This window comes from Terriglobus sp. RCC_193 (genome assembly GCF_041355105.1).
Lineage (GTDB): Bacteria > Acidobacteriota > Terriglobia > Terriglobales > Acidobacteriaceae > Terriglobus.
In genome coordinates this window covers 936,037-993,707 of sequence record NZ_JBFUPK010000002.1, presented here as the reverse complement: position 1 = coordinate 993,707, position 57,671 = coordinate 936,037, and the positions used below count along the sequence as shown (strand labels likewise).

The window sequence follows — 57,671 nt, the reverse complement described above, 5'->3', positions numbered from 1 at the left end:
AATGTATCGTGGGCCGCGTACGCGGTGTGGGCGCCGTCCGCAATCTATCGCAATGGAAAGTACTACCTCTTCTTCGCAGCGAACGATATCCAGAAGACGGATACCTTCCCCGGTGGCATTGGCGTTGCTGTCAGCAACAAGCCCGGTGGCCCATTCAAGGATGCGCTGGGCAAGCCGCTCATCGGCGCATTCCAGAACGGTGCGCAACCCATCGATCCGATGGCCTTTCAAGATGACGATGGCTCGGTCTATCTCTATTACGGCGGCCAGGGTCACTGCAATGTAGCAAAACTATCCAGCGATCTGACACATGTCATTCCCATGTCCGATGGCACGCTCTACAAAGAGATCACGCCCACGCACTATACCGAAGGCCCGTTCATGATCAAACGTAACGGTGTGTATTACTTCATGTGGTCCGAGGGCGACTGGGGTAACAGCACCTATGGCGTTGCCTACGCAAAGAGCACAAGCCCCACTGGTCCCTTCACACCTGCGGGGAAAATCCTTTCCACCGATCCAACGATTGCAAATGGGCCTGGACATCATTCCGTGGTTCGCATTCCGAACACGGACAACTGGTACATCGTCTACCATCGCCATCCGCTTGGCACCGCAGATCGCAATCAACGCGTGATGGCCATCGATCCCATGCGCTTCGATAAGAACGGAAATATCGAACCGGTAACAATGACCAAGGATGGTCCTGGGGCCGTTCCCCTCTTGCATAAGAATGTAGAGACACCTTAGTCCCCGCTCGATAGCTACTGTGATTTTGCAGTCATCCCGCCCCTCAAAGATGCGGGACTATTTCCTGTCGAATACACTTGATCTTTTTTGAAATGCAACCCTATGATGCCCGGCACGCGCGCGAAGCCTACGCGCTGTGAGGCCAATCATGAACGTTGTACGCAAAGACTCTGCAGGCAAGGGGTCGAAAAAGAGAAGCGGCAGGAGCTGGATTCTGTCCACCGTGCGCATGGTTCTTCTTGTACTGTGCGCTGCTGCAATGTCGTTACCGGGATGGGCACAGGACACCACTGCCACCATTCTGGGCAATGTGACCGACCCGAGCGGCGCGTCCGTGCCCAAGGCACAAGTCACCGTCACCAACACGCAAACCAATGTCTCTGTCGTTACGCAAACCACGGACTCCGGCGCGTACACAGCACCGAATCTGAACCCGGGGACCTACTCCGTCACCATTAAGATGCCGGGGTTCCAAACGGCGAGCCTTCCCAACCTTGCCGTCTCTGCAGGTGACCGCCGCCGCACGGACGCCGCACTGGCCATTGGCGCTGCCAGTGAAACCGTGGAGATCACAACAACCGCTCCTGTTCTCCAGACGGACAGTTCCACGATCGGTTCCAATGTGACGCAGCGAGCCGTGCAGGACCTGCCGCTGAATGGACGCAATTACATCAACCTGGTGCAGATCACGCCGGGCGCAACAGAAGCCGCGCCGAACAGCATCAACAGCGGCACACGCCCGGACGATCGTCGCCCCAGTTCCTCCATCTCCATGAACGGCCAATCAGAAACTCTGAATGACCAGATGGTGGATGGACTGGATAACAACGAACGCGTCATTGCCACCATCGGCGTACGCCCCAGCATTGATTCCATTCAGGAAGTGCGTGTGGTTACTAACACGTTCTCCGCGGATATTGGCCGCGCGGCTGGCGCGGTGGTAAACGTCATCACCAAGAGCGGCACGAACAACTTTCACGGAACGTTGTACGAGTTTTTCCGCAACGACAAGCTGAATGCGTATCCCTATCAGTTTGGCTCAGCGCATCCGGTAAACCCGAAGCTGCGACAGAACCAGTTCGGCGGCAGCCTCGGCGGTCCCATCTTCAAGGACAAGGCGTTCTTCCATGGCGATGCGGAATTCTTCCGCCAGATCAAAGGCGGCCTGCCGTCTTCACTGACGGTTCCCACGCTGTATCAACAGCAGCATCCTGGCGACTTCTCTGATGTGATTCCTGCCAACTGTGCCACTATCGCCGCCAGCGTCGCCGACCCCACGCAGAGCCAGACCACCGGCTGCGTCTACGACCCCGATCCCACCCACATCACCGGCCTCAATGGCTACGCCGGAACATCGCAATACCTGCGCACGCCTGTTCCCGGCAACAAAATTCCCACTGGTTTCATCGACACCGCGGGCCTGGCGTACTTCAAGCTTTATCCCGCACCCAACAGCGGCACCAATGGTTACGTGGGCGTCCGCAACGCAGAGCAATACTCCACTGTGTACGACGTGCGTGTGGACTATCACTTCAACCCCAGCAATCTGCTCTTCGCGAAGTACATCATCAACGATGTGTACACCGTGTCGCCGGGTGCTTTGCCCATCTCCAACGCGAATGGATTCCCTGTCGATCCGCAGACAGGCAACGGCTTCGGCACATCGCCGCAGCTCGCACGGAATGCAGCGCTGATCTATACACATACCTTCACGCCAAACCTGCTCACCACGCTGGGCGCTGCATGGACCTATATCAACAACGCATCGTATCCACTGAACTATGGCGTGAATCCCAATGCGAAGTTCGGACAGGCCAACGTAAACATTAGCCAACTGACATCGAGCCTTGCAGTCGCTACACCCACAGGCCTGACCGGCCTGGGTGGCGGCGGCAACTTCGTTCCACTGCAGGACAAAGACAACACCTACCAGATCAACGGACAGGTGATTTACAACCGTGGCAATCACTCCTTCCGCATGGGTGCTGCGCTCATTCGTCGCGTTGCGCTGAATCTGCAGGACAACCAGGGCGAAGGTGGATGGACCTTCCGTATGGGTGGACCGGGGCTGCTGGAAGGTATCTTCTCTGCGGCGACACGCAATAACAATCTGTATCCGCCGTATTACCAGACATGGGAACCCAGTGTGTACTTCCAGGATGACTGGCATGTGGCCAGCAATCTCACGCTGAATCTCGGGCTGCGCTACGACGTATTCACACCCTTCACAGAGAAGAACAACCACATCTCCAACTTCGATCCTTCGTGTGTCTGCATCATTCAGGCCGGCGTTAATGGAGTAGGTCGCACAGCAGGCGTAAAGACGGATTACTCAAACGCAGCCCCGCGCATCGGCTTCGCATACAACCCGACGCCAAGCCTTGTTATTCGCGGTGGATTTGGACTTGCGTTCTTTGCCAGCAACTACGAGTCGCCCACCAACCTGAAGAACACACCGAACATCTCCATCTATGGCAATTGTTCTTCCGTGCAGGCAGCAGCAGGCACCAGTGGTTGCAATTCGAACTTCGTGCGTTTTGCACAAGGCATGCCGCTGCCGAATCGAAATCCAAGCACAGCACAAGGTGCACTTGTAGGATCCATCCCCGCCACAGTGGACAAGGGATTTGGCTCGGGGTACCTTGAGCAGTTCAACCTGGTCGTACAGAAGGACTTCAAAGGAAATGCTCTAACCGTGGCCTATGTGGGAGCACTTGGACGCCACCTCTCCACAGGCTTTGACATCAACCGCGCACCACTGAATACCACCGGCAGCCAGACGCTTCGCCGCTGGTACTCCACACTGCCCGGCGTCACCACCATCGCGCAGACCTATAGCGCTGGCGCGTCAAGCTACCACTCACTGCAGGCTACCTTTGAACGACGCTTCTCCAACGGATTGGGTTTTGCCGTGAACACCACGTGGGCTCATCTGCTGGACAACGCACCAAACGTCAACGGCCAGAGCGGCAACGGTGTGGGTCAGATTCTGGCCACGCAGAACGTCGACGACTATGGCAACGGCGATCTGGATACACGTAATCGCGTTGTGGTGACGGGTAACTATGAGTTGCCCTTCGGCAAGGGTGCCAGCGGTTTCCGTGGACTTGTGGAAGGCGGCTGGCACCTGAACGTGCTCAACTTGTGGTCAACAGGGCTTCCCTTCACCATCCTCAACGCTTCTAACATCAGCAACACCAGCCCCGGTGGTTCTGCCGATCGCCCGAATGTACTGAGCGACCCATTCAAGAACATTCAGCGTCCCGTAGGCGGCAACGCAATCAATCCGCAGTTCTTCTCTGCGGCTGCATTCGCGGCGCAGCCATCCGGAACGATTGGCAATGAACACCGTAACCAATATCACGGACCGCACTATCGCCACTGGGATATGTCCTTATTCAAAGACTTTCCCGTGTGGCGTGAAACGAAACTGCAATTCCGCGTGGAAGCGTTCAACATAGCCAATCAGACCAGCTTCTCAAACCCAACTTCGTCGCTGGGTACAACAGCTACGTTCGGACAACTCACATCCACATTGCCTACGTATCTACCGCGCACCGTGCAGTTCGCACTCAAGTACGAGTTCTAACGACACGACTACAAAATGGAAATGGGCTTCGAGGCATATCTTCCTCGAAGCCCGTTTCTTTTGCAGCATTGGAGCCCACGCTTCATCGTCCAGCAAAGTACCTCTGAAGAAATGCGACGCGTTGAATCGCTACAATGTCCGAATGCCCGATCGGACACAATGGCGCGCCGAGTTTCGTTCCATGTTGCAGCTTGCATGGCCAGTGGTTCTTGCGGAACTGGGCTGGATGTTGCAAGGCATTGTTGACGTGATGATGGTGGGCCGTCTTGGCCCTGTTGCCATTGGTTCCGTCGCGCTGGGCAATGTGTTGTTTTATGCGCCCTCGCTCTTTGGCCTTGGCCTGATGATGGGCCTGGACACTGTCGTCTCGCAAGCCTATGGACGCGGCGATTACGATGCCTGTCATCGTTGGATGGCGCAGGCCGTCTACATCGCGCTGGTTGCTACCCCTCTGCTGATGCTCGTTGCATTCTGTGTAGGGCTTGGGCTGCCGCACTTTGGTGTTGCAACAGAGTTGATTGTTCCTACGCTCACCTATCTGCACGTGTTATTGCTCAGCACGTTGCCCTTACTGCTTTATGCAGCCGCGCGACGTTACCTGCAGGCAGTAGGCGAAGTACGTGTGATCACACTGACCTTTCTTGCGGCCAATCTGCTGAACTGGGCCGGTAACGAAGTCCTCATCTACGGACACTTCGGCATACCAGCAATGGGTGTCGCCGGATCAGCACTATCCACAGTCTTTTCGCGCGTGGTCATGGCCGTTTCGCTCTTCGCATTTGCATGGCGCTATGAACGCAAACGCGGCCATCCATTGTTCGAACATTGGGCAAAGCCAGTGATGCGTGAAATACGCGAACTATTACGCCTCGGTTTGCCCGCAGCAGGACAGTTCGTATTGGAGGTCGGCGCATTCGGCGCAACCGCAGTGCTTGCAGGAACACTGTCGCCTGTCGCACTGGCTGCGCATGAGATTGCACTGAATTATGCAGCACTGGCGTTCATGGTGCCGCTTGGCATCAGTTCCGCGGCGTCCATCGCAGTCGGACATGCCGTGGGAGCAAAAGACTGGCAAAAGGCGCGTCGTTCCGGCATGTTTTCACTACTTCTCGGCATCTGCTTTATGACGCTTGTGTCGCTGACGTTCCTCAGCGTTCCGCGTGCATTAGTGTCCATGTATACGCATGACGCCGCAGTCACACGCACAGCCCTTCCTTTGTTCGTGACGGCAGCCGCATTCGCTGTCTTTGACGGCATACAAATCGTTTCCAGCGGAGCGCTGCGCGGTCTGGGCGATACCAAAACCGCGCTGTGGTCGCATCTGTGCAGCTATTACATTGTGGGTCTGCCGCTCGGTGCGGTGCTTTGCTTCCACTTTCATCTTGGTGTGCTGGGGCTGTGGATAGGACTCACCTGCGCATTGATCACGGCTTCTGTCGTTCTTCTATCCGCATGGATTCGACGCGCAGCAAAAACGCCCGCCGAGGCGGGCGCATTGCCTTAAGCTTTCCTGACTACTTTTCCAGATCACCTTTTGGACAATTTGCAGGTGCGTTGATGGGATTGCAGCGCGCAACTACATTGTTCGGCAAGGTGACCACGAAATGCCCAGGCCACTTCGCAGGTTCTGATGCAAAGTAATCCGTGCTGATGATCTGCGCTCCGCTACGAAGGTCCTTGTCGCGCAACGATGTGTCATTGGTGCGTGCCTGTTCCGTATCGGCATCAGAACGCGTACGTACAAGAACTCCCTGCTTTACCAGGTCGTTCATGTGTTCTTCCGTACCGAAATTCTCTTCCGTGAAGGCCGCTTCCGGTGTGCCAGGTACAGCGTTCGGAAAAATGACACGGCCTTTCAAAGCTGGATGCCCTTCCACGTAGACCGGTGTAAGAGCACGGTTGTCCAGCAGGAACAGGATCTTGCCGCGCGACTGCTCCAGTGTGGGCCATCCATCGGCGGCAATGGCTTCCGGCATGGTGGCGTACTTGCCGCGCACCTGGTCCGGCGTGATGAGTTTGTTCGCCGGTACGATGGATCGCAGTTCCGCATCCAGTTCATCGAACACCGCAGGCGTAAACGGCTCAGGCGTAACTGCACCCGGCAAGTCAGCGTGGGGCTTTCCGTATTTCCCTTCAAGCAGGATGAAAATGGGAATGTGGTTGGGATGCGCATTCGACCACGTCAGCACAATATTGATGCACTCACGCAATGTTATGCAGCTACTATGCTGGTCAATATCCTGCACGTGCATGACCTTGAAGCCGGGCTTATCCATCTGCCCGTCGGTGTTATACGGCTCAGGCGGGAACCCCATGCCTTCAATCACCTTTGCAGCGGCAGGATGCGAATACAAACCGCCCTTGCTGTCCGCATAGATGTCGATCTCAAGCTGACGCACACCTGCGTCAAGCTGCGTGGGGATGGGCTTGTGGTCATAATCCAGGCCACGCAACGATTTGGGGTTCTTCGCCGCCAGCAACGCCTTCACGCCCGGCGTCAAGCCAACGTGATAGCTATTGTGGCTGCCGATAATCTGAATCTGGTTGATGCGCACAGCATTCTTTCCCTGCGCCAGCATCATGGCTGCTGCGCCCAGCAGCAGTGCAAATTTCCGCATTTTCTGATAACTCCTCTTCGCCAGACAAGCATACGCGCCGATGAATTCATCGGCGCGCATGTGTTAGATGGTGTGTGTAACTCGCAGTTAGAAGATGATCTTCGCTGCAAGCTGCAGTTGACGGGGCTGATACGCGTTCGTGATCTGGCCAAAGCTGCTGCCACCAAAGGTGCTGTTAGCAGCCATATAGTTCACCTTGTTCAGCACGTTGAAGGCTTCCGCGCGGAAGTCAAACTTCGACGATTCATTCCACAGCGAGAATGCCTTATGAAGGCCCAGATCCGCCTGGTAGAAAGCATTTGAGCGGCCAAGGTTACGTGAGGCAGTTCCCCACGGGCTTGTGGTGGGAATGGAGAAGGCAGCGGAGTTAAATACGCCCGTTACGGATGTGGCTGTCTTAGCGCGCGAACCGTAGATCGGCACGCCAATGTTGCGGTTCGGGCGATAAGTGTACAGATCAGTTCCGAACAGCGACGATCCGCTGGATAGCGAGTAGTTGATGTTGATGGGTGCGCCGCTGGTCATGGTGTTGATCAGCGTGAGCTGCCATCCACCCAGCACCTCATCCACCAGTTTGTTGGAGGTTGCACCGAAGCGGCGACCATGACCATACGGCAGGTCATACACAACGGAGAGTGTGTCGGCCAGCGGCTGATCGTAACCGGATGGGCCGTAATCCATACTCGGGTTCGCGTAGTTCACGCGGCTGTTGTCACCATTCGATGTCTCCAGATGTCCACCGGAAAGATCGAAGTCGCGGCTCCACGTGAATGCGTTCAACAGGTACAGGCCAACCTTCGTCCGCTTTTCCACCTTGAACTGCATGGAGTTGTAATTGGTGCTGCCACCGCCCCATGCAATTTCGATATCACCAAAGCCCTGCACCGGACGTCGCGCGGCCAGATTTCCGCAGGTGGAGCTGCCACCGGCAACGCATGGGGTGGCCTGGTTGTAATCAGCAAGGACCTGGAAGTGTGTCCCCTTGTTACCGATATAGTTGAGGTCCATCAACCAACCATTGCCGAGTTCCCGCTGAATGCCGAGGAAATAGCTCTGCAGATAACCCGTCTGGAAGTTCTTCGGAATATAGCGCGACGTAACGTTCGCCGGATTGAAGTATGCGGCCGAGGTCAGCACGTTGCTGTACCCCTGCTGCGTCTGACGGAAGCAACTCGACTGCAACTGCGTGTCGCTGGTGCAAAGAGCAGCAGCCGTCGGTGCCACCTGCGAGATGCTCGCATTCACCACGTTCGGGCCGTTGTACGTCAGGTTGTTTTCGCCACCGGCACGGTTCCACTGCGTGTAGCCAATGCCATAGCCGCCTCGCATCACCATCTTCGGCGACATCTGATACGCGAAGCCAAGACGCGGACCGAAGTTCTTCTTTGGCGTATTCACCAGGGCGCGATTGTAGATGCTGCCATTCGATGCCTGTACCAGTGTCTTGGTAGCAGGATCAAAGTTGGCCAGCTTGTTGTCACGTTCCCACTGTGGCGTAACAATCTCATAGCGCAGACCGGCATTAATGGTCAGTTGTGGCGTGACCTTAATGTCGTCCTGCACGTACATGAAGTTGTAGCGCTGGCGCAGATTCACAATGGCATACGTTGTCAGCGAATACGACGAACGATTGCCGAAGAGGAAGTCCGCCATATTCTGCGCCTGTTGCAACTGCGACGCTAGTGATGGATTACCGGCAGTCACCGCTGTGTTCGCTGGGTTGCCATTCTTTGAGTACTGGCCCGCATAGTTGTCCTGGCCATAGCTCGGGTTGAAGTCGTTCAGTTCCGTGTGAATCTCCTGGAACTCGTAGCCGAACTTCACGCTGTGCTTGCCCTTAAGAATGGTGTAATTCACCTTCGGGTTGAAGACCATCGGGTTCTGGAACTGCGGGCTCGACGGCTGATTGCCAAACTGCGAATAGCCGGTGACAGACTGCGTATTCAGCGAGCGCACAATGCGCGGATCCGTGGGCAGACCATCCGTAATGCCGCTCTGCACCAGGATGGACTGTTGCCCCACATTCACAGGGAACTTCTGGCCGATATTGCGTGACCAGCCGAAACGCGCATCCAGCAGTTGGGTCGGTGTCACAGCCCATGTAACACCACCCATAATGTTCTTGTTGCGGATGGTTACGTTGCCGTTGCTGTTACCACCCGCAGGGCCGGTGATGCTTGGCGGATCGTAGATGTAGCCGCGGTGCTGGCTATAACGAGCGAAGATGGAAACCTTCTGGTTGAAGGTGTGATCCAGGCGGAAATCACCCTTGTCGTCATTGATGATGCCGCGCGGTGAGATGGCAAAGTTGTTGGACATGCCAGCCACATTGGTCGTGGGGAGAGCCGCGACCACGTTACGCGCAAACGTAGTCCACTGCGCCTGCGGAATGGTGCCCAGGAAGGTGCGCCCGGTAATGGGATCGGTAAGTGGAATGGCATTGTTCGGGTTGGACGGATCGTCGTTCAAATAGAACATGCCATTCCGTTGATTGTTGGTAAGGATCGTGGAAGTGGAGGATGCGTTGTTGAAAATCTGCCGCACGCCTTCGTAATCGCCAAAGAAGAACGTGTGGTCCTTCCAGATGTAACCGCCCAGCGTGCCGCCAAACTGGTTGCGAATGAACTTGGGCTTGGTCTGCCCCGGCGCAAGGAACGGGCCAGTGGCGTTGAATATGGTGTTGCGCACATAATCCCATGCGCGGCCGTGGAATTGATTGGTACCGCGACGAACCGCGGCATTGATCACCGCACCGACCTGGCGCCCGAACTCTGCGGAGTAGTTATTCGTCTCCACACGGAACTCGCTCACCGCGTCGGGCGAGGGAGCTATGTTTTCGTTCGCGAAACCCTGGTTCGACGTGCCGTAGTTGTTGTTATCCAGACCATCCAGCATGAAGTTGTTAAAGGCGGAACGGATACCGTTCACATTGAACGAAGCTTCACGGCTGGTGGTGGTGCCGTTGTTCTCCAGCGCAGACTTACGCACGCCTGTGGAGAGCAAGGTCAGATCGGCGTAGGAACGGCCGTTCAACGGCAGGTTCTCAACCTCGCGGGTGCCGACGAGTTGGCTCTTCGAGCTGTTTTCGGTCTCCAGCAGCGAGGCGGCGGCAGTGACCTCTACCGTGTCCGAAGCCGAACCCGGCTTCAATGCGAGATCCACACGCTGACGGGCATTGACGGAAAGCGTAAAGACACCGCTATCGGAGCGGGAAAAGCCACCCGCCTCCGCGATCAGGCGATAGTCGCCAATTCTGGTACTGGGAAATTCGAACTTACCTTCGCCGTCGGACTTGCGGGTGACCGTGACACTGGTCCCCACATTCGTCAGCGAGACGGTGGCATTGGGGATGGCAGCACCCGCACTATCGCGGACATAACCAATCACGGCAGCAGAATCGAACTGTGCCGCAGCGGGCAACGATAGAACAACAGCACTGGCCGCCAGAAGCGGAAGCATTACGATGCGATTTGGTCGCAAGAGAGACTCCTATTTTTGTTCCAGTTTCATCCAGCTTCTCAGTTAGCGGTAACGTAACGGTTTCAGGAAGGTTACAAAACAATGAATGACCGAGACTTACTGTTCCTGGGAAGGGGTGGATGGTTTTCCGTTATTGACCGCCGTTTGGCAGCCCTTCCGGAAATCGCCGGTCAGTGTAGCGCATTGCATGAAGGGGTGGCACCTGAAATTTCTTTTCTTTTTCAGGACGCTTCCTCCTCTTCCGAAATCGCCGTCCGCGTCACAGATAGCTTCCGGGGCCGCCGGTGTAGCCTGATGCTGCGCATGAAGTTACGCAACGACAGGATCGACCCCGGCACCCAGCCTCCCACGGAGCTGATTTTTGGCGAATGGTACCCCGCCATGCGGTCTGAAGGACTGCGGAAGGGCAAAAGCACCACTCTGCTTCTGTTAGGGGTGCCGTTACTTCTGGGCCGTAAGAACGATGGCAGAGTCTTTGCCATGCGTGACCTGTGTCCACACCGGGGTATCCCACTGTCCGCGGGCTGGTTTGACGGGGAGACTGTCCAATGCAAGTACCACGGCTGGCGGTTCGAGCCCTGCGGCGGACAGTGTGTGGAGATCCCCTCGCTTACCCAGATCGATACGCTGGAGCCAACCAGGATCTATGCCGGAGCTTATCCCTGCCGTGAGGTAGACGGTTATGCGTGGGTCTACCTGCCGGAAGCGGGTTCCGGGCGTATTACGGACGAGACGGTCCTGCCGCCTGTACCGGAGGTGCCGAAGTTCTCCGGGAAGTTCCGCAGTGCGCATCTGCAGGCCGACCTGCCCTGCAATGTAGATCATGGCATCATTGGCCTGATGGATCCGGCGCATGGGCCGTTCGTCCATCGTGCGTGGTGGTGGCGAAGCGCTGCCTCCATCCACGAGAAGACCAAGCACTTTGAGCCTATTCCAGACGGCTTCCGGATGGCATCGCATGCACCCAGTAAGAACTCCGCTCCGTACAAGCTGCTGGGTGTCTACGGTAGCGATGTGACGACCACCATCGACTTCGTGCTGCCCAATCGGCGCTATGAGGTGATCCGTGCGGGCGAGAAGTGGTTTGCCTCACTGACTACGGTGACGCCGGTGACGCCTTCGACCTGTCGCATTGACGTGATGGCGTGCTGGAACATCTTCTACAGCGTTCCACTGGTGCCCACGATTGCCAGCTACTTCGGAGCCAAGTTCGTGCAGCAGGATCAGGAGACGATGGTGGAGCAGGCAGAAGGCCTGCGCTTCCGCCCGGCGATGATGCTGATCGACGACGCGGACCAGCCAGCCAAGTGGTACTTCGCCCTGAAGCAGCGACGACTCACCGGCAAGGGTGAGCATCCGCTGAGCGGGCCAGTCGATCTGCACTGGCGCAGCTAAGTAGCAGCCTCATATCCGTCATCGACGGATTCCCAACGCATCGTAGTAGTGCGAGAAGAATGCAGGTCCTTCGACTCCGCTGCGCTCTGCTCAGGATGACGGATTATTGGATCGTGATCCCCTTGATGGTGATCGGCGCAATCGGGCGGTTGTGGCCGTTGCGTGGGACGCGGGCGATGTCGTGCACGGTCTTTACTGTGGCTTCGTCGCATTGGCCGAAGATGGTGAACTTGTCGTTCAGGTTGGGTGAGGGTGCATCGGTGATGAACCAGCTTGTGTCGTTCTTCGTGGGGCCGCTGTTGGCCATGGCGAGTCTTCCGGGGCGGTCGAAGGTGAGGTTCGGTGCGGTCTCAATGCTGTAGCTGAAGCCTGCGTCTTCGGCTCCGTTGGGATAGTCCTGCTGCTGCACCATGAAGTCTGGAATCACGCGGTTGATGTGCAGGCCGTTGTAATACGGCTTCTTTGTGGTGACGTGTGTTGTCGGGTTGGTCCACTCGCGCTTGCCTTCCGCCAGTTCCGTAAATGTGGCAACTGCAATTGGCGCCTGTTCTTTATAAAGCTTGCAGGTCAGCGTTCCTGCTGTGGTGTCGATGGTGGCGGTAGGGCCGGTGGGGTCTGGGGTGGGGATGTTGGAGGGTTGTGGCGGCACCGGCTGCGGCACTACCTTCTTCGGGTCCCACTCGGGTGCTACCGGAGGCATCGGCTGGCCGGACGGCACGATGGTGAGCTTGTTGATCGCGATGGCCTTGGTGGTGCGGTTGCCCACTTCCAGCATGGCGTGGGAGATCTTCTCTGCCACGGCGACGCCTGCATCGTCACACTGACCGAAGATGGCTCCGCGATGCCCCTTGTCGAACTCGTCATCCGCGTGGAGGGTGATGAGGTAGAAGGAGGAGTTGATCTCGCCTGCATGCGTGGCCATGGCGAGTCGTCCCGGGCGGTCGAAGGTTACGCCGGGAATCTTCTCCTCCGGGATGGAGCCGTTTGCGTCGCCCTCGCCGCCGCCGTAGCGGTCGCCACCGCGGATGCCGTCAGGGATACCGGCAATTGCCGTGCCGTCGTAAAACGGTGTGTTGTGCACGACGGTGAGGTTCAGATGGTCGTGCCAGTCCTTCCTGCCTTCGGCCAGGTCGATGAAGTTCTGCACTGTTTTGGGCGCCTGCTTTGCATATAAGCGGCAGGCGATGCGGCCCATCGAGGTGTCAAAGACAGCAGTTGGGCCTGTTGGTTCCGGGCCACGCGCGGCTGGTTTGTGCGTCTGCGCGTGCAGGCTGGAAAGGCTGGCGAGGAGAACGAGGCCGAGAAACCGCATGTCTTCTGGAGTATCACAAACTTTCTGGATGGCTCCGGCGTTGGGGTACCCCCTCCCCCTGTTTTTCTAAAATCGTCTTTTGATTGGGGTTAGGGTTTTAGTGGGCTGTAAAATCGTCCTTCTGTTGGGGTTAGGGGTAGAATCGTCTTTCTAAAGGAGATAGGGCTGCGCTTTCGCGCAGCCCTTTTCTGTTCTGCTTCTATTTTAGTGGGTTTGGGGGAAATAACCTGCCAACTCTATTTCTTTTGGTTTGTTGGAGTTGGGTTGGTTGGGGGCTTGACAGTGCTCTTGATGGCTTTGGCTTGGTGCCAGCCATGATCTTCTGAGGGCGCGCGGGATTTGCTTCATACTCCTGTTTGTCTTTTTGGCCGCGCGGTTTTCTTGGTTTGGGTTTTTTATGGCACGGCTGAAGCCGTGCCCCTTCAAAGAAGACGCGCTTTGCGCGTTGGAGCTTCGCTTTTGCGAAGCTGGTTTGGTTGGTGGCTGGAAGCTTGTGGCGGCTTTGGCAGGAGGAGGGTTCGTCGGGATTCTTCGCTTTGCTCAGAATGACGGCCTTTGATCGTATGAGCTTCGCTGGCGGACGGTCTTTCAGACCGTTTGATCGCGCGTGGCGCGATAGCCCAGGTTAGCTTCGCGAACCTGGGGCACCCGGCACACCCGGTTTGGTGGCTGGAAGGGGTTTGCGGTGTTGGTGCGGTTGGAGTCGTCGGGATTCTTTCGCATCGCCAGAATGACGGTCGTTAGCCCATGTCTTTCAGATGCGGTCAAGCTAGCCAAACAAGCGACTGAGCTCTTCTGCGCCGTTGGATATAAACCTGCCGTGGCCTGTGGCGATGGCTTTCGGTTTGTACTCAAGCAGGCGTCGCGCCGATGTTTCGGCGAGCGCAGCGTCCCATGTGGCCATCTTTGTGAGCGGGAAGTACCACGGTGGCGCTGTGACACGATGCAGGCCGCCGATGCTGGTGAGAGCGTCGCCTGCGAAGAGTGTTCCATCGCGCTCATCGAGAAAGCTGAAGTGGCCCGGTGTGTGGCCGGGCGTGGCGATGCAGCGGAGCGAGCCGAAGAGTTCGCCATCTGTGAGGGTGTGCGTGGGCCGCGTGGTTGCGCCAGGGAAACCGCCCTTTGGTTTCTGTTGCGGTTCGTTGGGACGCAGTGAAAGATCCTTATGCAGGAAGGGCGCTTCACGCTGTGAGATGGCCACGTCCACCGTACCGAGCTGCGCATGCAACTGGTCCAGCGAACCGATGTGGTCGACATGCGCGTGCGTGAGCAGGATGCGGCGAATGCTGCCGCCGAGCTCTTGTGCGGCCTGGATAATCTTTGCCGCCTGACCGCTGATGGTGCAGTCCACCAGCGTAAAACCGTCGCGTTCACGGACGAGGTAACAGTTGGAGACACCCAGGAATATCAACTGCGCCAGATCTTTATGGATGCATATGAATTTCATGGTGGTCGGCCCCTGTTCCCTTTCGAAGCTACTGTTGAACGGATGCGCGGCTGTTGCCGGGGTTGTTCCGACGCGCCACAGATTAGCAACACTTTGCTGCACATCCGCTGCTGTCCGTAGAATTGACTGTGGAAGATGACAGAAGTGAGCTTGCAAAACCGGATTGCCGTGGTGCTGGTGCGAGCGCGGAATCCGCTGAACATTGGCGCGGTTGCGCGGGCGATGAGCAATTTTGGATTTGCCGACCTGCGCGTGGTGAACGACTATGACGTTCCCTTTCAGGATGCGCGTTCCGCGATTGATGCCGCGCCCGTGCTGAATACGGCGCGACAGTTTGGCAGCGTGGCCGAGGCGGTTGCAGATTGCACGCTCGTTTACGGCACCACGGCTCTGGGTGAACGCAGGCTGCTGCACCCGATCGATATGCTGCGCGATGCGCAGACGCATGTTCGAGACGCGGTGACTACGGGTGGTCGAGTGGCCGTGCTGTTTGGCTCGGAGAAGACGGGGCTTTCCGCCGATGAGATGAGCCATTGCCATCGGTTGCTGACCATTCCCATGCAGAACAGCGGTGTTTCCATGAACCTGGGGCAGGCTGCGGCGGTTTGTTTGTATGAGTTGATTCGCGAGGGTGCGACACCACAAAGGCCTTTGCCACCGGAAGCTGCACCTGCGAACGCTGATGAAGTGATGCGGATGGAGGCGGTGCTGGGCGAGGTGCTGGAAGAGAGCGGCTATGCGCATCGCTATCCGGCAAACATGCGCGAAGTGACGCACCGGCGCATGGTGCGAAGGATGACGCTGGACCGCGGCGATGTGGATGCGTGGATTGGTGTGCTGCGGCAGGTGTTGTGGAAGCTGCGTTCCCCCAGGGGCTGAAGCCTCTTTTCCTGTTGTGGCTTTTTACGGCAGGGCTGAAGCCCTGCTCTTCCGAAGGAAGACGACCTTCGGTCGTTGGAGCTTCGCTTTCGCGAAGCTGGTTTGCGGTTGCGGCTGGAAGGGTTGGACGGTATGGGCGCGATGAAGTGTGTCGGGATTCTTCGCTACGCTCAGAATGACGGCCTTTGGCCGTATGAGCTTCGCTGGTTCGTGCTTTGCACGAATACCCAGGTTAGCTTCGCGAACCTGGGGCACCCGGTTCTGTGGCTGGATTGTGGGGCTTTGACAGGATAAGAGTTCGTCGGGATTCTTCGCTGCGCTCAGAATGACGGCCTTTGGCCATTGAAGCTTCGCTGGAGAATGCAATCGTTCCGGTGGATGGTCCGGCGTGAGTTTGCAGTGCTTTGGGCGGCGTTGCGCTGATAGACTCCGTTGCATGAACCACTCTCTGTTTCGTTCCACTGCCGTGCTGGCGCTCGGCTTTGCCGCTGTTGCTTCTGCGCAGCAAACCCTGACCGCCGCTGACTATGCCCGCGCGGAAAGCCGCCTTGCCACCAAGACCGCACCGCTGGTGGACCATGCCGTGACGCAGGTGACCTGGCTGAAGAATCCTTCCGCGCCGGAAGGCGGCGACCGCTTCTGGTATCGCGATACGGCGAATGGCAACACCACCTTCATGCTGGTGGATGCGGCAAAGAATACGAAGGCACCGGCATTTGACCATGCGCTGATGGCGAATGCGCTGAGTGCCGCGGGCATTCGCAATGCAAGCGTGACGAGCCTGCCGATCACCGATATCAGCTATGCGGATAACAACAGCACGATTGTGGTGGGTGTGCGCGGCGAGCGTTATCGCTGTGCGATGGCCGCAAGCTATACGTGCACCAAGGAAGCGATTCCGCCTGCGCATCAGCAGGGTGCGCAGCCAGCTGTGAGCACCACCGGCACGGGCGGCAATGCGGGCATGAGTACGAATCCTGCAACGGCTGCTCCGCTGCGTCCGGGACGCGATGAGGCGGTGGTTTCGCCCGATGGCAAGAAGGCTGCGTTCATCCGCGACTGGAACCTGTGGGTGCGCGACATCGCCACGGGAGAAGAAAAGCCGTTGACCACCGATGGCGCATTGAACTATGGCTATGCCACGGACAACGCGGGATGGACGCACAGCAATCGTGCGGTGCTGGTGTGGTCGCCGGATTCGAAGAAGATTGCGACGTTTCAACAGGACCAGCGCAAGACGGGCATGATGTACCTGGTCAGCACGGCGGTGGGGCATCCTACGCTGGATGCGTGGCCTTATCCGCTGCCGGGCGATAAGGACGTCACCATGATTGAGCGTGTGGTGATTGATGTGGATGCCGCGAAGGTCACTCGACTGAAGATGCCTGCGGATCAGCATCGTTCGTCACTGTGCGATGACATTAGCTGCCGTGGCGGCGGATGGGATGATGTGCAGTGGAGCGCCGATGCGAAGACGCTGGCGTTTCTTTCCACCAGCCGCGACCATCGCACGGAAAACCTGCGCATGGCCGATGTGGCGACCGGCGACGTCCACGACGTGATGAACGAAGTGGCGGCCACTTACTTTGAGAGCGGCAATGGCAAGGTGAACTGGAAGTATCTGTCCACACGCAACGAGGTTCTTTGGTTCAGCGAACGCAGCAACTGGGGCAATCTGTATCTCTACGACGCGACCAACGGCAAGCTGAAGCGCGAAGTGACCAAGGGTGACTGGAACGTGACGCAGGTGCTGCGTGTGGATGAGAAGACGGGCGATATCTTCTTTGAAGGCGTGGGACGCGAGAAGGGTTGGGACCCGTATTATTCCGCGGTATATCGCGGCAATCTGGATGGCAAGAGCGTGACGCTGCTGTCGCCGGAGCCGATGAATCATGCGGCCACGTTCAGCGAAGATGGCAAGTATTTTGTGGACGTGTTCAGCACGCCGCAGGTGCCGCAGACTACGGTGCTGCGTGAGGCGAATGGCAAGGTCGTCACCGAAATTGCGAAGGCGGATATTACTCGCCTGAAGGTTACGGGATGGCAGGCGCCGATCAACATCACGGTGAAGGCTCGCGATGGCAAGACGGATCTGTACGGTTTGATGTTTAAGCCGTCGAACTTCGATGCGACGAAGAAGTATCCGATTGTGAATTACATCTATCCGGGGCCGCAGACGGGTTCGGTGGGTTCACGCAGCTTCTCGGCTGCACGTGGGGATAGTCCTGCGCTGGCGGAGTTGGGATTCATTGTTGTGTCGATTGATGGCATGGGAACGCCGTGGCGCAGCAAGAAGTTTCATGATGCCTACTTTGGCGATATGGGCGATAACACGCTGCCAGATCAAGTCGCAGGTATGAAGGAACTGGCTGCGAAGAACTCGTGGATCGACATTGATAAGGCCGGTATATGGGGACACAGCGGCGGCGGATTTGCCACGGCGGATGCGATGTTCCGCTATCCCGATTTCTTCAAGGTGGGCTGGAGCGAAAGCGGCAACCATGACAATCGCAACTATGAAGATGACTGGGCGGAGAAGTGGATTGGCCTGGACGATGCTGCGAACAAGAAAGCCTATGACGATCAGGCCAATGAGGCGCACGCCAGCAATCTGAAGGGCAAGCTGATGCTGGTGCATGGAACGATGGATGACAACGTTCCTCCTACCAACACTCTCGTCGTTGTGGATGCGCTGATGAAGGCGAACAAGGACTTTGACCTGTTGATGATTCCGAATGCACACCACGGCTACGGGGACCAGAGTTCCTACATCATGCGTCGGCGGTGGGATTACTTTGTGAAGAACCTGGCAGGTAGCACGCCGCCGAAGGAGTATCCGCTGGCCATGCCGCAGGCACAGGCGGGACGTCGACGGTAGCTCTTGCTGCACAACGGACGGGGCATGGTTCGCGCCATGTCCCGTTTTATTTTGCGGGTTAGTTGGTTGTGCCGGGCTTTGTGGATGCGGACTGCACCTTCCATCCATCTTTGGTCAGAACCAGATTTTCGTCAGCGGTTCCGGTGCTGTGGAGGGTACGGACGATCCAGGGGAACGCTTCTTGTACCTGGTCGGAATCAGCCCAGTCCTTGATGCTTCCTACCTCGTAGGAATAGGAGACGTGAGTCATGGCTCCGGGCTCGATGCCAGCCTGCGTGTTATGGAGGATCTGTTTCACCTCGCGGTGCGCGTAACAGAAATTGCCATAGCCGGTGCGCGAAGGATCGCGACGCCAATTGGCGCGTCCCTTGTCTGTCAGGTCATACATCTTCGCGGGTTTGTGGACCGTGGCCGACTTCATGCGGGTGAGTGGGACGCTCTGGACCAGACCGACGCTGGCCAGCGCATCGAACTGGCGGACGTGCGCAAGATCGTCTTCATCAAACGTCTGCGGAAGCTGTACGGAGTTGGTCCACAGGCATTCCGGGCGCTGATCGTAGTAGTTGTCGATTGCCGTTTTAAGGTTTCCTGTCTCGTTCCTTGGTATTTTGCAGCCTGTGATGGCAGGCAGCGCAAGAGCCAGGGCAGAGAGCAAACATGTTGCAGTACGCATGGACGACCAACCTCAACTTTCCTGCTGCGACCACTGGAGGATACCGCAGACTCAGGGTTTCCTGATGCGGATCATGGCGTGAAAAGCCTGTCCGGTTGCAGCTTCCATCATGCATTATGAGAGCCATGAACCTTCTGCTGGTAGCACTGCTGGGTGGATGTTCCGGGTTACGCGCATGCACGCCGATGGCGGTACTGTGCTGGTTTGCATGGCGCGGTACGCTGCATTTTTCAGGATGGCGATCATTTACGGCATCGCTGCTTGCGGTGATTATTTTCACAGTGTTTGCGCTGCTGGAGCTTGCCGCGGACAAAAGCCCGACCGCTCCGGCCAGGACGGCGCTGCCGGGCCTGGCGGCGCGTGCGATGTTTGGCGCGTTTGCTGCGTTGCTGCTGGCGCAACCGCTGTTGCTGCAACCGGCGACGGCGATGATTGCCGCTGCGATTGGGGCCATTGTGGGCGCGTATGCAGGATGGTTTGTGCGCATGCGCACGGTGGCCGCGCTGAAGAGTGCGGACTGGCCGGTGGCTGTTACGGAGGATGCTGTCACGATTGGCCTGAGCATTACGTTTCTGCACCTGATGGCGGTGCACAGCACGTTGTTTCTTGGAAATCAGGGGATTGGGTTCGGTCGGTGAGTTCTGTATGCAAAGAATGCCCATTCGCTTTGTTGCGAATGGGCATTCTTTTGTTTCCGAGTGAAGTTGGAGTGGGTTGAGAAGAATGCAGGTCCTTCAACTACGCTTCGCTTCGTTCAGGATGACGGCCTTTGGCCGTTGAGCTTCGCTGGTTCTCCAAAACGAATTTCATTAGCAGTCGATGCCGGCGTCCTTCAGGCTCTGCTTCAGGCCTGCCATGCTGATGCGCGTGGAGGATTCCTTGATCTCTGCCGGCGTGGTTCCCGGGCCGGAGTGCCAGTGGGTTTCCAGGCTGACGCCCCAACGGTAGCCGTCGCGCTTGAGGGCCTTCAACTGGCCGGTCCAATCGACGAGGCCTTTGCCCACGGGTTCCCACTGGAACGGGTGTTTGCTGTCGCCGGAGTTCCGCGAGACCGACTTCACATGGCAATGGCCGATACGCTTCTTCGGCAGGGCGTTGTAGTCGTCAGGATAGGGGACATCGCCTGCGAAGGAACCGCTGTTGCCTGGGTCCCAGTTCAGCATGAGCGATGGATTGGTGACGCGAGAGAGGGTCGCCGCTGCCTCCTTGCCGGAGCCAGTGTTGCAGGCCATCTCGTTCTCAAGAACGAGGATCATCTTCTGCTTGCCAGCGATGGTGGCCGCCTTGTCCAAGGCTGCGTCCATGTCCTTGCGATAGGGCTTTACATCTTCCAGACGCCAGAAGTCGAAGCAGCGGATGCGGTCTGTGCCGAAATTTCTTGCGGCAGCAATGGCGGCTTCCAGCAGTTCAAACTGATCGGAAAGGTCTTTGGGAATCTTGTTGGGATCTTTGGTGCCGCCATCCTTTGAGAGCGGCGCGCCGGGGAAATTGCTCTTGAAGAGCGGGGTGCCTGCGTCCGTTACCTTCAGGTTGTACTTTGCGAGGATCTTCTTCGCGTCCGCGGTTTCCTGCTCGTTCAGCTTTGTGATGTTCTTGCCATTCACATCGCGAACCTCGATCCACGACAGGCCGAAGTCATTGGCGGCGATATGGCAGGAATGCTCGAAGTCCGAGCCGATTTCGTCAGCAATGACCGCGAGGCGAAAGGGACAGTTCTTCGCCTGGGCGCGCAGCGTTGCGGCGAACAGAGCGAACGAGCCAGTCGCAACAAACTGGCGGCGATTGAGATGCATTGGTCGGACCTCCTGAAGGGACGCAGCCATCTTAGCGCAAGCGTGTGGCGGCTTGCGCTGTATGTACGGCCTGGTTAGGAAGGTTTTCTTTTCCTCTCTCGCTTAAGGCGAGAGAGGAAAAGAAAATAATGGGGTTGGAGCACTTAATGATGGCCCGGCTAAAGCCGGGCCCCTTCAAAGCTGCTGCATCACTGCTGAATCCGTACCTACACAACTGCTGAATCACTGCTGAATCCACATCTACACAGCTGCTGACTCACTGCTGACTCACTGCTGTATTCGCCACTTCACAACCAGCTGCTGAATCAGTCAAAACAGTTGAATCACTACTGAATCCGTACCTACACAACTGTTGAATCATCGCTGAACCCATGTACATACAAAACTGCTGAATCACTGCTGCTGCATCACGCCACTTCACAACCAACGGATGTCTCCGTACATACTGATGAATCCGTCCAAAGCGGATGAATCCGTCCCCCTCAAACTGTTGAATCCGTACCTACTGTTCCAAGGGATAGGTGGGTTCAGCGAACGTCGAGTGCGACGATCTCTGCCGGGCCCGCGATGCCGTCTTCCACGCTGGTGGTGAGCACTGCTTCGAAATCACGATCGCGATTGGCGTGGCCGATGCGGCGCTCCAGTTCGCGAACGCGGTCGGGATTGGCGAGAAATTCTCCGGCAGCAGCCGTTCCGCTCATACCGATGCCCGCCACAATGAGGCACACGCTGCCGAGCGGCTCGCAGTGGACGCGCGCGATGATGGCGTAATCGCGATTGACCGTGGTCATCTTGTCCTGCAGGCGGATGCTCCACTGCTTGTTGTCCGGGGCTTGTCGATCGCGGATGTAATAGGACTCCGCGTCGCTTCCGGCAAACCGATAGCGCAGTGGATCAATCAGCTTCAATGTCCACTGGTTCGACAGGCCGCCGATGAAGATGGATGGCCCCTCGCGGAGTTCGTTCAGATTCGTCCCCAGGTTGAGGCGCACACGAACGGGCCGGTGCTGCTGCTCCACCACGGATTCCAGCTTCATCATGGCGATGACGTCGGAGAAGACAACGTTTTCTCCGATGACCTGGTGGTCAAAGAATGTGCCGGATGCAGGCAATTTGGTGTCGGCCAGATCCAGCGCATGGGCGACAGCCTCCTCCGTGGTATTTGCCCAGCCCGGACTTTTGCGATGCGCGCTCATGGGCAGGCAGTACGTAATGGGGCCGTCTGCGGCAAAGAATGGCCGCCACAGATCTTCCAGGGGCGAACTGCGCAGCCGGTACCAGCCTGCGAAACCTGCTCCGGCCAGAAGCACAACCAGGCCTGCCAGAACAGGAAATAGCCATTGCCGCCGTGGAAATGCCCTTGCCGGGACCTCCGCAACTGGCGGCACAATCGGCAACGGAGAAGCCACTTCCAAAGCCGCTTCCGGCTCATGTTCGCGACCGGGCAGAAACTCCGGGATATAGGAGCCCGGCGTCAGTTCAATCCGCAGCTCTGAGGCGTGCGCGTCTTCGTGGTAATACTGCGCGATCCGTTTCCGGATCTCCGCGATGGTGACGCGGACAATGGGGTCGGAGGCGGTGTCATAGTCGCCGGGCCGCCCGAAGACATCGATCCCCAGCGTGCGTTCTTTCAGTTGCGGGCCGCGACCCTCCAGCGTCTCTTCCACGATGTAACCAAGCAGCGCGGGATAACGTTTGCTGTTCCGGAAATGGCTGGATTGCAACAGGCGATCCAATTGCGCGCGGACACGGTCCTTCTCCTCAGGAGAGAGCGGCGAGATGGCGTGGGGGGTAGGGGAGCTAGCCATAACTCCTTTCACTTCGAAACGTCGATGGGGAAGCATAGGCCTTTTATCATGGGCTTCGCAAGGCTTTACCTCCTCTTAACCTCCCCTTTTCCTTCAAGCACATACGGCGATTTACGCCTCCGTTCATACCCGAAAACACTGACGAGTTGTTTTCCTGCGTGCCTAGACTCCGTGGGTTGTTAAATACCCCGTCTCCGCTGCCGCGAAACCGGTACGCCAAATTGCGGCAGCGGTCACCCCACGTAAGAGCCCAAATGAAGGCAAAAGGACAACTATGAATCGCAACAGTAGTAATTTCTGGATGAGCCGGTGGGCGGTACCCGCGAACATTGCACGGGCAGCCGTCGTACTTTCCGTATTAGGAGGTACTGGGCTGGCACATGCCCAGGTGACCACGTCAGACATCATCGGTACCGTAACCGACGCGACAGGCGCTGCCCTGCCGAATGCCACCGTGACGCTGAAGAGCCTTGCCACAAATCAAAGCCGCTCCGTGACGACCGACGCCAGCGGCAACTACACCTTTACCCTGCTGCAACCGGGACACTACAGCGTGACCGTGACCAGCAGTGGCTTTAAATCGACCAGCGTGGCTGACCTGGGTGTGGAAGCGGGTGACCGCGCACGCTCCGACGTGAAGCTGCAACTGGGCGACGTGAACGAAACCGTGAGCGTGGAAGCACAGACCCCCCTGCTGCAGAGTGAAAACGCCACGGTAAGCACCACCGTAACCTCGCAAAGCGTGCAGGACCTGCCGCTGAACGGCCGCAACTATGTTCAGTTGGTCCAGCTGGTCCCGGGCGCGAATGAGGGTCCTGGCAATGGTCTGACGTCCGGCGCACGCCCGGATGATCGCCGCCAGAGCAGTTCCTTCAGCGTGAACGGCCAGGACGATACGCTGAACAACTTCATCATTGATGGCTTTGACAACAACGAACGCATCATCGGCACCAGCGGTGTGCGGCCGAACGTGGAAGGCATCCAGGAGATCAGCATTCAAACCAACAGCTATGCCCCTGAGGCTGGGCGCACGGCTGGCGGCGTGGTCAACATTGTTACCAAGAGCGGCTCAAACGCCTTTCACGGCAGCGCCTATGAGTACTTCCGCAACGACATCTTCGATTCCCGCCAGGTGCTGCAGACCACGGGCAGAAAGCCGGAGCTGCGGCAGAACCAGTTCGGCGCATCCATCGGCGGCCGTATCTGGAGAGACAGAACGTTCTTCTTTGGCGACTATGAGGGTCTGCGGCAGGTGGTGGGTGTGACCTACCAGAGCACCGTGCCGACGATTGACGAATACAACGCGATCAACGGTATTGGCGGAGCAACACCACAGCAACTGGTGAACAACGGCAACGGAACGGCGGGGTACTCAATCAACCCCATCGCGCTGAATTACCTTCGGCTGTTCCCTGCACCGACAAATTCCAGCCTGACGAACAACTACGTGATCAGCCCCAGCAAGACATCGAACAGCAACGTCTTTGATGTCCGCGTGGATCATCGCTTTAACGAGAACAACCTGTTCTTTGGCCGCTACACCTACAACAAGGTGAACAGCTTCATACCACCGGCGCTGGGCACGGTGAATGGTCTGCAGATCTCAGGCGGACGGTATATCTTTGCCGGACCGGCTACCAACGCAGCACAGATGTACGCCTTCGATTACACGCACATCTTCAACCAGAACCTGCTGCTGGATCTGCGTGCGGGTTATACGCGCATCAACAACCTGTCGTTGCCGCTGAACTATGGCGCGAATGCGGACGACAAGGTTGGCTTTGGATCGAACATGAACTTCACGGCACAGGCCAACGTCCTGACGCCGATCCAGTTCGGCCCATTCAGCGATATCGGCGATGGAGCTTACGTTCCGCTGCAGGATATCGACAACACGTTCCAGTACTCCGGCACGGTGAGCTGGACGAAGGGGAACCACAACCTGAAGTTTGGTGTGACCTACATCCGTCGCCAGGCACGCAACCTGCAGAGCGCATTTCCCGGCGGCCAGTACGGCTTCGGGCTCACGACGGATAACTGCGTTTCCGGCACCGGCTATAACAACACTGCCGGCGCCAGCGGATGCAATGCAACCGCAACCGCAAAGCAACGGCAGGACAACCAGCTGGCCAGCTCACTGGTGGGCGCATTCACCTCGTCGGGACGCAACTACAACATCAATACGCCGGATTATCGCTCGTACGAACCCAGCGCCTTCGTGCAGGACAACTGGAAGATCACGCCCAGGCTGACGCTGATCTACGGTGTGCGATATGACATCTTCACGCCGTTCACCGAAGCGCACGGTCACATCTCCAACTTCGACTTCACCCGTGCACAAACACTCACTGCCAGCACCGTCGCTTCGGCATTGCTGGTGCCGGGACAGAATGGCGTGGGCGGCACCGCAGGCATCAAGACGGACTACACCAACCTGGCGCCGCGCCTGGGCTTCTCATACTCGGCATATCCCACGACCGTGATCCGCGGCGGATACGGCATCAGCTACTTCCCTGGCAACTACACCTCCAACGCAAACCTGAAGAACGCCCCGTGGGTTTCTGTGTACGCGCCCACCTGCGTATCGACACGCGCCTACCAGATCCAGACCGGTCCGGCGGGTATTGCGCCGTCGGCTATCAATCCTGACTGCGCAACCGTTGGCGCAGTGGGCGACTTCTCCGCCGGCCTGCCGCTGCCACAGCCGCAGACCATCAACAGCAACAGCCTGTCGTTCAATGCGGAAGACACCAACTTCCGCTCGGCGATGATCCAGCAATACAACCTGCAGGTGCAGCAGCAGTTTGGCGCCAACGTGCTGACGATCGGTTATGTCGGCAGCGCGGGACGGCACATGCCGCAGACCGTCAACGACATCAACCAGCCGCTGCCCGGCGACTCGGTTGCGAATCCGGCACTGAACAGGCGTCCTCTGCAGGGCATTCTGCCGAACCTGGGACAGGTTGGCTACATGCTGAGCGAAGGCACCTTTAACTACAACGGCCTGCAGACGTCATACCAGCGTCGCTTCGTGAAAGGCCTGGCCTTTGACGCGAACTATACCTGGGCAAAGGCCATGAGCGACTACGTTGGCTTCTCGCAGGAAGGCAATGAAGGCGCCTATAACGCTGATCCGCGTCGCATTCGGCAGATTGACTACGGCGTTGCAGAGAACGACATCCAGAACCGCTTTGCCTTGTCGCTGAACTACCAGTTCGCTGCAGGCCATGAGTTCCACGGCTTCAGCAAACTGGCGTTTGGCGGATGGCAGATGAACACCATCGCGGTGTGGCAGTCCGGCAAGCCCTTCTCCATCCTGAACGGTGGCGGCGGCGCCCTGGGTGCCTATCAGAACCGTGCGGTGCCGTTGACGAACCCCGGAGCTGACCGGCCCAACCAGATCAAGGACGCTCGTCTGACCCATCACACCATCGGTTCCAACGGGCTGTTCTTTGATCCCACAGCGTTTGTTCCGCAGCCGCTTGGAACCATCGGCAACGTGCAGCGCAACTCGCTGTTCGGGCCGCATTTCCGCCACGTGGACCTGTCGCTGTTCAAGGACTTCCCTGTGACGGAGCGCGTCAAGATGCAGTTCCGTGCGGAGTCCTTCAACATCTCCAACACGCCGAGCTACCAGATCACGCAGAACAGCGGCAATGTGCAGATTGGCAATCCTAACTTCGGGCAGGTGACGGCAGTGGATTCCAATTACACGCCACGCCTGTACCAATTTGCGCTGAAGCTCAACTTTTAACCGCAATACGGGTTCGTACTCCGTATGCACGAAAAGAAATACTGCCTCCAGCCGGACAGCCTCTCGCTGTCCGGCCCTTTTTTTGTTTCCTTTTCCCATTCCGTGACTCCACTTGTCATTCTGAGCGCAGCGAAGAATCTCGCTGGACTATCAGCGATCAAAGAAGCGTTGAGATTCCGTGCGAGAAACTTTCAAGCGTTGAGGTGATGACAATGCGTTGGGATTCTTCGCTGCGCTCAGAATGACGGCGCATGAAGGCGATACGAGTTGAAAGTGGAGGTGAAAGTATGCAGGCGGACCTGTAAGCCGGATTCTGTCCACGCACCATCTCTGCTCTCGCTCGGACTTCTGCGCTGAACGATCATTCCTCTAGGCCGCGCATTGCTGCGGGGCTCCAGCAACCTACCCGCGAGTCTGGCGCACCGGGCCGGCACGCATCACGCACGCGAACGTGCGATCTTCCCGCCTATTTGGTCTTGCTCCGTGTGGGGTTTACCATGCCGTCTGCATTACTGCCGACGCGGTGCGCTCTTACCGCACCTTTTCACCCTTACCGCGATTGCTCGCGGCGGTATTTTCTCTGTGGCACTTGCCGTCTTCATGCCTTCACGCATGAATCCCGGGCGTTACCCGGCACACTGCCCCCTGGAGTCCGGACTTTCCTCCCCTGCTGCAACAAACGTGCGTGCAGCAGCAGCGATCGTTCGGTCCGCCTGCATCACTCCAGTGTACCGCTTATGCAGGTCACACCGTAAAGGATGTATTGGTCAATCGCTCTGCGGTCTCCCACAAGCGCTCTCCGTCCTGCATTGCGCGTTTCGGAATCTTGACCGCCCTGGGATAGCCTTTCGCTTCAAGTAGCCCATCCGGGCCGTAGTAGCCACCAGGCACAGCCTCAGGAGAAACAGCTGCAAAGAGCGTCGGCAACGCTCCGTGTGCGGCATCTTGCGAAAGCAAAGGCCTCAAAACGATAGTGGACAGTTTGAACAACGAAAAGCCATCTCCCGGACCTGAGGTCTGAAGATTCGTCACAGCATAGCCAGGATGCGCGGACATAACGGCAACAGGCGATCCAGCCCGAGTAACGCGACGATGCAATTCCAACGCAAAGATGGAATCCGCAAGCTTTGACTGCGCATAGGCCTGGCCCATGGGACTGTAGTGACGCTCGCTCTGCAAGTTATCGAACTCAATCCGCGCCCATTTGGTAATGCTGCTGGAGACGATGACGATACGGCTATCGTGCTGCTGCTTCACATGGCGATACAGCAACGCTGTCAGTGCAAATGGCCCCAGAAAGTTGGTAGCGAACTGCCGCTCAAACCCGTCCACCGTAAGCTCGCGTTTTGGTACGGCCATGACTCCCGCGTTGCTGATGAGCAGATCCAGCGAAGGGCCGGGGAAACGGTGTGCAAACCATGCAGCGAAGTCCACTACGCTTTGTTGCGACGCCAGATCCAGAATGGCTGGGATCACTCTGGGAGATGGCACCCTGGCGCGTATTCGGGCAGCAGCATCTTCCGCCTTCTGTTGTGAGCGCGCGGGCAATACAACTTCTGCGCCCTTTCGCGCGAGTTCCAGTGCAGTCTCAAAACCAATGCCGGAGTTCGCACCGGTGATAAGAACGCGGCGACCCTCTTGTGAAGGGATCTGTTCTGCGGTCCAGGGTTGTTTTGCAGTTGTCATGCGGCGAGTATGCTTCCATTAGTCACCAACAGCAATAAGGCACCTTATTGGCGCGTACTTACCTTGAGGTAACGAATGGAATCGATCGACTGGGAAGAGGCGAATGCCGCGTGCGAAGCTCTCACCGAAGAGCAGGATGTGTTTGTCCGCGAGATCATCAGCCACATTGCTGAGAAATGGACGCTGTGGACGATGTCCGTGCTCGCAGAAGCGGGTGGACCTATGCGCTTCTCTCGCCTGATGGAGGCGGTGGAGGGGATCAGCCAGAAGTCGCTAACCAAGACGCTGCGCCAACTGGAGCGAAGTGGCTTCGTTACTCGAGAAGTGTTTGCGGAGGTGCCTCCCCGCGTGGAGTACCGCATTACATCTCTGGGTGAAGGCTTGCTGACGCAGTTGCATCCTGTGTGGCAATGGACAGTGACCAACATTGCGCAGTTTGAAAACGCACGGCAGTGCTATACCGGCGACACTCGCGAAAATCCGTGGACACGACCAAACGAGCCGATCTCACGACACGACTAGCCTGAGCTACTCCTTGGTCAGATCAATTGCGAGAGGAATTTCGCGGTCCTGCTTGCGATCGAATTTGCTCATCTCCTGCGTTTTGGAGCGATGGCCACGGAAGTTGGCCCAGATGCGGTAGTCGGCGTCGGACCGGAGGTTACGGAAGCGATAGGTTCCGCGTTCGTCCGTGACGTAGCTCTGGATGACGAGCGTGTCTTCCGCCTCAATCTGCACGACAGCGCCCCGTAGAGGTTCTCTTCCTCCGTCGGTAACGGAGCCGCTGACACTGCGCAGTGGATTGCGAGTGATGATCTGCGCACGGATGCTGGCCGAAGCCGCCAGGAATGCGGCGAAGACAATCGCAGACAGGATGACACAGCGCATGAGCCTGCGACGGGCAACGGGTTGAAAGGCCATGCAGCGACACCTCGGCACCGGAACGTTGACTTAAAGGTATCGCGGCGATGCGGCAGCGGCGAAGGCAGTCTTGCTCCTGCAAGTGTGACGCGATTTGAGGGGTGATGGAAACGTCCATCATGCGCCGAACCGTCCTCAGCAACAAAAGTTTTTAGGAGGGAGGGTGCTCGTCACAGATTTTTTTGTGGTCGAGGTCGCCCTTTTTGGCACCGGAAAGGCGCTTGTATGCACCAGAAGAGGTGCAGGGTGCGATGAACGACACCTCCTGTAAATTCATGGACTCGCTCCGGCTATCCCCGTTCCCCTATAATCGTCTTTCAGTCATACGGAATTGCGGGCCGTGCGAAAGGGAGCCGCGGGTCGACGTGTGTATCCGAGTTTCATGGGCAGTGAGGGTGTTGTTATCAAAACCGTAGAACAGGGCGTGGCAAACGTCCCAGAGCATCAGCCAAGACAAGAGCGGTTCTCCTCACTTCATCGTTTGATCGGAGTTAGTCGCGCCATCGGCAGCCGCGGAACCACCGGGCTGGCAGCCGCCGCAGTATTACTTTGCGGCACCGCGACGACAGGAATCGCCAAAGCACAGGCAGCGCCCGCTCCTGCCGCATCTGCAGGCACGGGAGAAGTTCTGTGCGCACCGCAGGTGATCGGCAATCGGCGCTATCCGAAGGAATCCATCATTGCGCGTCTCTTCTCGCGTCAGGGTTCTCAGTATGACCCGGCGACTGTGGAGCGCGACTTCAACTCGCTGTGGAACTCAGGCTTCTTTGAGTCCGTTCAGATTGAAAAGGCCGAAGGCAATGGCTGCACGCAGCTCATTGTCTATGTGCGCGAAAAGCCCACCATCGGCGAGATCAATTACAAGGGCCTGAACGCGGTCACCGTCTCCGACGTGCTGGAACGCGACAAGAAGGCCAAGGTCGGCGTCTCTGTCGAAAGCCAGTACGACCCCACCAAGATCAAGCGCAAGGAAGTTGTCCTGAAGCAGTTGCTGGCCGAGCACGGCCACCAGTTTGCCACCGTGCGCACGGAAGTTAAGACGATTCCGCCGGCGCGTGTTGCGGTCACCTTCGTTGTGAAGGAAGGCCCCACGGTGAAGGTGGGCAAGATCGGCTTCAAGGGGAACGAACGCATCAACAGCCGCACCCTGCGCGCGGCGATGAAAAACTCCAAGCCCATCGGCATTCCGCACTCCATCATCCTGGAAGACCTGTTCGCGCGCACGTTTGACGCGACCAAGCTGGATGAGGACGTGGAACGCGTCCGCATGGTCTACCGCGAGCGCGGCTACTTTAAGGTGCAGCCGGGCGAACCGCTGACCAAGGTGCGCGACAGTGGCGGGTTCAATATTTTTACGATGCGTCCGACGCACGGCAAGCGCATTGACATTGAAGTTCCGCTGGAAGAGGGCTCCCGCTACAAGCTGGAAGCCATCAAGTTCACCGGCTATGACAAGACCGTTGTAAACACCAATGCGCTGCGTGCGCAGTTTGCGGAGAAGGACGGCGACTACTTCAACGCCACCATCTTCGGCAAGGGTCTGGAAAATCTGCGTAAGGCGTATGGCTCGCTTGGCTTCATCAACATGGCTGCCGTTCCCACGCCGACGTTCGATGAGCAGAAGAAGACCATTACGCTGACCATCGACATTGATGCCGGCAAGCGCTTCTATGTGTCGCGCATTGAGTTCAGCGGCAACACCATTACGCGTGACCGCGTGATCCGCCGCGAACTGATGCTGGAAGAAGGTCAGCAGTACAACAACCAGGCATGGGAAAACTCCATTCTGCGCCTGAACCAGCTGAACTACTTTGAAACGCTGAAGGCCGACCAGGACAGCGAAACCCGCACCAACAACGACGAAGGCACCGTTGACCTGCTGCTGAAGCTGAAGGAGAAGGGCAAGAACTCCATCGGCCTGAACGGCGGTCTGTCCGGCCTGAGCGGTTCGTTCATCGGTTTGAACTACGAGACGAATAACTTCCTGGGCCTGGGCGAGACGCTGTCCGTTGTAGCGAACATTGGTGATCTGTCGCGCAACCTGACTTTCGGCTTTACGGAGCCGTACCTGCGCAACAAGCCCATCTCACTCGGCTTCCAAGTGTTTGCGCAGAAGTACGATTACAACCCGGCCAAGAGCTATGCTGCGGCCGGTGCGAGCCAGAACCTGAGCAACGCACAGCAGTCACTGCTGACGAACTACAACCAGTCCAGCACTGGCCTGACGCTGTCGGCATCCACGCCGCTGCGCCATGTGTTCAAGCATGCGGTTGGTATTACGCGTGTGGGTGTGTCCTATGCGCTGTCGCGGTCGAACATCACGACCTTCAACGAGAACACCCGCAACGTGTTTGAAACGCTGAATTTCCGAAGCGGTCTGCAGACGTCGAATGCGCTGGGCGGCATCATCTCGTCGATCATTACGCCTTCATTCACGTACTCGTCGGTGGATCGCGCTGCGGGACCACACTCGGGTCGCGACTTCAACCTGGCAATCCAGGTAGCGGGCGCGGGCGGCAACGTGAAGTACTTCTCGCCTGTTGCGTCGTTCCGTCAGTTCTACCCGATGAAGGGTCTGCGGATTAACCGCGAAGGCCACAACGTGCTGGGTATGCGTGCACAGCTGGCGCATGCGGAAGGCTTTGGCGGCCAGGTGGCTCCGCCGTTCAACCGTATCTACGGTGGCGGCGAAAGCGATATCCGCGGCTTCGATATCCGTTCCGCAACGCCTTACGTCTTCATCCCGACGCGTGTGCAGTTCAACCTGACGAACCCGGACGGCTCAACGGTTCCACGTGACCCGTCGAACAACACGCTGGGCAATGCGCAGATTCCACTGCCGATCTACCGCCTGGTAACGGTGGGTGGCGATACGTCGTTCACGGGCAACCTGGAATACCGTATCCCGATCGTGTCGCAGGTGACGTTCGCGCTCTTCACGGACTTCAACCTGACGTTTAACGCGTTGCCGAGCCAGTTGCAGCAGAGCGTTCTGGGCGCGGCTTCGCTATCCAGCCCGCTGTATGGCTGCAGCGACTTCGTCAATGGCGCCTGCACCGGCGGCAAGCAGTTGAGCTTCCCCACGCGTCTGCAGACAGCGCCGGGAACGAACTTTGTACCGCGTATGTCAAACGGTGTGGAGTTCCAGGTGGTGCTGCCGATCGTGAATGCGCCGTTCCGCCTGTTCTACGCGTATAACCCGCTGCGCCTGTACGAGACGCTGCCGCAGAAGCTGGCTACGGATTCCGCCACCTTCGCGAGCTTCTTCCCGAACAGTGCAGCCGGTCGCTACACCTACGCACAGGCACTGCAGTTCTACGGTGCGGACTACATCCTGCGCGAACCGCGTAAGACACTCCGCCTGAGCGTCAGCACAACGTTCTAAATAACAGACAAGGACAACGAAAGGGGGATGCGATGATCGCATCCCCCTTCTTGCTTTACCCAGAGTCATTCCCCCGAGCCTTTTGAACCCTGACGAGGTTGTCAAAATGCTGTGTTATCGTGCTCCTCGTTTTCCGGAAAGAGTCTTTCGTATGTCGCTGAAATCTGCGTAACCGGTGCGGCTCTACTCTTTGCCGTCGCGGAAATTGGTAAAGAGTGTGTTCAATGCTTCCGATTTCGTGGGGTGCGCGAAGATGCCTTCACGCAACGCCGTGTAAGGCAGGCCGCCCATCATGGCGATCTGCAACTGCGCCGCTACTTCGCCCCCATCCACGCCAAGCACCGTTGCGCCGAGAATCTGCTTTGTCTGCGGATCGACGAGCGCCTTTATCATGCCGCGCGGCTCGTCCATTTCGTTTGCGCGCGCCATCCACTTCATGGGGATCGCCGCCACGCGCACTTCTCTGCCCTGCTTCTTCGCATCGTTTTCGTTCAGGCCGAAACGCGCAAGCTCCGGGTCCGTGAACATGCAATAGGTCAGCAAACGATCTTTGATGGAAGCGTTGCCACCTTCCAGAAGATTGGTGCGCAGGATGCGGAAGTCGTCGTACGAGATGTGCGTGAAGGCAGGGCCGCCTTTGACGTCGCCCAGGGCCCAGATGTTTTTCGCGGACGTTTCCAGGCGGTCGTTTATTTCAATGTGGCCGGACTTGTTCTGCTTCACTCCAACGCGATCCAGATGCAGCGGTTCCACATTGGGCGTGCGTCCGGTGGCGACGAGCAGATGCGTTCCCTGCAACGTAACTGGGCCGTCCGACGTGACCAGTTCGAGCGTGATGTTGCCCGCCGAGCCAAGTGCGCGCGTGACCGCGGAACAGGTGAGAATGCGAAGCCCATCTTCGGTAAGGATGTCGCGCAGGCATTTGGCAATGTCATCGTCTTCATGTTGCGCGATGCGTTCGCCACGTTCGATCACCGTGACCTTTGAACCGAAGCGCAGGTACATCTGCGCAAACTCCAATGCGATGTAGCCCGCGCCCAGCACCAGCAGATGTTGCGGCACTTCCTTCAACTCAAGCATGGAGGTGCTGTCGAGGATGGGCAGGCTGGTGAGGCCTTCCACGTTGTCCGGGATGTGTGGGCGCTCGCCGGTGTTGAGGAAGACGCGGCTGGCCGTGATGGTTTCCGCATCGCTTTCGTTCAGAACCACGTCGATGCGATACGTGCCATCGCCGGGCTGCCGTTCCGCGAACGATGCCTGGCCCATGAGCAGCGTGCTGTTTTCGCTGGTGGAGAGAGACTTTGCGATGTTGTTGCGCGATGCCATCAACACCTTCTGCTTGCGCTCGTAAATCTTTGCAGGATCGATGGTGATGTTGCCGGTGTGAACACCGAAGTCCGCACCACGACGCGCGAGATAGGCCACGCGCGCGGAGGCATCGACGGTCTTGGAAGGCGTGCAGCCGTCGTTGACGCAGGTGCCGCCGGGATAGCGGCGCTCAATGACAACGGTCTTCCAGCCGTGCTTCGCGGTGGCCTTCGCGAGAGGGTTGCCGCCCTGCCCGGAGCCGATGATCACCGCATCAAAATGCCGCTCTGCCATGTGTGGAGTCTCCCGCATGTTTGGATGCAGGATATGCGCATTGATGTTCGCGGCAACGGCTGAGCGCGAGTTTTTGGCGATACGCTCGGTTCTTCACACGCGTCGTTCTTGTATCGGAGTGAAGCTCCAGGCGCGAAGCGCGCCTCCTTCTATCGGAGAGAAGCTCCTACGCGCAAAGCGCGTCATCCTGAACGAAGCAAAGCGAAGCTGAAGGACCTGCTTTCTTGTCCCTCACTACGATTTCGCCCGGAAGCGACCCTGCGCGATTGCAGGGTGCTTCCCGGAGGCATTGCAGTGAGCACTAAAGAATGCAGGTCCTTCGGCTTCGCTCAGGATGACGACCTTCGGGCGTATGAGCTTCGTCGGCACAATGACGCCCCTTACGGGTCGTATGAGCTTCGCTGATTCAGAGCTTCGTTGGTCTTGCAGCGAGCTAGCTTGCGAAGGCTGCTTCCGGCTCTGCCACCGCCGCGGGCTGACGCAGCCAGCCATAGAGCGGGAAGTTCTCTGCCATTTCGCTCACCTTGCCGTGAAGCTGCGCGAGTTTCGCGTCGTCGCTGCGGTTTTCGAGAGCTTCGCCGATCCATTTGGCGATCTGACGCATCTCCGCTTCCTTCATCCCACGCGTAGTGAGCGCTGGCGTTCCGAAGCGAACACCGGAGGGCTTGAGCGGCGGGTTGGTGTCGTAGGGGATGGCGTTCTTGTTGACGGTGATGCCGGCCTTGCCCAACGCGGCCTCAGCCTCAGAACCCAGAATGCCCTTGGCGAACACATCGACCAGCAGCAGGTGCGTGTCCGTACCACCTGAGATGATGCGGTAGCCTTCTGCGGCCAGTGCCTCTGCGAGAGCCTTGGCGTTGGCAACGGTCTGTGTGGCGTAGGTCTTGAACTCCGGCTGCAGAGCTTCCTTGAACGCGACGGCCTTGGCCGCGATGATGTGCATCAGCGGTCCACCCTGCTGACCCGGGAAGACAGAACGGTCAAGCGCCTGTGCAAACTCCTGCTTGCACAGCACCATGCCTGCACGGGGTCCACGCAGTGTTTTGTGCGTGGTGGTGGTGACCATGTGCGCGTGCGGCACGGGCGAGGGGTGCACGCCACCCGCAACCAGACCGGCGAAGTGCGCCATGTCGATCATCAGGTATGCGCCTACGGCATCGGCAATGGCGCGCATACGCTCAAAATCCCATTGACGCGGGTATGCCGAACCACCGCCCACGATGACCTTGGGCTGCTCCTTCCTGGCGAGCGCTTCCAGCTCGTCGTAATCGACCGTTTCCGTATCCTTGCGTACCTGGTAGCCCACAATGCGATAGAGCTTGCCGCTGAAGTTCAGCTTGTGGCCGTGGGTCAGGTGGCCGCCGTGCGCCAGGTCGAGGCCGAGGACGGTGTCGCCGGGATTGATCAGCGTCATGTACGCAGCAGCGTTTGCCTGCGAACCGGAGTGCGGCTGCACGTTGGCATGTTCCGCGCCGAAGATCTGCTTCGCGCGATCGCGGGCGATGTTCTCCACCACATCCGCGTTTTCGCATCCGCCGTAGTAACGCTTGCCGGGATAGCCTTCAGCGTACTTATTGGTGAAGACCGTTCCGGCGGTCTCCAGCACGGCGCGCGAGACAAAGTTCTCCGACGCGATCATCTCCAGGCCGTCGTGCTGACGCGTCGCCTCCAGGGCAATCTGTTCTGCAATCTGGGGATCGGACAGGGCGAGAGGGGCCTCAAAATCGATAGGCATCGGGGAAACATCCTTTCAGGCAAGTAGCGCGGGAAGGCGCAGCACCTCCTATTATTTCATCCCTTTGAACTTAGGCATCCCAGGACGTGATTGGGCCGCCAGATCACCCAAAAGTGTTATGCGTGTACCGCCTTAGTGGAATCACAGATTGATATCAAATGGGTAAACGTAAATACATGAGAAAGGGCACATGAGAGGCCTTTTCCAGAATTGAGATTCTCCCAATGCACGGTATTCTAGTTGCAGTTGTTTTCCTTGGAATGCTCGCACTACCCTGCTTGATCGCGATGCGTCACAGCGATCGGGAACAGGAACTGAACTAAAAACTTCATTTCGCTTCAGGAACTGATTTTTTTATCCACCCGTTCCAATCAGAACGGGATGTCTGCGCAACCTCAAAATCAAAACAAGCTCCAACCGATCGAAATCGTACAGAGAGCAGAGGCCGCCCAATGACACTTCTAATACTTGCCAGCATGGCGCTAGGCGCCGTGATATTTCCTTGCGTGGTTGCATTCGTCTGCATGCCGCAGGACGACGGCCGCCGCCTGTAACCTTATTCGAACTTGAAGTACATCACACAGAATCCGGGTCTGCGATCCGCTATGCGCGAATCAGCCGGCCCTGCTTCAAACGGAAGCGTTCCCCACGCCACAACACATCTTCACCGGCGTAGCTCCAGGCCCAAAATAACAGGCCAAAGCAGTCACGCAGCGGTAGCAGCCACAGGTCGCGGAAGATCTGTCCGTCGCGCAGGATGCCTGCGCCCATGGACAGAGCCACGGCGACACGTGCCAGCAACACCAGCGAAAGCAGGGTGAAGCTGGGCAAAGCGAAGCCGCTGGCGATGACATTTGCCAGCGCCCAGGGCAATGCGTAACTGAGACAGAGGCCCAGGTAGCCGAGCCTGCGGGCATCGCGGACGCCGCGCGACCAGCGCAGTTGGTGGTCCCAGAAGTCGCGGAAGGTGTACTGCGGCACCGCGGTGCTGACCACCTCAGGCGACAGCACCACGCGCAGGCCTGCCTTGTGGACGCGCACGCCCAGTTCGTAGTCGTCCGCCAGCATGTCCAGCAGGGGTTCGAAGCCGCCGATGCGATCCAGAGTCTCTCGACGAAGCGCCAACGTGCTGCCAAGGCCGAAGCGTACGCCGCGATCCAGCAGGCGCGCCGTAAGTACACCGGGCAGGAAATCCGTGCTGATACCCAACGATTCCAACCGCGCCCACAGCGTCGGCTTGTTTGCCGTGCGTCCGAGGTATGGCGCGGTCACCATGCCTGTGTTTGGCTGCGAAAGATCGGCAATAACGCGGACAAGATAGTCGCGCGAAACGACGATGTCCGCATCGTTGATGATGAGCACTTCACCCAGCGCGTGTGGCACCATCTGCAGCAGCGTACTGACCTTGCCATTGGCGCCGAGCCGCTGGCCGCAGGGAACGGTGCGGATAATCGCCTGCGGATAGGCGGCGCGGAGCTTCTCTACTTCGGCCAGAACATCCGCATCGTCCGGATCGGACAGGCCCAGCAGGAGTTCGTAACGGCCGCCATAGTTTTGCGTGCAGTGACTGGCGAACGCGTCGTAGCGACCGGGATCCCATCCTTTGACGGGCTTCAGGATGCTGACGGTGGGCAGCGATGCCGGCGGCGCGGAGACGGGTTCGCGGCGAAACGACCGTGCCGCGAGAAGGGCGATCATGAGGAACGCGAGGCCGGCCAGCGTAAGCAGCGTGGTGACAAGGGTAATAGCTTCTGCAACAGTCACCTCTCCAGTGTATCCAGTGGCGCGGATGGACGACTGCGCGTGATTGGAAGGTGCTGAATACGGCAATCGAATTATCTCCGCGAAACCGTAACGCTGAAGGCAGCGAAGGATGACCTGCCGATTGCACCGTGGAGCTACTGCGTTGGAACAATGCTGAGACGAAGGTCGTTGGCACCGTAAAGGATTCGCTTCTGTGTCATTTTTCAGGGCTTCTGGAAAGTTAGTTTCCCCCAGCGCTGTAGAGAGGGAAAGGAAAGCAGGTCCTTCGACTTCACTTCGTTTCGCTCAGGATGACGGCCTTCAGCCGTGCGAGCTTCGCGTGCGAAGCTGGTTTGGGCTTGTGGCAAAAAGGGTTTGAATGGATCGCAGCAGGTGGATGCGTTGGGATTCTTCGCTGCGCTCAGAATGACGGCACAATCGAACGCACTGCGCTACTCGTAGCGCAGTGCCTCAATTGGGTTCAGATTCGCGGCCTTCCATGCGGGGTAAATGCCGAAGACGAGTCCGATGGCGATGGAAACAGTGAACGCCGCGATGACCCATGCGCTGGAGAGCACTGACGGCAACACCACACCCATGCCAAGCGCCATGAGCGATCCCAGCGTAATGCCGATCAATCCACCGACGGCGCACAGCACCATCGCCTCCAGCGTGAATTGCAGCAGGATGGTTCGCTTTGTGGCGCCAATGGCTTTGCGCACGCCGATCTCTCGCGTTCGTTCCGTTACCGAAACCAGCATGATGTTCATTACGCCGACGCCGCCCACCATCAGGCCCACGCTGGAGAGAGCAAACATCAGCAGGAACAGACCGTCCGTAAGCTGCGCCCACAAACGCGAAAGCGAATCTGATCCGAAGATGACAAAGTTGTCGTCCTTATCGACGGTGACTTTGCGACGGATGCGGAGCCGTTCGCGAATCTCTTCTTCCACCAGCGCGCGATACTTCGCGTCGTCATACTTCACCGTGATCCAGTAATCCAGAATCTCCGGGTGCAGATTGTGGAAGGTGGTGAGCGGCATGAAGAGATAACTGTCGTTGGGATTCTTGCCCGGCGTAATGCCCTTGAAAGCTTCGAGCGTTCCGATGACCGTAGCGGTCATGCCGGGTGTAGTGATCTCTTTACCAATGGGGTTTTCGTTGGGGAACAGATCTTCTGCGGTGTCGTGCCCCAGCAGCACCACTTTGGCAGCACGCTCCTGCTCGTCCTGCGAGAAGAAGCGGCCGCGATCAATGTGCCAGTCATTCACCTCAGGCGAGGTGAAGTTTTCTCCTGCCAGGCCAACGCTGTCCTGCTTGCGGTCGCCTGCCCTGACCGAAACCATGCCGCCACCGCCGCCGAAGTTGAAATCGGAATAGCGCAGGCCTGCGTTGGCCGCCACAACATGCGGCAGTTTTTGCAGGCTCATCATGTCTTCATACGTAAGCTGCTTGCGGGCCAGTTCTTCCAGCGTGGGACGTTTGCCGAAGACCTCAAAGCGGAAGACGAACAGCGTGTTCGATCCAAGCTGCGAGATGATGCCGTTCACCTGGCCGTTGAGCCCGTTGATGACGGATGACATGATGATGACGGTGAGCACACCGATGACGATGCCAAGTACGGTGAGGCCGCTGCGCAGTTTGTTGGCACGCAGTTGATCCAGTGAAATGACGATGGTCTCTTTGACGTCTGCAAGTGTCATGACTTAGTCCGCCCTCAGAGCCGTGATGGGATCCAGCATGGCCGCCTTGCGCGCGGGATACACGCCGAAGAAGATGCCAACGCTGGTGCTGACGAGCAGGCCCACGACGACGCTCCACCACGCGACGCTCATGGGGAATCCCGCGACCGAAGAGATGGCAAATCCGACGACCACCCCCGTTAACACGCCGAGGATGCCGCCCGCTGTGGCCATGAGTCCGCTCTCAATGACAAACTGCAACAGCACATCGCGGCGCTTGGCTCCCAGAGCTTTGCGTATGCCAATCTCACGCGTACGTTCCGTCACGCTGACGAGCATGATGTTCATAATGACGATGCCACCAACGATCAGCGAGATCGCAGCAACAGGAATTGCAATGGCGCCGAAGAGCGAGGTGACCGTGTGTACCAGGGAAAGGAACGAGTTGTTCAACTCCAGCGAGAAACTGTCCTCTTCGCCAAGACGGTCGTGACGGATGGAGCGCATCAACGTACGCACTTCTTCCGCTGTCTCTTCCAGCACGGGGCCGGACCCGGGACCCTTCACGTAAATCGTGTTGCTGTAATGCGAGCTGTAAATGCGCTGCATGGTGGTGATGGGCAGGATGACGTAATTGTCCTGGCTGGCGCCCAGCGTCTTTCCCTGCTTTTCACCCAGGCCGATGATGGTGTACGGCATGCCATCGACCGTGATGACCTTTCCGATGGGATCTTCGCCCTTGAGAAGGTTCTCCTGGATGTCGCTGCCGACTACGGCAACAGGCGTGGCACGCTCATCCTCCACGGAGGTGAAGATGCGGCCTTCCACAATGTTGATGTTGTTGATGTCCGGCATGTTCGGCGTCCATCCACGAATGGAGACGCTGGTGCTGGTCTCATTGGCGAACTTCACCGAGTTCGAGTTGGTCGAATACGCCGCGCCCACTTCCTTGCAGTGCTGGCAGTTGTCGTGAATGTAACGATAGTCGTCCAGCGAGATATTGCGGCGACGGTTGTACTTCTGAAACTCAGCGTAGCTGGTGATCAATGCAGGCTGCTTGCCCAGCGTGAACACGTCAGAACCGTAGGTGTTCAGCTTTTGATCGACATAGGCGTTTGCGCCGTTCACCAGCGTGACCACGGTGATAACAGCAGCCACGCCAATGACCACGCCAAACAGCGTGAGCACCGTGCGCAGCTTGTTTACCCATAACGATTGCAGCGCCAGTTTCAGCGCCTCAGACCAATGCATGTTTCACCCGTCCCTTCAGGGTACTCCCGTTGCGGCTGCCCCGGGCGATGCAACTTTCCTGAGGATATTTGCTACGCGCGGTGCTTCCCGGCATCCAATTTAAGCAATGGCATTTTTGAAACCGGCCGAAACCCGAGACGGTATTTATCTGAACCCGGTTCCCACCGAGGTGGGCGCGACGAAGCATTTCCCGCAGATCCTGCGACGCCTGATCACGGGCAAGGAAGAACGCGTCCCCAGGAAGCCACTGGGACCGTTCCGCACGGACCTGTCTACGTTTGCGCAGCCGCCCGCATCGGGCCTGCGTGTGACGTGGCTGGGACACTCGTCCCTGCTGATGGAAATCGACGGCACCACGCTGCTGACCGACCCGGTCTTTTCGCAGCGCGCGTCCATGGTGCAGTGGTTCGGGCCAAAGCGATTCTTCGCTCCGCCGCTGACCATTGCGGAGTTGCCAAAGCTGGACGCCATTCTGCTGACCCACGACCACTACGACCACCTGGATAAGAGTGCTGTGTTGCAGTTACAGGAACGCACACCCCTCTTCGTTTGTTCCATCGGTGTGGGCGGATTGCTGCGGAAGTGGGGCATTGCCGCGGAAAAAATTCACGAGATGCAGTGGACGGACAGCTTCACGGTACCGTCTGCATCGCCGTCGCCGCTGACGCTGACGGCGCTTCCGGCACGCCATTTTTCCGGGCGTTCGTTCAAGCGGTATGAAACTTTGTGGTCGTCGTTTGTGCTGAAGACGGAACGCCACAACCTGTACCACGGCGCGGACTCCGGCTACTGGGAGGGCTATCGCGAAATCGGCGAAGCCTATGGCCCGTTCGACCTGGCCACGCTGGAGGTGGGCGCGTTTGATCCGCTGTGGGACCAGATTCACCTGGGCCCGGACAACGCGATGAAGGCCGCGCTGGACCTGGATGCAAAGGTGCTGATGCCCATTCACTGGGGCCTGTTCAACCTAGCCTTCCATGACTGGTTCCATCCACCGGAACGCATTACGAAACTGGCTGCCGAAGCCGGACTTCCGTTGTGGATGCCGGAACCAGGTGCGCCCACCGAGTTCGCAGGCCAGGCAATGAATTCACTGTGGTGGAAGCGCTATCGTTCCGCACCCGCCAACGGAACAGAACATGCGGAAGACGCCGCAAGCAAGGTTGCCATCCGCGTATGAAGACCGCATGAGACTTCACACGAGTTAGTTTGGTTGCTTATCGCGCTCGTGCCACTTTCGCCCTCTGTTGTCATTTTGGAACGCGGCGTGAGTGGGCGAGGAATGACTGTTTTTGGCAACGCCGATTTCGTTGACCAAGACTTACTGAACTCGTGAACATCAACCATATTCACTCTTCACCGCTGGACGTGACTGTTCTTGTCCAACGGTATTGTTTTGGTTGTTTTCACTCACGACGAGGTCAGTCCCCATGTTCAGACACTCCCCCCTTCTGACGGTGGGCCCACTTTTGTTGCTTTCCGCGGTTGCGGGAGCGCAGGAGTATCGCGGCACATTGTCCGGCACTGTCACTGATTCCACCGGCGCAATTGTCCCCGGCGCCAATGTTGAAGCCAAAAGCCCACAACAGACCTACACCGTTAAGAGCGACGCCTCAGGCCGCTTCGTTATCCCCTTCGCACAACCCAACACCTACACTCTGACTGTCACTGCGCAGGGCTTTGCCAGCAACGTTCATCAGAACGTATTGCTACAGGTTTCTGGCACAGTGGATATCCCGGTAAAGCTGGGTGTCGCCTCGACTGCAAATGAAGTCACGGTGAGCACCGATCAATTTCTGATCTCCACCACGGATGCATCCGCTGGCACCGTAATCGATCCAGAGAAGGTGCAGAACCTTCCACTGAATGGACGCCAGATTTATCAGTTGATCCAACTGACACCCGGAGCAAACTTCACGCAGACACAGTTCGGCGCGGGTGGCTTCTCCGGCAATCGTGCATGGGACGTGAACAACGCATACTCCATTAGCGGCCAGCCCGGTAGCACCAATCAGTTCATGCTGAATGGCGCGCCCATTTCTATTCAGGGTGGGGGCCCTTCTGGCACATGGACCATTTCCCCTTCTGTGGATGCTGTGCAGGAGTTCAAGGTGATGACCGTGACCTTTGACGCGCAGTATGGCCGCGTGGGTGGTGGCGCCATCAATACTGTGCTGAAGTCCGGCTCGAACAACTTTCATGGAACCGCGTATGAGTTCTTCCGTAACTCTGCGTTTGAGGCCAACACCTTTCAGCTGAACCAGACAAACGCGGCCAAACCCTTTCACAATCAGCATCAGTTCGGTGGTACTGTGGGTGGCCCTTTCCAGAAGAATAAAGGCTACTTCTTCTTCAGCTATGAAGGCTGGCGAGAGGTATTGCCTGCTCCTGTGGTCACGTCAGTGCCTACGGCCGACATGCTTCCGGGACCCGATGGAAGCGTGAACCTGACGAACTATCTGAATGCCATTGGTAAGACGAATGGTATCTACGATCCCAACACCACGGTGTGCGCAGATGCCACCTGTTCCAAATACACGCGCACGCAATTTGCGAACAACACCATTCCTGCAGACCGCATCAGCGCCATTGGCGCGAATGTATTGAAGCTGTTCCCCGCGCCAAACCGCTCAGGCTATGTGAACAACTATGTCTTCAACGGCAAGGACCGCTACAGCTATAACATGCCGATTGGCCGCGCCGACTACAACCTGACAGACCGCACCAAGCTTTATGGCATCGTGGCTTTCTGGAGCGGTCAGGAATACCGCAACTCCAACGGATTTACCGGACCGGCAATCCAGGGCAACATCAATAACCAGCGCTCTGACTGGACGGGCGTGCTCGATTTGACCCATACCTTCAGCAGCAATCTGGTGGGTGATGTGCGTGTCTCGTACAACCGTTACTCCAACCCTTCGCCCAACGGCACCGTTGCCGCCGGGCTGTCAACGCTGACGGCAGGAAGCCTTGGTCTGAGCATGCCGGCAATTCCTACGTCTTCAGCAGACCTGGCGCCTGAGTTCAACTTTGCAGACAACATCAGCAGTGTGGTGGGCAACCAGGTGGGTAAGACGATGTTTGAAACCTATGACATCGGACCGTCCATTACACAGAATATCGGTCGCCACTCTCTGCATTATGGTGGCGAGTTCTCGCTGTACCACGACGTTTCCGGTGGCGTGGGCCAGCCGAATGGCACCTTCGACTTCGGCACGAACTTTACGCAACGCGATTACACCACCGGGAACAACGACGGTTCAGCAATTGCAGAAGCCTTGCTGGGCATTCCGACCAACAACCTTCCTAACAAGAACAACAGCAGCGTGCAGTGGCAAAACAGTCCGTACGAAAGCTACAAGTACTTTGGCTTTTACGTGCAGGACAACTGGAAGGTAAACAACAAGCTGGCCATCAATGCGGGTATCCGCTGGGATGAAGAACGTTCACCCGTGGAGCGCTACAACCGTCTGCTTGCAGGTGTGGACCTGAATGTAACCAATCCGCTCACCAGCATGATCGCCTTTCCGGGGACGCTGCCCAACGGCTACAACTTCTCAGGCCCCATCAAGGGCGCGGTGCAGTATGCGTCTTCAAACAACCCGGCGTATCTCAACAACACTGGCTTCTGGCAGCCGAAACTGGGTATCTCGTATAGCCCCAACCAGATGATGGTGATCCATGCTGGTTATGCGCTTTCGAAGGCGTTCGGTATTGAACTGGGTGGCGCATCGCCCTTCAGCCAGACCACCAACTACAACTACAGCGCAGATACCGGCAGAACGCCCACCACGTTCTTCCGCGATGGCAATCCATTTCCGAACGGTGCGCAACCACCTGCAGGAACGACCCAGGGTGCGCTTGGCCTCACGGGTAACTCGCTCTCCTTTGATCAGCAGGATCGCAAGATCCCCATCGTTCAGCAGTGGACGGCAGGCGTGCAGCAGCAGTTGCCGCTGGGCGTTGTGTTGAACATTGATTACGTGGGAGCGCACACCTATCACCTGCGTGCAGGCAAACAGTTGAACGGGCTCAACCCCGCTGACTTCGCCAAGGGCCATGCCGACAACTCATACCTTGACCAGCAGGTGACAAACCCGTTCTACGGTGTGCTGCCTGCAACCACCTCACTGGGACAGAATCCCACCATTGCGGCACGTTACCTGATGGTTCCCTATCCGCAATACAACGGAGACCTGTACACCTATACCAACGCACAGGGTTACAGCAACTACAACTCGTTACAGGTGAAGGCAGAAAAGCGCATCTCCAATACGGGTAATGCGCTGGGTGGCCTGAGCCTGTTGAGTTCGTTCACCTGGTCCAAGCTGATGTCTGCGACGGGCTTCCTGAACAACAACGCGATGGGCCTCGTCGATGCCTTGCCGTATTACGGTATCGACTCAGGGGATCGTCCGTGGGTCATTGCCTTTAGTGGTCTGTACAACCTGCCGCTCGGCAAGGGCGCACACTACTTTGGCAATGCGGGCAAGGTTACCGATGCAGCAATTGGCGGCTGGCAGTTCAACTGGATCCTGCAGAACCAGGCGGGTACGCCGATTAACTTCCCCAATGGATACAACTACAACTGCGGCTCTTTCAACATCGTGTCCGCAAACCGCGGTTATGCGAACTATATCAACAACAGCAATCCCGGTTGCTTTACTAACTTCAGCGAATACACCGCGGTAACGCAACAGCCCCGCACTACGTTGGTACGTAACCCCTATGCTCCGCAAGTGGCGTTTGGCCTGGAGAAGAAGTTCTCCATCACGGAAACGGTGAAGTTCCAGTTCAAGGCAGAAGCGTTCAATGCCATGAACACACCGATCTTTGGTGGCCCAAGCACTGACAATCCAAACACCCCCATCACAGTCACAGGCAAAGGCCTTCCCGGACAGCCCGGCTATTATCAGGGCTACGGAACGGTAGGCTCAACGCAACAGAACTTCCCGCGACAGTATCAGTTCTCAGGAAAGATTCTGTTCTAACCAACATCAACACAACAGCAGAAAGGCCGGCTCATGAAGAGCCGGCCCTTTCTATTTCCGATTCGTATCGCTTAGCTGTACTTCAGCCAGCGCAGAATTTCCGGCAGGTTTGGCTTCTTGCCGTACATGAGGATGCCCACGCGATAGATGCGGCTGGCGATCCACAGAACGGCATAGATGGTCAGCGACATCAGCACGATGGACGCTGCAATCTCATACCAGGGCACAGGCGAAACCGAGATGCGCATGTACATGAGCAGCGGTGAGAAGAATGGCACCAGCGACAGGACGCGCGACCAGATATTCTGTGGCGCATTCAACACCAGCGGCAGTGAAATCATGCACGCCGCCAGCGGCATCACCAGGAACATGTTCAACTGCTGCAGCTCCTGCTCAGAGTTCGTCATGGCGCCAAGCGCAGCGGCCATTGCCGAATACAACAGATAGCCCAGCAGGAAGTAGATGATGAAGAAGCCCACCTGCTCCGCGGAGATGGAGATGTGCGTTCCACCGCCCAGCAGGTGCGTCATGAGCGGCGTGGCCGTGAGGATGACTGCTGCAAGCATCCATAGCGAAACCTGCGTCAATCCGACAGAGCCAACGCCGATGACCTTGCCCGCCATCATTTCGCTCGGCTTCACAGTCGCCAGCATCACTTCAAAGACACGCGATGTTTTTTCTTCAATGATCGACCGCGCCACGTTCATGCCATAAAGCATGATGACCATGTACATGAGAAAGAACAGCACATACGCACCCGCGAAATTTGCACTGGTGTCGTCCTGCTCTTCATTCGAGGAACTCATGTAGATGGGCGCCATCAAGGCCTTCACATCGGCGGCGCTCATGCCCTGCTGCATTAACCGTTCGCGGGTAAATACTTTCCCCAGCGCAGCGCGCACGGTATTGCGTGTGGCCAGGTCAGCGGACGACCCCTGCTTGTACTCAATCGACGGTTTCTGCCCCTGGACCGTTGCCGGAGTGATCCACAGATAGCCATCGATGTCCTTCGCCTTCAACTCGCGTTGAAGGGCTGGCCGCGTGTTCACGGTGGGAGGAGCGATGACGTTGAGCTGCATGTTGTGGTCGGTGTCATCATCCAACTGCTTCTGCACATCCGTAGCCAGCGCAAGATCCGGCGATACGATGACGATGTGCGACGACGACTTGGTGTGCTTCGCAATCAGGATCGACGCTGCAATGCCGCCGCCCATCAGCAGCGGGATCAGAATCGTGGCGATCATGAATCCCTTGGTGCGCACACGCTCCAGGTATTCACGGCGAGCGATAAGGAAAATGTTATGCATCGCGTCCCTCCTGGGCCAAAGCCCCTCGCAATGAGCGCATGTGGATGGACGGGCTGAAGCCCGTCCCCTTCCAAGCAAAAGGCATGTTATGCATCGGCGCTGCCTCCCACACGCTCAATGAAAATCTCTTCCAGCGTGGGTTCCTTCACTTCAAAACGCGTAATACGTGTGCCGCGCGCGACGGCTTCCGCCAGCAGCGGCTGCGCATCTGGTTGATGGCCGCGCAGTTTCAGCGATGCGATGCCATTGCCGAAGCGATTCACCTCTTCCGCATCCGGATGATTCAGGAAGCTGTCATCTCCCTCGTACACCACGTCCACGCGATTGCGCGGATACTCCTGCTTGATCTCGCGCATGGTGCCTTCCAGCACCAGCTTGCCGCGATAGATGATGGCAATGGCATCGCACATCTTCTCTACCTGGTCCATGCGATGCGTGGAGAACAGGATCGCCTTGCCCGCGTTGCGCAGTTCCAGCAACGTGTCCTGCAGCAGCGCACCGTTGACCGGATCAAGACCGCTGAACGGCTCGTCCATGATGATGAGGTCCGGTTCATGGATGAGTGTGGTGATGAACTGAATCTTTTGCTGCATGCCCTTGGACAACTCTTCTGTCTTCTTGGGCAACGCTTCAGTGATCTGCAGCCGCTCTGCCCATGCCTTGCCGCGCTTCTCGGCTTCCGTCGCGCTCAGACCGCGTAGCTGCCCCATGAAGACAATCTGTTCCAGCACGTTCATCTTCTTGTAGAGGCCGCGTTCTTCCGGCAGATAGCCGACGCGTCCCAACAACTTGCGATCGAAGGGCTTGTTGAACAGTTCCACGGTGCCGCTGTCCGGCACGGTGATGCCGATCATCATGCGGATGGACGATGTTTTACCGCTGCCATTTGGCCCCAGCAGGCCGAACATGGTGCCGGGCTCAATGGTCAACGTCAGGCCTTCGACAGCGACCTTCGTGTCATAGACCTTGCGGATGTGATTGAGTTGAACGGTAGGCATGTCGGCTTATTTCTTCCGGTTCGCGACGAGCTCGCCCGCGTGGCCCCAGTCTTCCGTGCTCTTTTCATTGAAGATGATGTGGGTGTTCTGCGGGTTCTTGCCAAGGATGTTCACCATGGTGTCGGTGATCTCCTTTACGATCTGCGCCTTCTGCTCACTGGTGGCGCTTCCCAGCATCTGAATGTTGATGATTGGCATGGATATCCTCACCGTTGAGCATAGCAGCGGAGCGGTGCAGAACTCAGCGCCATCTTTGCCTTATCATCGCCTCATGATGACTCTCGTCACGCCTGTTCAGCTAATCAAAGGCGTCGGTCCGCGCAATGCGGAAGCGCTGAAGAAACGCGGCGTGGAGACCGTGGAAGATGTGCTGTATCACCTGCCCTTTCGCTATGAAAACCGCCTTGATCCGAAGCCGCTGAGTGCACTGAAGGCCGGCGAAATGGCCAGTGTGATTGGCGAGGTGCGCGGCTCGACCGTGTTGCGCGCACGTTCCATGCCGATCTTTGAGATGACCGTGGGACAGGGCACCGGAACGCTGAAGGCCATGTGGTTTCGCGGGCAGTATCTGCAGGACAAGTTCAAGCCCGGCCAGATGGTGGCGCTGTACGGCAAGCTGGAGCCATCACGCTCAAGTGCGGGCCAGTTCAAGATGATCCAGCCGCAGTTTGAAATGCTACCCGGGCCGGATGAGCCGCAGGATGCCGTGATGCTGGAGGTGGGCCGCATTGTGCCGGTCTACGAATCACTGGGCGGCACAACGGCGTGGGGCGCGAAGCTGGGTTCACGATGGATGCGGCAGGTGGTGTGGCGGCTGCTGGAAGACCTGGCACAAGGGCCGGAACTGCTGGATCCGCTGCCGCGTTCCATGCGCAAGCGGCTCGGCCTGCCATCGAGGCTGGATGCACTGCGTGAGGCGCACTTCCCTCCTGCAGGAACATCCATGGCCGACCTGCAGGGTTTCAGTACGCGGGCGCATGCGCGGCTGATCTTTGAAGAACTCTTCTACCTTGAGTTGGGGCTGGAGCTGAAGCGCAAACGCATGCGCGACCGCGCGGGCATTGCCTTTGTTGCGGATGAACGCGTGCGCAACGCGATCAAGGAAGTGCTTCCCTTCCGCCCCACAGGCGCGCAGAAGCGCGTGCTGGGCGAGATTGTGGAAGACATGCGAAGACCACAACCGATGCGACGTTTGCTGCAGGGTGATGTGGGGAGTGGCAAAACCATCGTTGCCATGGAAGCCGCCCTGGTGGCGATTGAAAACGGCTACCAGGCGGCAATGATGGCGCCCACGGAAATCCTTGCCACGCAACACTATCTCTCTGCGAGAAAGCTGCTGAAGCGGGCCTCGCGCGAGTACAAGGTCACGTTGTTAACCGGTTCGCTGGACGACGCGGAGAAGCGCCGTGCGCGGCGACGTGTGGCCAGCGGAGAAGCCGAACTCATCATCGGCACACAGGCGTTGATTCAGCAGAAGGTGGACTTCGCCAATCTCGGACTGGTCATTGTGGATGAGCAGCATCGCTTTGGTGTGCGTCAGCGTTTCACGCTGATGAAGAAGGACGACAACGCAGACCCTGATGTGCTGGTGATGACGGCAACGCCCATTCCGCGCACACTTGCATTAACGATCTATGGCGACCTGGAAGTGAGTGTGATTGACGAACTGCCACCGGGCAGAACGCCCGTGGTGACTCGTCGTGTCAGCGAAGAACGCGCACTGGAAGTGTGGGATTTTGTGCGCAAACAGATCACGCTGGGACGGCAGGCGTATGTTGTCTATCCCGTGATTGAAGGCTCAAAGGACGATCAACCAGAACTGGATTTCCCTCAGGAAAGCAGCGAGTCAGCAAGTCAGCAAGTCAGCGAATCAGCTTCGAAAGCGAAGAAGACAGCAGCAAAGAAATCTGCGAAGAAGTCTGCAAAAGCCGAAGAATTATTTGAAAAGCCATCGCTACGCTCCGCAGTGGAGATGTTTGAAGAGCTTCGCTATGGACCTTTGCATGGGCTTCGACTCGGGCTGCTGCACGGGCGTTTGAGCGCCGACGACAAAGAGATCGTCATGGCGCAGTTCAAGCGCGGCGACATTGACGTGCTGATCTCCACGACCGTGATTGAAGTGGGCGTGGATGTGCCGAATGCGTCCGTCATGGTGATTGAACATGCGGAACGATTCGGCCTGTCGCAGATGCACCAGTTACGCGGTCGCGTGGGCCGTGGCGCTGCGAAGAGCTATTGCGTGTTGATGACGGGAGCGCGCGTGTCACCGGAAGCAGAACAACGCCTGGACGCGATGGTGTCCACGGACAACGGCTTTGAGCTTGCCGAACTTGACCTGGCGCAGCGTGGCCCCGGTGAGTTCTTCGGAACAAAGCAGGCTGGCCTGCCGGACTTCCGTGTGGCCAACATTGTGCGCGATCGTCGTCTGCTGGAGATTGCGAAGAACGAGGCAGCAGACTTTGCGGAGGTACGTTTAAAAGATGTCAGCGAGGAAGAACGTGGACTGGTACGGCAACAGTTGAAACAGCACTGGCAGCGGCGTTACGGACTCGTCGAGGCCTGAGGCACTAGCGAACGCAGCGCTCGCGGCGAATCCGCTGCGACGCTGCGTTCGTTCTTTACGCTGCCTGCTGAGCCGCGATCTCCGGCATGACCGGTATGCGGTGCGAACCCTTTTTGGGGCCGCGCTTGCGGGCCACCAGAACGCGCACACGCTCCAGCAGTTCGCTGGGTGAGCATGCACCCTTGGGCAGGAACATGTCCGCGCCCACGCCGCGCTCGTAGCCCGTGACGGTGCCGCTGACCATCAGCGACGGCAGGCCAGGCTGCACTTCGCGCATGCGGCGAATCAGTTCCACGCCATCCATCTGCGGCATCAGCAGGTCGCTGATCAGCAGCGACAGTTCACCCGGCGCATACTTCTCCACGATCTCCAGCGCTTCGTGGCCGCTGGTGGCGGTCAGGACGCGATATCCCTTGGTTTCCAGCAGGAATTTGCGAACGGAGAGGGTCTGTTCGTTATCGTCGACGCAGAGGATGATCTTCTTGGGGCGCATGTCGTTCTTAGTCTCCAGAGCAAAAATTGGTGCAGCGACGCCTCTTTGGGGGCGCACGGGGTCGTTGGCCTGAACGCGTGGGAAAAAACGCGCAGCCGGGGATGTTTGCCTGCGGTTAGCAGGCACTTCATGGGGTACGGCAAATGTCTTGTGAGCTCGCGAAAATCCGCGTAGCGACTGCGTCAAACGAATGTGTCTCGTTCAGCGCTTTCCCAAAGTACGAAGCTCCGGGCCGCTGCGCAACGGCGAAATTAAGGCGAAAACCTGTGCGAACTTTCGGACAAGGTTTCCACCATTGCAATCAAGTTGCGCAATAACAATAACTTAGCCTGTGCAACGCGCGTGGAAAGGCTTTGTATTACGGGTGCGTAAACCGTCCCGTTGCAACAAAGACGGTGCAACCTGCGACGTACACATCGTTCACCTTGCCGTCATGAAGCGAGGCACGCACATGCAATTGGGAGGGTCGATGTACCTCCTGCCCCTGGTGAATCACGACCGCCTGACCGCTGGCCACGGCTCCATGCTTCACCAGGTAGCTGATGCAGCATCCCGCAGCGGACCCTGTAGCCGGATCATCGCTGCCGTTGAACGGCATCCGCGCACGCCATTTGCCTTCGCCCGCATCGGCAATGGCATAGACAAACTTTGCCCCGGTGCCCGTCAGAAGTTCCTTTAACGCGCTGTGATTGACGCACATGCGCTGCAATGCCTCTACCGATACCAACGGCAGGATGCAGAATGGCAGGCCCGTGCTGACCACCTGCGGCTGCAGCAACGTGTGCAGATCGTCCGCGGCAAGACCACAGGCGTTACGCAGCGATTCCCTCGCCAGCACTGCGCCAAATTCGGGATCGCGCTGACGCATTTCGCCGTGGATACCTTCTTCCTCAAGCGCGGAAGTACGGAAACGAACCGGGATGATGCCTGCATCCAGCTTCAGCTTCACCTCTTCTGCATGTGCGAAGTGTGGCAGGTGTTCGCGAATCCAACTCGCGGTGCCCAGCGTGGGGTGGCCTGCGAAGGGCAGTTCTTCCTCCACGGTGAAGATGCGCACACGCACGCCATTTTGCAGTTCGTCTTCCGGCGGCGCGGGCAGGATAAAGGTGGTTTCGGAAAGGTTGGTTTCGCGCGCCAGCGACTGCATCTGCTCCGTGCTCAAACCCGTTGCATCGGCAAAGATTGCCAGCGGATTCCCTTCGTAACGACGTTCCGCGAAGACATCTGCCTGGGCCCAGGCAAGCATACGGCTGTTTGACATGACGAAACCTCCAGAGCTATTGTTGCAGGTGATGACGATGCGTTTGAACTCGATCCGTTGCTGCTGTCTCTGTATGCAGGCAGGGTCGCGCGCGCGCCGGTAAAAGCAGCCACAGGACGCAATCGCACCCCGCCCACCGACTGAAAACGGTGGGTTTCGTTTTGGCACGAGATTTTGCTTCAGGACCCAGGAAAGAGGAACAACACGATGTCTCTCCGCATCAACGACACCGCACCGGACTTTACCGCGGAAACCACGCAGGGCCCCATCCGCTTCCACGAGTGGATTGGCGATAGCTACGCTGTACTCTTCTCGCACCCGAAGGATTTCACGCCCGTCTGCACCACGGAACTGGGTGCAGTGGCCACCCTGGAAGATCAGTTCACCAAGCGCGGCGTGAAAGTGCTCGGCCTCTCCGTGGACAAGGTGGACGACCACTCGAAGTGGGCGCAGGACATCAAGGATGTGTCCGGCGCAGACGTGACCTTCCCCATCATTGGCGACCCGGAACTGAAGATTGCCAAGCTGTATGACATGCTGGCTGCTGAGGAAGGCGATAGCTGCGAAGGCCGCACACCCGCGAACAACGCGCCGGTGCGCACCGTGTTCGTCATTGGACCGGACAAGAAGATCAAGCTGACGCTGGCGTATCCCATGACCACGGGCCGCAACTTCGACGAGATTCTGCGCGTGCTGGACAGCATTCAGCTCACGGCGAAGCATCCGGTGGCTACACCTGCAAACTGGCAGAAGGGCAACGATGTGATTATCACCGGCGCTGTTTCCAACGACGACGCAGCGGTGAAGTTCCCCGGCTACAAGACAGTGAAGCCGTACCTGCGCACGACGCAGCAGCCGCAGTAACTGCTTCTCTGCTTCTTACCTGCGCGCAAACAGCGTAAAGTAAGAAGCAGAACAAGCACCGGTGGCGAAGTGGCTAACGCGCTGGTCTGCAAAACCAGTATTCGCCGGTTCAATCCCGGCCCGGTGCTCCAATAATTTCTTTAATTTCCCTGCACCGCTTTGCTTGAATCAAAGCGGTGTAGGGAAGAATGTAGGGACTCGCTGCATCAGGTGACACTGACTGAGCGAGTTCCATTGCATTTTCGGGTGTAATGTCGATCGCAATACGTTTGCAGAAGAAATCAATAGCGGTAGCCGGTTACACTCTCTTTCCATTTTTGGCAAAATGTCGCCCGTTCACTGCTCTCTGGACGGAATTCAATTCATTTGAATTTGTGCAAAACGTTTATTGGCCTTAAATAAACAAGTCTTTTGTTTACAGCAGCTTAATGTATTGACTTATACATGTACCCAAGTAGCTTTTAAATGAACTACGCCCAGAAGGGAACGTAACGCGCAAACCGCTTGGAATCTCCAGTTGTTTCGTCAGCTTTGACCAACCCTTCCTGCAAAGCGGCAGCAATTAGCTGCGAAACCACAGCTGCCTTATCCTCAGGCAACCCAAAACGCTCTCTAAGCGAGCGGTTTGACATTTTTTCTCCATGCATGACGTACCGGAGCGTAGCGTGCTGATAGCAGGCGCGCAGACGATCTGCGCGGCTCATCCGGTCAAAAGAACGTTGCCCATAAACAATTGCAACTGTACGTCCAAATGTGGATGTGAAGTCAGGTGCTGGAAGCTGGTACGCCTCGATCGAATTCACCACTTTGTCGATCCCCGATCCCTTTTCCTCGCACATGCGAAGTTTACGAGCGATCAACGCGAACGTCTCGTTCCGCGACCGAGACCCGTCTATGAATCGAACGCTGGGAATGATAGGTTCGCCTGGGTTCGAAATTTCCACACGATCGTCGTAAATCTCGATCATCACCGATGCTCCGAACAAGGAGAAGTCTTGGTGCACAAGTGCGTTGGCTACGAGTTCACGAATGACGATCGACGGGACCAGCTCAAATTCTTCACGCAAAGCGAGGCCGATGAGTTCGTTGCGAGGGAGTTGCGTCATCACAAACTGCACAAGAGCTTCGAACCCCACAGCGTAGCCCTTGCCTCCTGTCTGCTCCAGCCTGGTCGATAGCTTGGAGGAACCTCTGTAAACAATTACACGAGGCGCTTTGCCTGCCAGATCCTCGAAGTCTGCGAGCCGCTTCGCGAGTAGGAGTGCTCCATAGCGCAGAATCGCGAATCCTCCACCTCTCTGAAGAATTAGGCGTTCATTCCGTAAACGCTCCAACACGCCAGCCTGATCGGTGGGATAAGGCAATTTGCGTAGCTCAAAAAAGGTTTGCGTATCTAATAGCTCCACCACTTCAGTGCCGCTCAAGCCTTCACGGCAAACTTGAGCCAGCCAATCCGGTCGCCCTTCGTCAAAAATTACCCGTAGTCTGTCCTCACTCATCGCGACGAGTTCTTCGCCAGAACGCATAAGATAGCGCCCATCGTAGTGGTAAGCAGTTCCTCGCGGTCGAGAAGGTATCGAGAATACGATGACTCTTCCATCCGGATGATGGACCGCCTCGACATTCACACGAAAATTTAGCCATCTCAGTAGATTCTGTGCGATGTCGTTGATATCAGGAAAAGCTTCGCTCCCGACCACATCATGAGGCAGAGAGTCGGCGATTCCCAAAATAAGATGGCCACCACCTTCATTTGCGAGTGCGACGCAGTAGGCGCAAAGTTTACGGGTGTCATACTGCCTTGAAGCAGCCTTGAATTCCAGCTGCTGGTGTTCCTTACGTTCTCGCCGCCAATTGTCAATTTGCGCTGCTGTGATGGGCATAGACTCTCAAAGAGTACCTCTGATTCAACAACCATTGCACTTGGACGGGGCTCCAGAAGCCTCTTCCCGAAACGCGATTCTCCGAAAACCATGGCATCCCCACATTTGCTACGTCAGTTGGTGACAAATCGCCAAGTCACTCATCGGGCCGGGATCAGTAATAAATCCGCTTATCACAGTCTTCAGATTCGATGTAGCGGAAGACACTCGATATATCTGCTGCAGGGAACCACACTGACGCGACAGGCGTATGTTGAATCTGGAGCGCTGCTGAAGGCAGCACGCCCGGAGGCATCATGCAATCGCGGATTCACGGCACTACCATGCCCGCCATTGAATTTCTGCTGCAGCCCGGAGAGACAGTCATCTCCGAAGCAGGAGAACTGAGCTGGATGAGCGCCAGCATCAACATGCACACGCACACACAGGCCGCAGGCGGTGGCGGATTCTTCGGAGCCGTCAAGCGCATGGCCGGTGGCGGTTCGTTATTTATGACGGAGTACACAGCCCTGGGTCAGCCCGGCGAAGTCGCCTTCGCCACCAAGGTCCCCGGACACATTGTTCCCGTGGAGTTGCACGGCAACGGCGACGAGTACATGGTGCATCGCAACGGCTTCCTTTGCGCGACGGCTAACATCGGGCTGAGCGTGGGTTTTCAGCAGTCGCTGGGCGCTGGCCTGTTCGGCGGCAATGGCTTCCTGCTGCAGAAGCTCTACGGACAGGGCACAGCGTGGCTGGAACTGAGCGGCGAAGTGGTTGTACGTGATCTGGCGCCGGGCGAAACGCTGCGCGTGCACCCTGGCCACGTGGGCGCGTTCCACGCAGGAGTCTCGTTTCAGATCACACGCGTCCCCGGCATCCGCAACATGTTCTTTGGCGGCGATGGCATCTTCCTGGCCGCACTGACCGGCCCCGGCCGTGTATGGCTGCAGACGCTACCCATTGCCCGCCTGGCGCACGCCATACAGGGCTACCTGGAAGTCCCCGGCCAGGAGACGCGCGCTGGGCTTGGCGCTGGCCTCATCGGTGGTGCAATCGCCGGTATGTTTGACGACCGCTAACCCCTTGGCAGAAGCGTGCAAGGCATTTACCCTCGTGGAACGAATTCCACGAGGGTTTTGCTATGCCAGAGGAAAGTACGCCCAGCCGGGCACAGTTTTGGACAGGTTGGGTTCTGAGCGCCATTCCCGCGCTGATGCTCTTTACGGGCTCCTTCACCGCACTCAGCGGAGCCGAAATGGTGAAGCAGGGCATGGCCCCGTTCGGCATCCCCCTCAGCATGATTCTGTGGGTGGGCCTGGCGGAACTGTTGTGCAGCGTGCTGTACCTGATTCCACGTACAGCCCCTATTGGCGCGATCCTGATGACCGCCTACATGGGCGGCGCTGTGATGACACACGCACGCGTTGGCGATCCGATGTGGGTTGTGCCTGTGGTCTTCGGCTTCCTGGTGTGGACAGGGCTTCTGCTGCGTCGTCCGGGCCTGCGCAAAGCAATGCTGGGCTGGTAAGCTTTTCAAGCATGCGCATTGGCTACTTCGGCGGCACCTTCGACCCTCCCCACCGCGCACATCTTCACGCTGCACTCAGGGCCGCAGATGCCTTCGCGCTTGACCGCGTGCTGCTGGCGCCCACAGGCGTGCAGCCACTGAAGAAGAAAACACCGGGTGCAGGCTTTGAAGACCGCATGGCCATGACACGCCTGCTCTGCGCGGAAGACCCAAGGCTGGAAGTGACCGACCTGGACGCGCCCCGCGCTGACGGCTCGCCGAACTACACCGTGGACGCTCTCGCCACACTACGCACGCTGTATCCAGAGGCTTCGATCTTCGTCATTGTGGGAGCCGACAGCTTCCTGACGCTTCGCCGCTGGCATGAGCCGGAACGCCTGCTGGAAGAGGCGCAATGGATCGTGCTGCCACGCCCCGGATTCGATCTGGATAATCTTTCGTCCCTGCAGCTTTCTCCGCAGCAACGGGAGCGTGTGCATCTGCTGACGGATCTGGAAGAAGAAACCTCTGCAAGCGCCATTCGCGAACGCCTGCGGCTGGGTATCTCCTGCGGTACCATGCTTACCACCAAGGTGGCGCTCTACATTGCGCGCATGCACCTTTATCATGCTCGCTAAAATCAATGCCGCAGGATACATACTGACAGTGGCAGGATGGGCCTGTCCGCGTCTATCCTGAAGATTGTAAGAAGGAGAACCAATGCCAACATTGGAAGCGAACCGTTTGCTTGCCGCAGCAGTGGACGCGGCAGACAGTAAGAAGGCGGAAGATATCCGCATCCTGGCACTGGACCCATCGGAAAGCTCGCTGACGGATTACTTCCTGATCTGCAGCGGAACGAACGAACGCCAGAATGTCGCCATCTCAGACGAGATTGAATATCGTTTGAAGAAGGACTTTGGTGTTTTACCGAACTCAGTGGAAGGCCGTCGCCAGGGCGAATGGGTCCTGATGGATTATGTGGACTTCGTCGTCCACGTCTTTATGCCGGAAAAACGCGAGTACTACGGCCTGGAACGTCTGCGCAAAACAGCCAAGTCCATTAGCGCAGACGAGCTGAACAGCGAGATCAAAGCCGCCGTAACCAGGACCCGCGAAAAGACTGGCGTACCCGCAGCAAAGGCACCCACAGCAAAGAAAAGCACCCAGAAAGCCGCGGTAAAGACACCCACAACGAAAGCCGCACCAAAGAAAGCCACGGCAAAAAAGACAGCCACGGTAGCGAAAAAGACGGTAGCCAAAAAGGCGGTAACGAAAAAGACTGCAGTCAAGAAAGCTACAAAGCCCGCCGTAAAGTCCCCAGTCGCAAAGAAGGTCGCACCAAAGAAAGTGGCAAAGCGCACCGGGAAATAAGGTTCCATCCCTTCGCAGGAACAAAGAAGCGGGGGGGGGGGGGGGGGGGGGGGGGGGGGGGGGGGGG

At 57.7% G+C, this 57,671-nt stretch carries 38 protein-coding genes, 1 tRNA gene and 1 other RNA gene (1 of these 40 running past the window's edge); 19 read left to right on the top strand and 21 right to left on the bottom strand.

The features are described from left to right. The 3 genes from AB6729_RS12920 to AB6729_RS12910 all read left to right on the top strand — a co-directional run. Positions 1–750: the 3' portion of a glycoside hydrolase family 43 protein gene (locus tag AB6729_RS12920; protein WP_371082032.1), read on the top strand. 315 nt of this gene lie to the left of the window's left edge; the window shows 750 of its 1,065 coding nt (coding positions 316–1,065); its start codon lies off the left edge, out of view; the stop codon is at positions 748–750. Between the two features lie 148 nt (positions 751–898). Next, positions 899–4,339, top strand: coding sequence for a TonB-dependent receptor domain-containing protein (locus AB6729_RS12915; protein WP_371082031.1), 3,441 nt, complete (start codon positions 899–901; stop codon positions 4,337–4,339). Positions 4,340–4,481: 142 nt separating this feature from the next. Beyond that, the gene (locus AB6729_RS12910; protein ID WP_371082030.1) at positions 4,482–5,843 is read left to right on the top strand and encodes an MATE family efflux transporter; all 1,362 of its coding nucleotides are present in this window, start codon (positions 4,482–4,484) and stop codon (positions 5,841–5,843) included. Between the two features lie 10 nt (positions 5,844–5,853). Here the strand turns inward: AB6729_RS12910 and AB6729_RS12905 are convergent, their stop codons facing one another. Further along, complete coding sequence (locus tag AB6729_RS12905; protein WP_371082029.1) at positions 5,854–6,957, bottom strand: phosphatidylinositol-specific phospholipase C1-like protein; 1,104 nt, start codon at positions 6,955–6,957, stop codon at positions 5,854–5,856. A gap of 87 nt (positions 6,958–7,044) precedes the next feature. Further along, positions 7,045–10,416 carry a TonB-dependent receptor domain-containing protein gene (locus tag AB6729_RS12900; protein ID WP_371082028.1) on the bottom strand — a complete coding sequence of 1,124 codons (3,372 nt, stop codon included), beginning with the start codon at positions 10,414–10,416 and terminating at the stop codon, positions 7,045–7,047. Between the two features lie 324 nt (positions 10,417–10,740). Between AB6729_RS12900 and AB6729_RS12895 the strand changes: the two genes are divergently transcribed. Next, complete coding sequence (locus tag AB6729_RS12895; RefSeq protein ID WP_371082027.1) at positions 10,741–11,832, top strand: Rieske 2Fe-2S domain-containing protein; 1,092 nt, start codon at positions 10,741–10,743, stop codon at positions 11,830–11,832. A 103-nt stretch (positions 11,833–11,935) separates the two neighbouring features. Here the strand turns inward: AB6729_RS12895 and AB6729_RS12890 are convergent, their stop codons facing one another. After that, positions 11,936–13,144, bottom strand: a complete 1,209-nt coding sequence (locus tag AB6729_RS12890) for a peptidylprolyl isomerase (RefSeq protein ID WP_371082026.1) — start codon at positions 13,142–13,144, stop codon at positions 11,936–11,938. Positions 13,145–13,913: 769 nt separating this feature from the next. Then, positions 13,914–14,591, bottom strand: a complete 678-nt coding sequence (locus tag AB6729_RS12885) for an MBL fold metallo-hydrolase (protein ID WP_371082025.1) — start codon at positions 14,589–14,591, stop codon at positions 13,914–13,916. Positions 14,592–14,726: 135 nt separating this feature from the next. On the opposite strand from AB6729_RS12885, the gene AB6729_RS12880 reads away from it, so the two are divergent. Both AB6729_RS12880 and AB6729_RS12875 read left to right on the top strand, forming a co-directional pair. Next, positions 14,727–15,470, top strand: a complete 744-nt coding sequence (locus AB6729_RS12880; RefSeq protein ID WP_371082024.1) for an RNA methyltransferase — start codon at positions 14,727–14,729, stop codon at positions 15,468–15,470. A 436-nt stretch (positions 15,471–15,906) separates the two neighbouring features. Further along, on the top strand, positions 15,907–18,348 hold the full coding sequence (locus AB6729_RS12875; protein ID WP_371082023.1) for a DPP IV N-terminal domain-containing protein: 2,442 nt from the start codon (positions 15,907–15,909) through the stop codon (positions 18,346–18,348). Between the two features lie 58 nt (positions 18,349–18,406). Here AB6729_RS12875 and AB6729_RS12870 read toward each other — a convergent pair whose 3' ends face one another. Beyond that, the gene (locus tag AB6729_RS12870; protein ID WP_371082022.1) at positions 18,407–19,021 is read right to left on the bottom strand and encodes a hypothetical protein; all 615 of its coding nucleotides are present in this window, start codon (positions 19,019–19,021) and stop codon (positions 18,407–18,409) included. A 125-nt stretch (positions 19,022–19,146) separates the two neighbouring features. On the opposite strand from AB6729_RS12870, the gene AB6729_RS12865 reads away from it, so the two are divergent. Next, complete coding sequence (locus AB6729_RS12865) at positions 19,147–19,659, top strand: DUF4126 family protein (protein ID WP_371082021.1); 513 nt, start codon at positions 19,147–19,149, stop codon at positions 19,657–19,659. A 171-nt stretch (positions 19,660–19,830) separates the two neighbouring features. On the opposite strand, the gene AB6729_RS12860 is transcribed toward AB6729_RS12865, so the two are convergent. Both AB6729_RS12860 and AB6729_RS12855 read right to left on the bottom strand, forming a co-directional pair. Next, positions 19,831–20,814: a sugar phosphate isomerase/epimerase family protein gene (locus AB6729_RS12860; protein ID WP_371082020.1), complete on the bottom strand. Its 984-nt coding sequence runs from the start codon at positions 20,812–20,814 to the stop codon at positions 19,831–19,833. A 527-nt stretch (positions 20,815–21,341) separates the two neighbouring features. Then, entirely contained in the window at positions 21,342–22,622 is a 1,281-nt protein-coding gene (locus AB6729_RS12855; RefSeq protein ID WP_371082019.1) for a hypothetical protein, read from the bottom strand. A gap of 274 nt (positions 22,623–22,896) precedes the next feature. Here AB6729_RS12855 and AB6729_RS12850 point away from each other — a divergent pair, with 274 nt between their 5' ends. After that, positions 22,897–26,376 (top strand): TonB-dependent receptor domain-containing protein, encoded by a 3,480-nt coding sequence (locus AB6729_RS12850; RefSeq protein ID WP_371082018.1) that lies wholly within the window; start codon positions 22,897–22,899, stop codon positions 26,374–26,376. A 286-nt stretch (positions 26,377–26,662) separates the two neighbouring features. Here AB6729_RS12850 and rnpB read toward each other — a convergent pair. Continuing rightward, positions 26,663–27,092, bottom strand: an RNA gene (gene rnpB, locus AB6729_RS12845) — RNase P RNA component class A. A 28-nt stretch (positions 27,093–27,120) separates the two neighbouring features. Continuing rightward, entirely contained in the window at positions 27,121–28,062 is a 942-nt protein-coding gene (locus AB6729_RS12840) for an oxidoreductase (protein ID WP_371082017.1), read from the bottom strand. A gap of 75 nt (positions 28,063–28,137) precedes the next feature. On the opposite strand from AB6729_RS12840, the gene AB6729_RS12835 reads away from it, so the two are divergent. Next, positions 28,138–28,584, top strand: a complete 447-nt coding sequence (locus tag AB6729_RS12835) for a winged helix-turn-helix transcriptional regulator (RefSeq protein ID WP_371082016.1) — start codon at positions 28,138–28,140, stop codon at positions 28,582–28,584. 6 nt (positions 28,585–28,590) lie between these two features. On the opposite strand, the gene AB6729_RS12830 is transcribed toward AB6729_RS12835, so the two are convergent. Beyond that, on the bottom strand, positions 28,591–28,983 hold the full coding sequence (locus tag AB6729_RS12830; protein ID WP_371082015.1) for a carboxypeptidase-like regulatory domain-containing protein: 393 nt from the start codon (positions 28,981–28,983) through the stop codon (positions 28,591–28,593). A 382-nt stretch (positions 28,984–29,365) separates the two neighbouring features. Between AB6729_RS12830 and bamA the strand changes: the two genes are divergently transcribed. Continuing rightward, positions 29,366–32,368, top strand: a complete 3,003-nt coding sequence (gene bamA, locus AB6729_RS12825; RefSeq protein ID WP_371082621.1) for an outer membrane protein assembly factor BamA — start codon at positions 29,366–29,368, stop codon at positions 32,366–32,368. Positions 32,369–32,551: 183 nt separating this feature from the next. On the opposite strand, the gene AB6729_RS12820 is transcribed toward bamA, so the two are convergent. The 5 genes from AB6729_RS12820 to AB6729_RS12800 form a co-directional block, all read right to left on the bottom strand. Beyond that, complete coding sequence (locus AB6729_RS12820) at positions 32,552–33,970, bottom strand: mercuric reductase (RefSeq protein ID WP_371082014.1); 1,419 nt, start codon at positions 33,968–33,970, stop codon at positions 32,552–32,554. A 433-nt stretch (positions 33,971–34,403) separates the two neighbouring features. Further along, positions 34,404–35,705 (bottom strand): serine hydroxymethyltransferase, encoded by a 1,302-nt coding sequence (glyA, locus tag AB6729_RS12815; RefSeq protein WP_371082013.1) that lies wholly within the window; start codon positions 35,703–35,705, stop codon positions 34,404–34,406. A 603-nt stretch (positions 35,706–36,308) separates the two neighbouring features. Continuing rightward, positions 36,309–37,535 carry a bacteriohopanetetrol glucosamine biosynthesis glycosyltransferase HpnI gene (gene hpnI / locus AB6729_RS12810; protein WP_371082012.1) on the bottom strand — a complete coding sequence of 409 codons (1,227 nt, stop codon included), beginning with the start codon at positions 37,533–37,535 and terminating at the stop codon, positions 36,309–36,311. A 365-nt stretch (positions 37,536–37,900) separates the two neighbouring features. Continuing rightward, complete coding sequence (locus AB6729_RS12805; RefSeq protein WP_371082011.1) at positions 37,901–39,151, bottom strand: ABC transporter permease; 1,251 nt, start codon at positions 39,149–39,151, stop codon at positions 37,901–37,903. 3 nt (positions 39,152–39,154) lie between these two features. Further along, a complete protein-coding gene (locus tag AB6729_RS12800) occupies positions 39,155–40,381 on the bottom strand; it encodes an ABC transporter permease (RefSeq protein WP_371082010.1) in 1,227 nt (408 codons plus the stop codon). A gap of 106 nt (positions 40,382–40,487) precedes the next feature. Between AB6729_RS12800 and AB6729_RS12795 the strand changes: the two genes are divergently transcribed. Then, positions 40,488–41,561 carry an MBL fold metallo-hydrolase gene (locus tag AB6729_RS12795; RefSeq protein WP_371082009.1) on the top strand — a complete coding sequence of 358 codons (1,074 nt, stop codon included), beginning with the start codon at positions 40,488–40,490 and terminating at the stop codon, positions 41,559–41,561. Positions 41,562–41,811: 250 nt separating this feature from the next. After that, positions 41,812–45,372, top strand: coding sequence for a carboxypeptidase regulatory-like domain-containing protein (locus AB6729_RS12790; RefSeq protein WP_371082008.1), 3,561 nt, complete (start codon positions 41,812–41,814; stop codon positions 45,370–45,372). A gap of 71 nt (positions 45,373–45,443) precedes the next feature. Here the strand turns inward: AB6729_RS12790 and AB6729_RS12785 are convergent, their stop codons facing one another. From AB6729_RS12785 to AB6729_RS12775, 3 genes are all read right to left on the bottom strand, one after another. Further along, positions 45,444–46,679, bottom strand: a complete 1,236-nt coding sequence (locus AB6729_RS12785) for an ABC transporter permease (protein ID WP_371082007.1) — start codon at positions 46,677–46,679, stop codon at positions 45,444–45,446. An 86-nt stretch (positions 46,680–46,765) separates the two neighbouring features. Beyond that, the gene (locus AB6729_RS12780; protein ID WP_371082006.1) at positions 46,766–47,677 is read right to left on the bottom strand and encodes an ABC transporter ATP-binding protein; all 912 of its coding nucleotides are present in this window, start codon (positions 47,675–47,677) and stop codon (positions 46,766–46,768) included. Positions 47,678–47,683: 6 nt separating this feature from the next. Beyond that, positions 47,684–47,875 carry a 4-oxalocrotonate tautomerase family protein gene (locus AB6729_RS12775; protein ID WP_371082005.1) on the bottom strand — a complete coding sequence of 64 codons (192 nt, stop codon included), beginning with the start codon at positions 47,873–47,875 and terminating at the stop codon, positions 47,684–47,686. Positions 47,876–47,948: 73 nt separating this feature from the next. Here AB6729_RS12775 and recG point away from each other — a divergent pair, with 73 nt between their 5' ends. Further along, positions 47,949–50,240: an ATP-dependent DNA helicase RecG gene (gene recG, locus AB6729_RS12770; RefSeq protein WP_371082620.1), complete on the top strand. Its 2,292-nt coding sequence runs from the start codon at positions 47,949–47,951 to the stop codon at positions 50,238–50,240. Between the two features lie 55 nt (positions 50,241–50,295). Here the strand turns inward: recG and AB6729_RS12765 are convergent, their stop codons facing one another. Together AB6729_RS12765 and AB6729_RS12760 are read right to left on the bottom strand one after the other, a co-directional pair. Beyond that, positions 50,296–50,733 (bottom strand): response regulator, encoded by a 438-nt coding sequence (locus AB6729_RS12765; protein WP_371082004.1) that lies wholly within the window; start codon positions 50,731–50,733, stop codon positions 50,296–50,298. Between the two features lie 358 nt (positions 50,734–51,091). Further along, on the bottom strand, positions 51,092–51,994 hold the full coding sequence (locus AB6729_RS12760) for a PhzF family phenazine biosynthesis protein (RefSeq protein ID WP_371082003.1): 903 nt from the start codon (positions 51,992–51,994) through the stop codon (positions 51,092–51,094). A gap of 207 nt (positions 51,995–52,201) precedes the next feature. Between AB6729_RS12760 and AB6729_RS12755 the strand changes: the two genes are divergently transcribed. Next, a complete protein-coding gene (locus AB6729_RS12755) occupies positions 52,202–52,858 on the top strand; it encodes a peroxiredoxin (RefSeq protein ID WP_371082002.1) in 657 nt (218 codons plus the stop codon). Between the two features lie 55 nt (positions 52,859–52,913). Next, positions 52,914–52,989, top strand: a tRNA-Cys gene (locus AB6729_RS12750). Positions 52,990–53,328: 339 nt separating this feature from the next. Here the strand turns inward: AB6729_RS12750 and AB6729_RS12745 are convergent. Continuing rightward, positions 53,329–54,741: an ATP-binding protein gene (locus AB6729_RS12745; RefSeq protein WP_371082001.1), complete on the bottom strand. Its 1,413-nt coding sequence runs from the start codon at positions 54,739–54,741 to the stop codon at positions 53,329–53,331. A gap of 296 nt (positions 54,742–55,037) precedes the next feature. Between AB6729_RS12745 and AB6729_RS12740 the strand changes: the two genes are divergently transcribed. The 4 genes from AB6729_RS12740 (at position 55,038) to rsfS (ending at position 57,604) form a co-directional block, all read left to right on the top strand. Further along, positions 55,038–55,802 carry a TIGR00266 family protein gene (locus AB6729_RS12740; RefSeq protein WP_371082000.1) on the top strand — a complete coding sequence of 255 codons (765 nt, stop codon included), beginning with the start codon at positions 55,038–55,040 and terminating at the stop codon, positions 55,800–55,802. Positions 55,803–55,864: 62 nt separating this feature from the next. Continuing rightward, the gene (locus tag AB6729_RS12735) at positions 55,865–56,251 is read left to right on the top strand and encodes a DoxX family protein (RefSeq protein ID WP_371081999.1); all 387 of its coding nucleotides are present in this window, start codon (positions 55,865–55,867) and stop codon (positions 56,249–56,251) included. Between the two features lie 11 nt (positions 56,252–56,262). Continuing rightward, entirely contained in the window at positions 56,263–56,868 is a 606-nt protein-coding gene (gene nadD, locus AB6729_RS12730) for a nicotinate (nicotinamide) nucleotide adenylyltransferase (protein ID WP_371081998.1), read from the top strand. Positions 56,869–56,950: 82 nt separating this feature from the next. Further along, on the top strand, positions 56,951–57,604 hold the full coding sequence (gene rsfS / locus AB6729_RS12725) for a ribosome silencing factor (RefSeq protein ID WP_371081997.1): 654 nt from the start codon (positions 56,951–56,953) through the stop codon (positions 57,602–57,604). Positions 57,605–57,671 lie beyond the last annotated feature (67 nt).

Excerpts from the sequence above, each read along its gene's own strand:
- AB6729_RS12915 (WP_371082031.1), top strand. The coding sequence starts at position 899 with ATGAACGTTGTACGCAAAGACTCTGCAGGCAAGGGGTCGAAAAAGAGA.
- AB6729_RS12910 (WP_371082030.1), top strand. The coding sequence starts at position 4,482 with ATGCCCGATCGGACACAATGGCGCGCCGAGTTTCGTTCCATGTTGCAG.
- AB6729_RS12905 (WP_371082029.1), bottom strand. The coding sequence starts at position 6,957 with ATGCGGAAATTTGCACTGCTGCTGGGCGCAGCAGCCATGATGCTGGCG.
- AB6729_RS12900 (WP_371082028.1), bottom strand. The coding sequence starts at position 10,416 with ATGCTTCCGCTTCTGGCGGCCAGTGCTGTTGTTCTATCGTTGCCCGCT.
- AB6729_RS12895 (WP_371082027.1), top strand. The coding sequence starts at position 10,741 with ATGAAGTTACGCAACGACAGGATCGACCCCGGCACCCAGCCTCCCACG.
- AB6729_RS12890 (WP_371082026.1), bottom strand. The coding sequence starts at position 13,144 with ATGCGGTTTCTCGGCCTCGTTCTCCTCGCCAGCCTTTCCAGCCTGCAC.
- AB6729_RS12885 (WP_371082025.1), bottom strand. The coding sequence starts at position 14,591 with ATGAAATTCATATGCATCCATAAAGATCTGGCGCAGTTGATATTCCTG.
- AB6729_RS12880 (WP_371082024.1), top strand. The coding sequence starts at position 14,727 with ATGACAGAAGTGAGCTTGCAAAACCGGATTGCCGTGGTGCTGGTGCGA.
- AB6729_RS12875 (WP_371082023.1), top strand. The coding sequence starts at position 15,907 with ATGAACCACTCTCTGTTTCGTTCCACTGCCGTGCTGGCGCTCGGCTTT.
- AB6729_RS12870 (WP_371082022.1), bottom strand. The coding sequence starts at position 19,021 with ATGCGTACTGCAACATGTTTGCTCTCTGCCCTGGCTCTTGCGCTGCCT.
- AB6729_RS12865 (WP_371082021.1), top strand. The coding sequence starts at position 19,147 with ATGAACCTTCTGCTGGTAGCACTGCTGGGTGGATGTTCCGGGTTACGC.
- AB6729_RS12860 (WP_371082020.1), bottom strand. The coding sequence starts at position 20,814 with ATGCATCTCAATCGCCGCCAGTTTGTTGCGACTGGCTCGTTCGCTCTG.
- AB6729_RS12855 (WP_371082019.1), bottom strand. The coding sequence starts at position 22,622 with ATGGCTAGCTCCCCTACCCCCCACGCCATCTCGCCGCTCTCTCCTGAG.
- AB6729_RS12850 (WP_371082018.1), top strand. The coding sequence starts at position 22,897 with ATGAATCGCAACAGTAGTAATTTCTGGATGAGCCGGTGGGCGGTACCC.
- AB6729_RS12840 (WP_371082017.1), bottom strand. The coding sequence starts at position 28,062 with ATGACAACTGCAAAACAACCCTGGACCGCAGAACAGATCCCTTCACAA.
- AB6729_RS12835 (WP_371082016.1), top strand. The coding sequence starts at position 28,138 with ATGGAATCGATCGACTGGGAAGAGGCGAATGCCGCGTGCGAAGCTCTC.
- AB6729_RS12830 (WP_371082015.1), bottom strand. The coding sequence starts at position 28,983 with ATGGCCTTTCAACCCGTTGCCCGTCGCAGGCTCATGCGCTGTGTCATC.
- bamA (WP_371082621.1), top strand. The coding sequence starts at position 29,366 with ATGGGCAGTGAGGGTGTTGTTATCAAAACCGTAGAACAGGGCGTGGCA.
- AB6729_RS12820 (WP_371082014.1), bottom strand. The coding sequence starts at position 33,970 with ATGGCAGAGCGGCATTTTGATGCGGTGATCATCGGCTCCGGGCAGGGC.
- glyA (WP_371082013.1), bottom strand. The coding sequence starts at position 35,705 with ATGCCTATCGATTTTGAGGCCCCTCTCGCCCTGTCCGATCCCCAGATT.
- AB6729_RS12805 (WP_371082011.1), bottom strand. The coding sequence starts at position 39,151 with ATGACACTTGCAGACGTCAAAGAGACCATCGTCATTTCACTGGATCAA.
- AB6729_RS12800 (WP_371082010.1), bottom strand. The coding sequence starts at position 40,381 with ATGCATTGGTCTGAGGCGCTGAAACTGGCGCTGCAATCGTTATGGGTA.
- AB6729_RS12795 (WP_371082009.1), top strand. The coding sequence starts at position 40,488 with ATGGCATTTTTGAAACCGGCCGAAACCCGAGACGGTATTTATCTGAAC.
- AB6729_RS12790 (WP_371082008.1), top strand. The coding sequence starts at position 41,812 with ATGTTCAGACACTCCCCCCTTCTGACGGTGGGCCCACTTTTGTTGCTT.
- AB6729_RS12785 (WP_371082007.1), bottom strand. The coding sequence starts at position 46,679 with ATGCATAACATTTTCCTTATCGCTCGCCGTGAATACCTGGAGCGTGTG.
- AB6729_RS12780 (WP_371082006.1), bottom strand. The coding sequence starts at position 47,677 with ATGCCTACCGTTCAACTCAATCACATCCGCAAGGTCTATGACACGAAG.
- AB6729_RS12775 (WP_371082005.1), bottom strand. The coding sequence starts at position 47,875 with ATGCCAATCATCAACATTCAGATGCTGGGAAGCGCCACCAGTGAGCAG.
- recG (WP_371082620.1), top strand. The coding sequence starts at position 47,949 with ATGATGACTCTCGTCACGCCTGTTCAGCTAATCAAAGGCGTCGGTCCG.
- AB6729_RS12765 (WP_371082004.1), bottom strand. The coding sequence starts at position 50,733 with ATGCGCCCCAAGAAGATCATCCTCTGCGTCGACGATAACGAACAGACC.
- AB6729_RS12760 (WP_371082003.1), bottom strand. The coding sequence starts at position 51,994 with ATGTCAAACAGCCGTATGCTTGCCTGGGCCCAGGCAGATGTCTTCGCG.
- AB6729_RS12755 (WP_371082002.1), top strand. The coding sequence starts at position 52,202 with ATGTCTCTCCGCATCAACGACACCGCACCGGACTTTACCGCGGAAACC.
- AB6729_RS12745 (WP_371082001.1), bottom strand. The coding sequence starts at position 54,741 with ATGCCCATCACAGCAGCGCAAATTGACAATTGGCGGCGAGAACGTAAG.
- AB6729_RS12740 (WP_371082000.1), top strand. The coding sequence starts at position 55,038 with ATGCAATCGCGGATTCACGGCACTACCATGCCCGCCATTGAATTTCTG.
- AB6729_RS12735 (WP_371081999.1), top strand. The coding sequence starts at position 55,865 with ATGCCAGAGGAAAGTACGCCCAGCCGGGCACAGTTTTGGACAGGTTGG.
- nadD (WP_371081998.1), top strand. The coding sequence starts at position 56,263 with ATGCGCATTGGCTACTTCGGCGGCACCTTCGACCCTCCCCACCGCGCA.
- rsfS (WP_371081997.1), top strand. The coding sequence starts at position 56,951 with ATGCCAACATTGGAAGCGAACCGTTTGCTTGCCGCAGCAGTGGACGCG.